The organism is Wenxinia marina DSM 24838 (genome assembly GCF_000379485.1).
In the GTDB taxonomy this organism is placed as follows: Bacteria; Pseudomonadota; Alphaproteobacteria; order Rhodobacterales; family Rhodobacteraceae; genus Wenxinia; species Wenxinia marina.
Genome location: NZ_KB902294.1, coordinates 1 through 52751, shown reverse-complemented (window position 1 = coordinate 52751; position 52751 = coordinate 1). Strand labels below are relative to the sequence as shown.

45 protein-coding genes and 5 pseudogenes are annotated in these 52751 nt (G+C 69.2%); 35 read left to right on the top strand and 15 right to left on the bottom strand.

All coding sequences use genetic code 11. The features are described from left to right. The 3 genes and pseudogenes from A37W_RS0112325 to A37W_RS21760 form a co-directional block, all read right to left on the bottom strand. On the bottom strand, positions 1-206 hold a 206-nt coding region (locus A37W_RS0112325), incomplete at its 3' end, for a transposase (protein ID WP_018303345.1). Between the two features lie 117 nt (positions 207-323). Then, positions 324-482, bottom strand: a pseudogene (locus A37W_RS23275) (integrase core domain-containing protein); the annotation flags it as partial. A gap of 26 nt (positions 483-508) precedes the next feature. Continuing rightward, positions 509-745 (bottom strand): annotated as a pseudogene (locus A37W_RS21760) (transposase domain-containing protein); the annotation flags it as partial. A gap of 55 nt (positions 746-800) precedes the next feature. Here A37W_RS21760 and A37W_RS21755 point away from each other — a divergent pair. The 5 genes and pseudogenes from A37W_RS21755 to A37W_RS21750 form a co-directional block, all read left to right on the top strand. After that, positions 801-1973, top strand: a pseudogene (locus A37W_RS21755) (IS3 family transposase). Between the two features lie 48 nt (positions 1974-2021). Beyond that, positions 2022-2228, top strand: a complete 207-nt coding sequence (locus A37W_RS0112305) for a hypothetical protein (RefSeq protein WP_018303342.1) — start codon at positions 2022-2024, stop codon at positions 2226-2228. Continuing rightward, on the top strand, positions 2221-2955 hold the full coding sequence (locus A37W_RS0112300; RefSeq protein ID WP_026198465.1) for a pseudouridine synthase: 735 nt from the start codon (positions 2221-2223) through the stop codon (positions 2953-2955). Before A37W_RS0112305 ends, A37W_RS0112300 begins: the two co-directional genes overlap by 8 nt. Before the next feature lie 259 nt (positions 2956-3214). Further along, positions 3215-3556, top strand: a complete 342-nt coding sequence (locus A37W_RS23270) for a DUF6481 family protein (protein ID WP_081617113.1) — start codon at positions 3215-3217, stop codon at positions 3554-3556. 119 nt (positions 3557-3675) lie between these two features. Further along, positions 3676-4044, top strand: a pseudogene (locus tag A37W_RS21750) (IS6 family transposase); the annotation flags it as partial. Between the two features lie 109 nt (positions 4045-4153). Here the strand turns inward: A37W_RS21750 and A37W_RS21745 are convergent. From A37W_RS21745 to A37W_RS0112280, 3 genes are all read right to left on the bottom strand, one after another. Further along, positions 4154-4873, bottom strand: a complete 720-nt coding sequence (locus A37W_RS21745; RefSeq protein ID WP_018303339.1) for a GntR family transcriptional regulator — start codon at positions 4871-4873, stop codon at positions 4154-4156. 70 nt (positions 4874-4943) lie between these two features. Further along, a complete protein-coding gene (locus A37W_RS0112285; RefSeq protein WP_018303338.1) occupies positions 4944-5339 on the bottom strand; it encodes a Zn-ribbon domain-containing OB-fold protein in 396 nt (131 codons plus the stop codon). Then, positions 5336-6505: a thiolase family protein gene (locus tag A37W_RS0112280; RefSeq protein WP_018303337.1), complete on the bottom strand. Its 1170-nt coding sequence runs from the start codon at positions 6503-6505 to the stop codon at positions 5336-5338. Before A37W_RS0112280 ends, A37W_RS0112285 begins: the two co-directional genes overlap by 4 nt. Positions 6506-6729: 224 nt before the next feature. Between A37W_RS0112280 and A37W_RS21740 the strand changes: the two genes are divergently transcribed. Next, positions 6730-7995: an MFS transporter gene (locus A37W_RS21740; protein ID WP_018303336.1), complete on the top strand. Its 1266-nt coding sequence runs from the start codon at positions 6730-6732 to the stop codon at positions 7993-7995. After that, positions 7992-9647: a thiamine pyrophosphate-binding protein gene (locus A37W_RS0112270; RefSeq protein WP_018303335.1), complete on the top strand. Its 1656-nt coding sequence runs from the start codon at positions 7992-7994 to the stop codon at positions 9645-9647. The genes A37W_RS21740 and A37W_RS0112270 overlap by 4 nt, the downstream gene beginning before the upstream one ends. Positions 9648-9681: 34 nt before the next feature. On the opposite strand, the gene A37W_RS21735 is transcribed toward A37W_RS0112270, so the two are convergent. Then, positions 9682-10629, bottom strand: coding sequence for a LysR family transcriptional regulator (locus tag A37W_RS21735; RefSeq protein WP_018303334.1), 948 nt, complete (start codon positions 10627-10629; stop codon positions 9682-9684). A 159-nt stretch (positions 10630-10788) separates the two neighbouring features. On the opposite strand from A37W_RS21735, the gene A37W_RS21730 reads away from it, so the two are divergent. The 15 genes from A37W_RS21730 to A37W_RS0112190 all read left to right on the top strand — a co-directional run bounded on the left by A37W_RS21730 (position 10789) and on the right by A37W_RS0112190 (position 29785). Beyond that, positions 10789-12138: an MmgE/PrpD family protein gene (locus A37W_RS21730; protein WP_018303333.1), complete on the top strand. Its 1350-nt coding sequence runs from the start codon at positions 10789-10791 to the stop codon at positions 12136-12138. Further along, entirely contained in the window at positions 12135-13085 is a 951-nt protein-coding gene (locus A37W_RS0112255; protein ID WP_018303332.1) for a hydroxymethylglutaryl-CoA lyase, read from the top strand. Before A37W_RS21730 ends, A37W_RS0112255 begins: the two co-directional genes overlap by 4 nt. Further along, on the top strand, positions 13078-13809 hold the full coding sequence (locus A37W_RS0112250; protein WP_018303331.1) for an enoyl-CoA hydratase/isomerase family protein: 732 nt from the start codon (positions 13078-13080) through the stop codon (positions 13807-13809). Before A37W_RS0112255 ends, A37W_RS0112250 begins: the two co-directional genes overlap by 8 nt. Continuing rightward, complete coding sequence (locus A37W_RS0112245; RefSeq protein WP_018303330.1) at positions 13806-14564, top strand: enoyl-CoA hydratase/isomerase family protein; 759 nt, start codon at positions 13806-13808, stop codon at positions 14562-14564. The genes A37W_RS0112250 and A37W_RS0112245 overlap by 4 nt, the downstream gene beginning before the upstream one ends. A 152-nt stretch (positions 14565-14716) precedes the next feature. Further along, positions 14717-15895 (top strand): acyl-CoA dehydrogenase family protein, encoded by a 1179-nt coding sequence (locus A37W_RS0112240; protein ID WP_018303329.1) that lies wholly within the window; start codon positions 14717-14719, stop codon positions 15893-15895. Further along, positions 15885-16658: an enoyl-CoA hydratase/isomerase family protein gene (locus tag A37W_RS0112235; RefSeq protein WP_018303328.1), complete on the top strand. Its 774-nt coding sequence runs from the start codon at positions 15885-15887 to the stop codon at positions 16656-16658. The genes A37W_RS0112240 and A37W_RS0112235 overlap by 11 nt, the downstream gene beginning before the upstream one ends. A 1-nt stretch (position 16659) precedes the next feature. Continuing rightward, on the top strand, positions 16660-17826 hold the full coding sequence (locus A37W_RS0112230; RefSeq protein ID WP_018303327.1) for a CaiB/BaiF CoA transferase family protein: 1167 nt from the start codon (positions 16660-16662) through the stop codon (positions 17824-17826). After that, positions 17823-19025, top strand: coding sequence for an iron-containing alcohol dehydrogenase (locus A37W_RS0112225; protein ID WP_018303326.1), 1203 nt, complete (start codon positions 17823-17825; stop codon positions 19023-19025). Before A37W_RS0112230 ends, A37W_RS0112225 begins: the two co-directional genes overlap by 4 nt. 100 nt (positions 19026-19125) lie before the next feature. Next, positions 19126-20205, top strand: coding sequence for a type 2 periplasmic-binding domain-containing protein (locus A37W_RS21725; RefSeq protein WP_156169183.1), 1080 nt, complete (start codon positions 19126-19128; stop codon positions 20203-20205). A gap of 76 nt (positions 20206-20281) precedes the next feature. Next, positions 20282-22243 carry a tripartite tricarboxylate transporter permease gene (locus tag A37W_RS0112215; RefSeq protein WP_018303324.1) on the top strand — a complete coding sequence of 654 codons (1962 nt, stop codon included), beginning with the start codon at positions 20282-20284 and terminating at the stop codon, positions 22241-22243. Between the two features lie 20 nt (positions 22244-22263). After that, entirely contained in the window at positions 22264-23199 is a 936-nt protein-coding gene (locus tag A37W_RS0112210) for an SDR family NAD(P)-dependent oxidoreductase (RefSeq protein WP_018303323.1), read from the top strand. Continuing rightward, a complete protein-coding gene (locus A37W_RS21720; protein WP_018303322.1) occupies positions 23196-25295 on the top strand; it encodes an acetate--CoA ligase family protein in 2100 nt (699 codons plus the stop codon). Before A37W_RS0112210 ends, A37W_RS21720 begins: the two co-directional genes overlap by 4 nt. Continuing rightward, positions 25295-26161: a MaoC/PaaZ C-terminal domain-containing protein gene (locus A37W_RS0112200; protein ID WP_018303321.1), complete on the top strand. Its 867-nt coding sequence runs from the start codon at positions 25295-25297 to the stop codon at positions 26159-26161. Before A37W_RS21720 ends, A37W_RS0112200 begins: the two co-directional genes overlap by 1 nt. Then, positions 26154-27506 (top strand): MmgE/PrpD family protein, encoded by a 1353-nt coding sequence (locus A37W_RS0112195; RefSeq protein WP_018303320.1) that lies wholly within the window; start codon positions 26154-26156, stop codon positions 27504-27506. Before A37W_RS0112200 ends, A37W_RS0112195 begins: the two co-directional genes overlap by 8 nt. Further along, on the top strand, positions 27503-29785 hold the full coding sequence (locus A37W_RS0112190) for an acyl-CoA dehydrogenase family protein (RefSeq protein ID WP_018303319.1): 2283 nt from the start codon (positions 27503-27505) through the stop codon (positions 29783-29785). The genes A37W_RS0112195 and A37W_RS0112190 overlap by 4 nt, the downstream gene beginning before the upstream one ends. Here A37W_RS0112190 and A37W_RS22860 read toward each other — a convergent pair. From A37W_RS22860 to A37W_RS0112175, 3 genes are read right to left on the bottom strand one after another with little or no spacing between them, the layout of a single operon-like run. Next, a complete protein-coding gene (locus A37W_RS22860; RefSeq protein ID WP_018303318.1) occupies positions 29782-30879 on the bottom strand; it encodes an AbrB family transcriptional regulator in 1098 nt (365 codons plus the stop codon). The genes A37W_RS0112190 and A37W_RS22860 overlap by 4 nt on opposite strands. A 13-nt stretch (positions 30880-30892) precedes the next feature. Beyond that, complete coding sequence (locus A37W_RS0112180; protein ID WP_018303317.1) at positions 30893-32293, bottom strand: MmgE/PrpD family protein; 1401 nt, start codon at positions 32291-32293, stop codon at positions 30893-30895. Positions 32294-32307: 14 nt separating this feature from the next. Beyond that, complete coding sequence (locus A37W_RS0112175; RefSeq protein WP_018303316.1) at positions 32308-33219, bottom strand: isocitrate lyase/PEP mutase family protein; 912 nt, start codon at positions 33217-33219, stop codon at positions 32308-32310. A gap of 252 nt (positions 33220-33471) precedes the next feature. Between A37W_RS0112175 and A37W_RS0112170 the strand changes: the two genes are divergently transcribed. The 8 genes from A37W_RS0112170 (at position 33472) to A37W_RS0112135 (ending at position 43952) form a co-directional block, all read left to right on the top strand. Beyond that, positions 33472-34869 (top strand): MmgE/PrpD family protein, encoded by a 1398-nt coding sequence (locus A37W_RS0112170; RefSeq protein ID WP_018303315.1) that lies wholly within the window; start codon positions 33472-33474, stop codon positions 34867-34869. 29 nt (positions 34870-34898) lie between these two features. After that, the gene (tcuA, locus tag A37W_RS0112165) at positions 34899-36428 is read left to right on the top strand and encodes an FAD-dependent tricarballylate dehydrogenase TcuA (protein WP_018303314.1); all 1530 of its coding nucleotides are present in this window, start codon (positions 34899-34901) and stop codon (positions 36426-36428) included. Between the two features lie 58 nt (positions 36429-36486). Continuing rightward, positions 36487-37599: a Bug family tripartite tricarboxylate transporter substrate binding protein gene (locus A37W_RS21710; protein WP_018303313.1), complete on the top strand. Its 1113-nt coding sequence runs from the start codon at positions 36487-36489 to the stop codon at positions 37597-37599. A 68-nt stretch (positions 37600-37667) separates the two neighbouring features. Further along, positions 37668-38756, top strand: a complete 1089-nt coding sequence (locus A37W_RS0112155) for an ornithine cyclodeaminase family protein (protein WP_018303312.1) — start codon at positions 37668-37670, stop codon at positions 38754-38756. A gap of 4 nt (positions 38757-38760) precedes the next feature. Then, positions 38761-40092, top strand: a complete 1332-nt coding sequence (locus A37W_RS21705) for an MmgE/PrpD family protein (protein WP_018303311.1) — start codon at positions 38761-38763, stop codon at positions 40090-40092. 124 nt (positions 40093-40216) lie between these two features. Continuing rightward, positions 40217-41359: a Bug family tripartite tricarboxylate transporter substrate binding protein gene (locus tag A37W_RS21700; RefSeq protein ID WP_018303310.1), complete on the top strand. Its 1143-nt coding sequence runs from the start codon at positions 40217-40219 to the stop codon at positions 41357-41359. Positions 41360-41390: 31 nt separating this feature from the next. After that, positions 41391-43064, top strand: a complete 1674-nt coding sequence (locus A37W_RS0112140) for a thiamine pyrophosphate-binding protein (RefSeq protein ID WP_018303309.1) — start codon at positions 41391-41393, stop codon at positions 43062-43064. A 180-nt stretch (positions 43065-43244) separates the two neighbouring features. Next, positions 43245-43952, top strand: coding sequence for an IS6 family transposase (locus A37W_RS0112135; protein WP_018303308.1), 708 nt, complete (start codon positions 43245-43247; stop codon positions 43950-43952). Positions 43953-44064: 112 nt separating this feature from the next. Here the strand turns inward: A37W_RS0112135 and A37W_RS22855 are convergent, their stop codons facing one another. The 3 genes from A37W_RS22855 to A37W_RS0112120 form a co-directional block, all read right to left on the bottom strand. Continuing rightward, positions 44065-45924, bottom strand: a complete 1860-nt coding sequence (locus tag A37W_RS22855) for an acyltransferase family protein (RefSeq protein ID WP_018303307.1) — start codon at positions 45922-45924, stop codon at positions 44065-44067. A gap of 291 nt (positions 45925-46215) precedes the next feature. After that, positions 46216-46653, bottom strand: a complete 438-nt coding sequence (cueR, locus tag A37W_RS0112125) for a Cu(I)-responsive transcriptional regulator (RefSeq protein WP_018303306.1) — start codon at positions 46651-46653, stop codon at positions 46216-46218. Between the two features lie 14 nt (positions 46654-46667). Next, entirely contained in the window at positions 46668-49199 is a 2532-nt protein-coding gene (locus tag A37W_RS0112120) for a heavy metal translocating P-type ATPase (RefSeq protein WP_018303305.1), read from the bottom strand. Positions 49200-49350: 151 nt separating this feature from the next. Between A37W_RS0112120 and A37W_RS0112115 the strand changes: the two genes are divergently transcribed. From A37W_RS0112115 to A37W_RS21685, 5 genes are all read left to right on the top strand, one after another. Continuing rightward, positions 49351-49551, top strand: a complete 201-nt coding sequence (locus tag A37W_RS0112115; protein WP_018303304.1) for a heavy-metal-associated domain-containing protein — start codon at positions 49351-49353, stop codon at positions 49549-49551. Positions 49552-49589: 38 nt separating this feature from the next. Beyond that, the gene (gene copM, locus A37W_RS21690) at positions 49590-50129 is read left to right on the top strand and encodes a CopM family metallochaperone (protein WP_018303303.1); all 540 of its coding nucleotides are present in this window, start codon (positions 49590-49592) and stop codon (positions 50127-50129) included. A gap of 17 nt (positions 50130-50146) precedes the next feature. Further along, a complete protein-coding gene (locus tag A37W_RS0112105; RefSeq protein WP_229666066.1) occupies positions 50147-50566 on the top strand; it encodes a c-type cytochrome in 420 nt (139 codons plus the stop codon). Positions 50567-50704: 138 nt separating this feature from the next. Further along, entirely contained in the window at positions 50705-51556 is an 852-nt protein-coding gene (locus A37W_RS0112100; RefSeq protein WP_018303301.1) for a DUF305 domain-containing protein, read from the top strand. Between the two features lie 100 nt (positions 51557-51656). Then, positions 51657-52022: a hypothetical protein gene (locus A37W_RS21685; RefSeq protein ID WP_018303300.1), complete on the top strand. Its 366-nt coding sequence runs from the start codon at positions 51657-51659 to the stop codon at positions 52020-52022. 110 nt (positions 52023-52132) lie between these two features. Here A37W_RS21685 and A37W_RS0112090 read toward each other — a convergent pair. Further along, positions 52133-52435: pseudogene (locus A37W_RS0112090) on the bottom strand (integrase core domain-containing protein); the annotation flags it as partial. Positions 52436-52439: 4 nt separating this feature from the next. Then, the coding region (locus A37W_RS0112085) for an IS30 family transposase (protein ID WP_018303253.1) at positions 52440-52751 on the bottom strand (312 nt) is incomplete at its 5' end.

Below are 52751 nucleotides of genomic sequence, written 5' to 3'. Positions count from 1 at the left end.
ATCTTCTTCAGCCGCGCGTTCTCGTCTTCCAGCGCCTTCAGCCGCCGCATCTCGTCGGGCAGCAGGCCGCCGTATCGCTTCTTCCAGTTGAAGTAGGTCGCCTGGCTGATCCCCGCCTTGCGGCAGATCTCCGCGACCGGCGTCCCTTCCTCACCCTGCTTCAGCACGAACGCCTTCTGCGCCTCCGTGAACCTCGATGCCTTCATCCGATTCCGCTCCTGTCCCAGCCAGGGAAGCGTAGCCGAAAACTCCAGCTTCGCGCTGTCCAGTTCTCAGGGGGCAGAGCATGATTTCTGGGGCTATGCCGCACGCATTTCCAGCCTGATCTTCTCTGCAAACTCGGCCGGCGGGATGTTCCCGAGGCCGGAATGTGGGCGGTGGTGGTTGTAGTCGTCCTGCCAGGCCCGGATCTGTTCGCGGGCGTCCCGCAGGCTCGAGAACAGCGCCTCGTTGAGCAGCTCGTCCCTGAAGCGGCCGTTGAAGCGTAATCATCCGGCATAGGCCGCCGTCAGGCGGCTTCGCGATGGTCCGAGAGCTGCCAGTTCCACGGGAGCAGGTTCGGCACCTGCGAAGCGGTCATGTCGGGCAGCCGGCCGAGGACATCGGCCAGCCATGCCTGGGGATCGATGTCGTTCAGCTTTGCGGTGACGATCAGGGAATACATGAAGGCGGCGCGGTCGCCGCCGCGTTCGGAGCCGGCGAAGAGCCATGACTTGCGGCCGAGGGCGACGCCGCGCATGATCCTGCCCCGCTTGAGTGGACACCCCTGATAGGCTTCTGAGCCAGGAGAGGAGTGTTCGATGGAGAACAAGATGCGGCGTCATTTTCCCGACGCCTTCAAACGCGAGGCAGTTGATGGGGCCCGCACCAGCGGCCTGACGATCATTCAGGTGGCCGACGAGCTCGGTCTCCACGAGACGGTCTTGCGGCGATGGATAAGCCGGTTCGACCCGCTGGAGACGGGACCGGCGCGGCGCCCCATCACGCAGGCGCAGGGCCCGTCTCCAGCGGATTTGGCAGCCGAGAATGCTCGCCTGAAGCGCGAACTCCAGAGGGCCGAGATGGAGCGTGATATCCTAAAAAAAGCCGCGCTCATCTTCGGAAAGGGCTCCCGATGAACTTCGGGTTTGTTGATGAGCATCGCCATCTCTGGCCCGTTCGCAGGATCTGCGCCGTGCTCGGCGTATCGGCCAGCGGCTACTATGCCTGGCGGAGTCGCCCCGAGAGCAAACAGCGTCGAGAACCGGGCCCTCCTGGGCGATATCCGCCGGGCCCACGCAGAAAGCGGGGGATGCTATGGTGCGCCGCGCGTTCACGCCGTTCTACGCGCCGCAGGTCGTGGCGTCGGTCGCCACCGTATCGCGCGGCTCATGCGGGCGGCCGGTCTACGAGGGCTGGCCGCGATCCCACGCCGCGTCCGCACAACGGACAGCCGCCATGATTACCCGATCGCGCCGAACAGGCTGCGCAGGAATTTCGTGGCGACCGCGCCGAACCAGGTCTGGCTGGCCGATCTGACCTACATCCGGACCGGCGAAGGCTGGCTTTTCCTTGCCGCGCTGATCGACATGCACACGCGCAAGGTCGTCGGCTGGAGCATGCGCGAGACCCTGCATGCCTCGATCGCTCTCGAGGCGCTCGACATGGCCGTGAAACGCCAGCGGCCGGCTCCCGGTCTGATCCAGCATTCGGATCGTGGCATCCAATACGCCGCCGACGAGTATCGCCAAGCCCTTGTCGCCGCGCAGATAACGCCCTCGATGAGTCGCAAGGGGAATTGCCTAGATAACGCGCCCATGGAGAGCTTCTTCCACACCCTCAAGGTCGAGCGGGTGCACCACCGTGTCTACGCCACCCGCGACGAGGCGCGTCGGGATCTGTTCGCCTACATCGAGGGCTTCTACAATTCACGGCGCCTGCATTCCGCAATAGGCTACCGTTCACCAGCCGACATGGAGCGCATGGCGGCCTGACCCCGTCCACTTTCTCGGGGCAGGATCACTTGGGGGCTCACCCACTTAATGGAATGGCTGGGAAGGCACGGGAGCGCGCTGCAGACGTTGTTCAGCGGCTCCATGGTTGTCATCTGGATTGCTTATCTGCAGGTGTTCCTGCGCAATCTGCAGCGCCAGCGGCGGGCCGATATCCTGATCAACATGGGGGCGGGCGTTGACCTGAAGGCGCGCTGCTTTATCAGCAACCTCTCCTTGGAACCGATGGATGGCTAAAATCCCGACCTCCCGCGTCGACAAGCTCCCGTCCTCCATGGGCTATGGTTCGCGCAAGGAAATTGCGCGAATGGCCAAGCGTGGCGGTATAACCCTGGATGCGGCCGATCCCCTGAACGTTAGTAAGCGCATTCCTATCACCCCAGATTTGCCGGCACGAGTGGAGATCGACGGCGAGGCGCTCGATCCCCTCGCGGGCATGGTCATCCTTTTGAACAAGCCCTTGGGCATGTCGTGTTCGCACAAGGAAGACGGTGCATTGGTCTATGACGTCCTGCCCGAGCGCTGGAAACGGCGTGATCCGGCGGTCTCGACCATCGGTCGGCTGGACAAGCAGACGTCGGGTCTTCTGTTGCTGACCGATGATGGCGGCCTGCTGCACCGTGTCATCAGCCCCAAGCGCCACATCAAGAAGATCTATCGTGCCAAGCTGGCCCGCCCGCTCGATGGCACCGAAGGAGGCCTTTTTGCCTCAGGCCAATTGATGCTGGAGGGCGAGGACAAGCCGCTGGCTCCTGCGGAACTCGAAGTGGTCTCGGAAACTGAAGCCCTGCTTACTGTGACTGAGGGCCGATACCATCAGGTGCGCCGCATGTTTGCTGCCACCGGCAATCAGGTCGAGAAACTGCATCGCGAACGTGTGGGCGGTCTGGCGCTGCCTGATGGCATGGTTCCCGGTCAGTGGAAGCTGCTGAGCGAGGAACAGATCGCCTTGATCTTTCGGTAGCCGCTGTGACCGGAGCACGGCTTCGGGCGGGTGAATGCCCGCTTTTTACGCAAGGGAAGAAATCTCTACCACCGACGGATCTGGCATCCAGCGACCGATCGGGTGCATGAACATGTCTGCCATACCCGATAGACCAGAAGCTGACCAGATTTGTTGAACCGCTCAATCGCCGCGGCATTTCGGGACGAGCCGTAGCCGCTGGTTGCGACCGCGTTTGCCAAGGACCACGAGTAGCAGGACACCAGGAAAGGAAGATAACATGACGGGATTCAAGGAACCCAGCTTTCAGGACCGAGCGGCTGCGGCTGCTCGTGCAAAGAAAAAGGCACTCGAGAAGATGAAAGCGGCCCCGAAGCCTGATGATGCCGACCTGGCGGCGCGAGCTGCCCGTAGGGAGGAACGGGACGCAAAGGCCGCCAGCAAGCGGGCGGCCGCCGAAGAAGCCAAAAAGCAAGGCGAGCGCGAAAAGCGTGAAAAGGCGCTCGAAGCCGAACGGGAGCAAGCGAAAGCCGTGACGCCCGAAGCAACCGAGGCGGAGCGAAAAGCTGCCAGGGACGCGCGCTACGCCGCCCGCAAAAGCCGCAATTTCGGTAGATCGTGATCACGGCCGCTCCCGCCGTATCCAACGCCGGACTGCGGATGGGCCAGCGCAACATCCGGCGACAGCTCTGTCAGAGCAACCATCTTGAGCGGGGCAGGGGGCGCGCCTAGCCTCGCCGCATGACCCAGCGCAGCCCATTCCGATACTTCAAGACATCACCAGAGATCATCCGCCTGGCGGTGATGCTCTATATCCGCTACCCGCTCTCGCTCCGGAACGTCGAGGACCTGCTGCACGAGCGGGGCATCGAGGTCAGCCATGAGACGGTGCGCTACTGGTGGAACCGGTTCGGCCCGATGTTCGCCGCCGAGATCCGCAGGCGCAGGGTCGGTGCGATGCGCAGCAGCCGCTGGAGGTGGCACCTCGACGAGGTCTTCGTGAAGATCAACGGCAAGACGCACTATCTCTGGCGGGCAGTCGACCAGGACGGCGAGGCGCTGGAGAGCTACGTCACGAAGACGCGGGACAAGCCTGCTGCGTTGAGGTTTCCTGGCGAGAACAAGTCCCAACCTCAGGCGGGGCTGCATGAACGCCCGGGCGCCGAACGTCCGCTCCAAAGCTGCACAGGGTGACCCGTGCATGGCGCCGCCGCGCGCGTCAGCCCGCCGCCGCCTTGCGGCCGGGGTAGATCCGGCCGGGACTTCCCGGTGCCGGCAAATCCATCCGCAGTCGGGCGGCATAGGCGTTGCGCACGTGCTGTGCGGCGGCAGCCGCGGCCGCGTCGGCGCGCCGCGCGGCGATCGCCTCGGCCAGAGTGGCGTGTTCGGCGATGACCTCGGTCTGCCGTTCGGGCACCAGAAGGGTCGAGCCGCGCCGGTCGGCAGTGACCATGTCCATCGTCGTCGCGCTCATCTTCGCCAGATAGCGGTTGTGCGCGGCGCGGCGGATCAGCTCGTGGAACACCTTGTTGTGCGCGTACATCAGGTCGCAGTCGCCGAAGAGCGCCGCCTCGGCCCGGGCGTGGCGGGTGATCGCGGCAAGGTCGGGGCCTGACCCGTTCAGCGCCGCCTGCGCCGCCAGCGCGCTTTCCAGAACCTCGCGGGTCAGGAACAGCTCGCGCAGCGCGTCCTCGTCGACCGAGACCACGACCAGCCCGTTGCCGCCATGCGCCGACAGCAGCCCCTCGGCCTCGAGTCGCCGCAGCCCCTCGCGCGCGGGGGTGCGGCTGATGCCCAGCCATTCGGCGACGCGATATTCCGAGATCCGGTCCCCGGGCGCGAGCTTGCCCGACTCGATGGCCTCGCGCACGACGTCGTAGGCGCGCTCCGCGAGCGGCGGGCCGTCGCTTGGCTTGCGCATGGCATTCCGGCCGGTCATCCTTGTCTCTCCTGCGGCTCGCGTCCTGGCCAGCATACCAGACCGATGCCGGTCCGCCACCGTGCCGGCCTCAACGCGGGCGGAACATCGGTACCGGCGGTCCGTCGGGGTCAGATGTGGGGCGGAATACCACCTCGACAAGCTGGCCGATGGCCACCGCGTCGGGTTCGACCTCCACCAGATCGGTCAGCATCCGCGGCCCTTCCCGCAACTCGACGTAGGCCACGATGTTGGGCACCGCTCCGGCGCGCAGCACCGTCCAGGAATAGACGGTGCCGAGGCCGCTGGCCTCTTCCCAGGCGGTGTCGCCGCTCCAGCAGAAGGGGCAGAGGGTCCGCGGGAACCAGTGCGCCTGGCCGCAGGCGCTGCAGCGGCGCAGCAGGAACCGCCCCTCGCGCGCAGCCTCCCAGAACGGCAGGCTCTCGGGGTCGGGGCGGACCGGGGGGATCGCGCGCTCTGCCGTCATGCCGCCCGCTCCAGGATGAGAGTGCCGGCGCCGTGGCGGGTCGCCAGCTGTCCACCGGTCCCGTGGACCAGCGCCAGGGTGCAGTCCGGGACCTGTACCGCGGGATGCGCCTCGCCGCGCAGCTGCCGCACGGCCTCGATGATCTTGGTGATGCCGCCGCGATTGGCGGGATGATTGTTGCACAGCCCGCCACCGTCGGTGTTGAACGGCAGCCGGCCGACGCCCGAAATCAGTGCCCCGTCCGAGACGAAGGCTCCGCCCTTGCCCTTGGCGCAGAACCCGAGGTCTTCAAGCTGCAGCAACACCGTGATGGTGAAGCTGTCGTAGAGCGAGATGTAGCGGATGTCGGCCGGCGTCACCCCGGCCTCGGCAAAGGCGGCGGGGCCGCTCCGCACTGCGGCCGTCCGGGTCAGATCGATCAGACCGCCGTGCTGGTGTCCGGTCGACTCCCCCGCGCCCCGCACCTGCACCACGGGGCGCGCCAGCGACCGCGCGATCTCGGGCCGGGCGACGACGACCGCCCCGCCGCCGTCGCTGATGACGCAGCAGTCCAGCCGGTGCAGCGGATCCGCGACCAGAGGCGAGGTCACCACATCCTCGACCGTCACCACGTCCCGCAGCACCGCATTCGGATTGTGCTGGGCGTGATGCGAGGCCGCGACCTTGATCCAGGCGAGCTGTTCCGACGTCGTCCCAAACTCGTGCATGTGGCGCCGCGCGGCCAGCGCATAACTGGCGGCTGTCGGGACCGCGTAGGGATACTCCCACTGCACATCCGGCGCCGCGGCATGCCGGATTCGCGGCTCGGTCCCGGTCTTCACCCGGTCGGCCCGCGGCCGGCCTGCCAGCGTGATCAGCGCGATGTTGCAGCGGCCGAGCGCGATGGCCGCGGCCGCATGCGCGACCTGTACGATCGGAGACACGCCGCCGATGTCCGTGGAGTCCACATGCCGGACCGTGAGGTTCAGGTAGTTCAGCATCGACTGCAGGCCGCCGGGGGCGTCTCCGGAACAGAAGTAACCGTCGATGTCGTCGCGGCTCAGACCCGCGTCGGCGATGGCGCCGGCGGCGACCTCGGCGTGCAACTGGGCGTGGCTCTTGTCCGGCGCGTGCCGGGTCGGATGCTCGAAGGCGCCGACGATGCAGGCCGCGCTGCGGATCGTCATCGTTGTCCTCCCGGCTGCGGTCTGGTCCTGTTTCCCGCCAATGGTATACCTATCCCGTCTCATCAGGCAACGGCGCTTCATTAAAAAAACCGTTCATAAAAAGGTGCTGCGGGTGAAGCGCAGGCGGGAAGACCCGACCGATCTTGCGCGCCCACATTTTCGGTATACAGTTTCCAAAGCACCCACGGCGCCCGAGAGGCCCCGCTCCAGCAGGAATCGTCCCGATGTCCGTAAGGCTCCACTTCCGCAAGGTGCTGGACACACTGCTGGAGCCGAACTTCGGCATCTACATCCTCGGCAACGCGATTTCCCTCATCGGCACCTGGACCCAGCGCGTTGCTGCCGGCTGGCTGGTCTGGCAGTTGACGGGGTCGCCGGCATGGCTGGGCGTGATCGCCTTCGCCGACCTGTTCCCGGCCGTCGTCATCGCGCCCTTCGCCGGCGTCGCCGCCGACCGCTGGAGCCGGCTCCGGATCATGCGGCTCGCGCAGGCGCTCGGTGCGGTGATCGCGGGGGTTCTCGCGGTGCTGTATTTTGCCGGACTTGCCGGGATCTGGGTCCTCGTCGGGATGACGCTGGCGCTGGGCCTCGTCGACGCCTTCGTGCAGCCCTTTCGTCTGGCGCTGGTGTCGGAACTGGTCGAGCGCGACCGGCTGACCTCTGCCGTCGCGATCAAGTCGGTGACGTTCAACCTCGCGCGGTTCGTCGGCCCGGCGGTGGCCGGTCTCATCATCGCGACCGTCGGCGTCGGCTGGGCCTTCACCGTCAATGCGCTGTCGTTTCTGGCGTTGTTCGCGGCGCTGGCGGTGGTCCGCGAGCTTCGGCCGCCGCCACCACGGCCGCCGGCACAGGGCGTGTTCACCGAGGCGGCGGCCGGCGTGCGCTATGCGGCACGCACCCCGGGGCTGGCCGTCGTGCTGGGCCTTCTGACCGCGACCTGCCTTCTCGCCCGGCCCGTGGTGGAACTGTTGCCGGGCTGGGCGGGCCGGATCTTCGGCGGCACGGCGACCGACCTCGCAGCGCTGACCTCGGCGATCGGCATCGGGGCGGTCGGGGGCGGCATCTGGCTGGCCGGGCGCCCCAGCGCCTCCGGGCTGGTCTGGATCATGATCCTGTGCTGCTACGGTCTCGTCGCCTCGCTGATCGTCTTCGCGATGGCGCCGGGGATGATCGTCGCGCTGCCGCTAATGGTCGTCACCGGGTTCTTTCTCGTCACCTCGGCGATCTCCACCCAGACCCTGATCCAGCTGAACGTCGAGGACCGGATGCGCGGCCGGGTGCTGAGCGTCTACGCGATGATCATCAAGGGAGGGCCTGCGATCGGGGCGCTCGTGATGGGCTTTGCCGCTACCGCGGCAGGGCTGCGGCTGCCGCTCGTCGTCGCGATGGTGCTGCTGGCCCTCGCGACCGTCGCCGCCCATCTCGGCCGCCGCCGGATGGAGGGGCAGCTCGAACGCCATGACGGCGAACCAAGGGGGGAAGGTGCATGACGATCCAGGACCGCGCGGCCGTGCAGACCGACCAGCCCGGCTGGGAGGCGATGGCAGATGCCTTCGTCGCCGAAGGGACGGATCACCATTTCCAGTTGATGGGGCACGGACAGATGCTCTGGGCGACGGCGCTGGACGACCGGCCCGGCGTGCGGACCGTCGATGCCCGGCACGAACACTGCGCGGTGATGGCCGCGGTCGGCTACCACTTCGCGACCGGCAAGGTCGGCGTCGCCTCGGTCACCTGCGGTCCCGGCTTCACCCAGATCCTGACGGCACTGACGCAGGCGGCGCAGGCGCGGGTGCCCCTCGTCGTGCTGGCGGCGGATGCGCCGGCGGGGATGCGCTGGTACAATCAGACGGTGGACCAGATCGGCCTCGCCCGTGCCACGGGCGCCCGCGTCGTCGCGGTCCGGTCGGGCCGGCTCCTGACCGACGGGGTGCAGGAGGCTTTCCACACCGCCCGGCTGGAGCGTGTCCCCGTTGTCCTGAACGTGCCCTACGATCTGATGAAGGTGCCGCAGCCCCGCGACCGGGCCTATGTCCCCTCGACCGACCTGATCCCCCGGCTCGCGCCGCTCGCCCCGCACCCCGACGAGGTGGACGCGCTGGCCCGCTGGCTAGCCGGGGCTCCGCGGCCCGTCCTTCTGGTCGGGCGCGGCGCGCTGGAGGCGCGCGGTGCGATCCGGACGCTTGCGGAGCGGTGCGGCGCGCTGCTGTCGACCACCTTGCCGGCGCGGGGGGCCTTCGACGACGATCCCTTCGCCATCGGCGTCGCGGGCGGATTCTCCAACGACCTCGCGCGCGGCTGCTTTGCCGAAGCGAGCCACGTGCTCGCCATCGGGGCCAGCCTGACGCAGTACACCACCGACGGCGGCACGCTCTATCCGCAGGCCGAGGTGGCGCAGATCGACATCACGCCGACAGGCCTGAGGCATGGCCGTCAGGTGGCCGCGGCGTTCCTGCGGGCCGATGCCCGGCTGGGGGTCGAGGCTCTGACCGCGGCGACCGCCCCGGCGCTGGGCTGGCGCAGCGATTCGATGCTGCAGCGGATCGCCGCGCCGCGTCCCGACGAGGCGGTCGAGATCGAGGACGGGCTTCTCGATCCGCGGGCCGTGGTCGCGGAACTCGACGCGGCGATCCCGAAGGACTGGGACATCGTCGCGGGCACCGGCCACTCCTCCTACTTTCCGTCGCACATGCGCGGGCGTCCGCCCGAACGGCACCATATCCTGCGCGAATTCGGCGCGATCGGGTCGAGCCTTCCGATGGCGATCGGCGTGGCGGCCGCGCGAGGCACGGGCAACGTCGTGCTGATCGACGGCGACGGCGGCCTGATGATGCACCTTCAGGAACTGGAGGCGATCGAGCGTCAGGGGATACGGCTGATCGTCGTCGCGCTGAACGACGGCGGCTATGGGGCCGAGATTCACAAGCTGCGCAACATCGGTCTGTCCGACCGGCTCGCCACCTTCGGCCGACCGGATTTCGCCCGCATCGCCCGCGGCCACGGCCTGCTCGGCGAGGCACCCGGTGCAGGCGGCGTGGCCGCGGCGCTGGGGCGCTATTCGGCGGCGGACCGCGCCGCGGTCTGGGACTTCCCGATCTCGACCCGGGTCCGCTCGCCGCGCGGCCGCAAGATGCCGGTCTGAGATGCGGAACACCGCCCACACCCAGGCTGGGCGTTCAGGTCTCTGCCGCGGCCGGAACGCCGATCATCTCGCCCTTGAGCCAGCGGCCCGAGCGCACGAGATCCGCAAAGCAGTCACGCACTGTGTCGATCATCAGGCACAGGTCCGGTGTCATCTCAGCCTCTTCGGAAATGGCGATGACGCGGACCGAATACAGACCGCGGATCGGCACGGCGCACAATTCGCCCCGCTCCAGTTCGGCCCGCGCCATCGCCGCAACATGGATCGTGGGGCCGACGCCTTCGCGGACCAGTGCCTTGCAGGTGCCGGCGGTATTGGCGACGGCCGCCACCGACAGCCGCAGCCCGAGCGAGGAGAACGCCTCCTCGACGATCGAGCGGATGCCGGAACTGCGGTCCCCCCCAAGGATCAGCGCTACCCCCGCCAGGGTATCGATGTCGATCGCGGCGGGGTCGAACCGGGTGTCGTCGGGCCGGTGGATCAGGCATACGGGCTCGCGCAGCAGCGGCAGGATCCTCAGCCCGTTCAGCGACCGCGGACGGTTCATCACGGACAGGGCCATCTGCCCATCGAGAAGCAGGTCGGCCCGCGCGGGCATCAGCATCGACACGAATTCGCAGGTCAGGTGCGGATGCCGCCGCTGGACCAGTTGCGACAGCGGATAGGCGAGGAGTTCTGCCGTGCCGGGCGAGACGCCGATCCGCAGGCAGCGTCGCTCGTCGGCCACGGGCTGTTGCAGCGCATGGCGAAAGCCGTCGATCTCGTCCAGGATGTGTTCCGCCCGGGGCGCGAGGCTGCGGGCGGCGGCCGTCAGGGTGATGCCGTGCGCATGCCGCACGAACAACTCGACGCCGAGTTCCTCTTCCAGCTTCTTGATCTGCCGGCTGAGCGCGGGCTGGGCCACGTTGAGCCGGGCGGCGGCGCGGCCGAAGCTGCCCTCGCGGGCGACGCTGGTGAAGTAGCGAAGCTGCCGGACCTCCACGCCGCGACCCTCCTGCCCGTGTCCGGCGCGGGCACCCTCTCCCGACATCCTACGGACTGGAGGATAGACTAGATGGTATACCAGACGATGGAAATACCCGAAGGACCCGATGCCGCCACTTCCACGGGCGCAGTGCCGGACGGGGCGGCCACTCGGACCTTGGCCGAATTCGTCGCGGGCACACCGGTTGCCGCGATCCCCGCGGCCGCGATCGCGGCGGCGCGGGCGGCCGTCGTCGACACGCTGGGCGTCGCGCTCGCGGGACTGGACGAGCCGCCGTCGCGCATCGCCGCCACGGCCGCGCTAGCACCCGGCGCGGCCGGTCTCGCACCGCTCTGGGGCCGGGGCGCGGCGACCTCGCCGGCCGACGCGGCCTTCGCCAACGCCGTTGCGGGGCACGCGCTCGACTTCGACGACAGCCTGCCGAGCCTGTGCGGCCACCCGTCGGTGCCGCTTTGCGCGACGGGTCTCGCGGTGGCGGCGGCGCTGTCGCGGCGGGGCCGGCCTGTGGATGGAACCACCTTCCTCGCCGCCTTCGTCGCGGCGCTCGAGGTGGCGGGGAAGCTGTCGCGCGCGCTCGGGCATGGGCACTACGGCAAGGGCTGGCACCCGACCGCGACGCTTGGCGTCTTCTCGGCCACCGCGATGGCCTGCCGCCTGCAGGGACTGGACGCCCGCACGACGGCACAGGCCTTCGGTCTGGCCGCGGCCCAGTCGGGTGGCATGGTGCGCAACTTCGGCTCCATGGCCAAGCCGTTTCAGGCCGGCCACGCCGCCCGTGCGGCAATCGTCGCAGCCGACCTGGCCGCCGCCGGCATGACCGCGGCCGAGGACATCTTCGACGGACCGCGGGGCTACCTCGCCGCCTATGGCGACGGGCCTCCCGCTCCAATGCCAGTGCCGGGGGATCCGTGGGAGATCTTCGTGCCCGGAATCTACGTCAAGCGCTGGCCCTGTTGCTACGGCAACCACAGGGCGCTCGCCGGGATCTTCGACCTTGTCGCCCGCCACGGCATCGCGGCGGACGACGTGCGGGGCGTCGCGGTGGGCTTCCTGCCCGATGCCGACAAGGCGCTGATCCATCGGGCGCCCAATGACGGGCTGTCGGCCAAGTTCAGCATCGAATACTGCGCCGCGGCGGCGCTCGTCGACGGGCGCGTGACGCTGGCAAGTTTCGAAGATGCGGCCGTCCGGCGGCCCGAGGTGCAGGCCCTGATGACCCGGGTGCGGCGGGTGCCGATGCCGGGCGAAGGCTCCTTCTCCGGCGTGGTGGGCTGGACCGACGTCGCCATCGACACCGTCCGCGGCCGGTTCGAGGTGCGTGTCGATCACACTCCGGGATCGCCCGAGGCGCCGATGACCGAGGCCGACCGCAGCGACAAGTTCCGGGGCTGCGTGACGGGGCGGCTCGGTGCCGCGGGGGCCGAACGCCTGTTCGCCGCGCTGGGCCGGCTCGACCGGATGTCGGACGTCGCCGCGCTCGCGGCGCTGATGGAGCCTGCGCCATGACCGCCCGCGATGTGGTGATCTGCGAATGCCTCGCCCGCGACGGGTTGCAGCACGAGCCCGCCCATGTCCCGACCGCCACCAAGGTCGCGCTGATCGACAGCTTTTCCCGCGCCGGGTTCGCCCGGATCGAGGCGACGAGCTACAGCCATCCGGGCCACGTGCCGGCCTTCGCCGACGCCTCGGAGGTGCTGCGCGGAATTGCCCGTCCACCCGGTGTCGCGTACAAGGCCACCTGCCCGAACCAGCGCGCGGTGGACAGGGCGCTGACAGATCTGCTGGCAGGACATGGCGCGGACGAACTGAGCCTGCTGGTCTCGGCGACCGAGGCGCATACCGCACGCAATCTGCGCACCACCCGCGCAGACCAATGGCACCGGGTCGAGGCGATGGCCGCGGCGGCACGCGGGCAGGTGCGCCTGGTCGGCGTGATCTCGATGGCCTGGGGCTGCTCGTTCGAAGGTGCCGTCGACCCCGGACGCGTGGCCGAGGATGCCGCCCGCTTCGCCGACCTCGGCGCCGACCTCGTGACCCTTGGCGACACCATCGGAACGGCGACGCCCCGGTCGGTCGCGTCGCTGATCGCGCGCGTCCGGGCGGCGGCGCCGGACGTGATCCCGGTCGGGCATTTCCACGACACCCGCGGCACCGGGCTCGCCAACTGCATGGCGGCGCTCGAGGCGGGCTGCACCCACCTCGACAGCGCGATGGGCGGCACCGGCGGGCATCCCGCCGGCATCGTCTATGGCGAGGGCTTCACCGGCAACGTCGCGACCGAGGATCTGGTCAACCTGCTGGAGGAAGAAGGCACCGCGACCGGGCTCGACCTCGACGCGGTCGAGGCGGCGTCGCGCGCCTGCGAAGCCGCCTTGGGGCGGCCGCTGCGCAGCATGGTCGCGCGGTCGGGCTGGGGCCTGTCCCGGCGAAGCAGGGAGGCGGCCGATGCCTGATGTCCTGATAGTCGAGACGCGCGGGCCGGTTCGCATCCTGACGCTGAACCGTCCGCACAAGCTGAACGCGCTCGACACGCCCCTGACCCGGGCGCTGTGCGAGGCGCTGGACGACGCCGCCGGCAATCCGGACGTGCGCGCGCTCGTGTTGGCCGGGGCCGGCCGGGGCTTCTGTGCCGGGGCCGATACCGCCGAATTCGCGGACCTCGTGCCGGGGCAGGGCGATCTCGTGGCGGACCGGGCGGCGCTCACCGCGCGGCTGCACCGTCTGTTGCGCGAGGTGCCGCAGCCCATCGTGTCGGCGATCCATGGTGCTGCGGTCGGCGGTGGCGCAGGCCTCGCCATCGGGTGCGACATGGCCGTCGCCGCCGAAGGGACCCGGTTCGGCTACCCCGAACTGCGGCACGATCTGGTGCCGGCGCTGGTCATGACGAACCTTGTCCGTCAGATGGGCCGCAAGCTCGCCTTCGAACTGGTGGCGACGGGGCGGATGTTGTCGGCGACCGAGATGCTGGCTGCGGGTCTCGTCAACCGCGTGGTCCCTGAAGGCAGTGCGCTCGACGCGGCGATCGCGCTGGCCGAAACCTGCGCGCGGCCCAAGCTGGTCGCGATGCAGGCGACCAAGCGGCTGTTCCATGAAGTCGCGGAGGCCGACTTCGACGCCGCGATGGAGGCGGGTCTGCAGGCCAACATCGCGATGCGCGGATACAGGGAGGCGGAATGACCACTGACGAACCCATTGCCGTGACGCAGGACGGGCCGGTGGCACGGATCGTCCTCAATCGCCCGCACAAGCGCAACGCGGTCGATCTGGCAACCTGCGTGGCGCTGCCGGCCGCGATCATGGCGCTCGACACGGATCCCGACGTTCGGGTGGTTCTGATTTCGGGTGCCGGCCCGGTCTTCTGCGCCGGGGCGGACCTGTCGGAGCGCAAGGACCGCGATGCCGCCTGGGTCCGGCAGCGGCGCCTTGCCGCCTTCGCGGCCTACGAGGCGATCGAACGCTGCGGCAAGCCGGTCATCGCGCTGGTTCACGGGGCAGTCGTCGGGTCGGGGGGCGAAATCGCGATGGCTGCCGACTTCATCGTCGCCGCCGAGGGCACGGTGTTCCGCTTTCCCGAGCCGAAGTGGGGCACCGTCGGCGCCACCCAGCGGCTGCAGCGGGCGATCGGCGTTCGCGGGGCCAAGGAACTGCTGTTCACCGGCCGCGACTTGCCGGCGGCCGAGGCGCTGACGCGCGGGCTGGTCGCGCGTGTGGTGGCGGCCGCCGATCTCGACGCCGCCGGTCGCGAGACGGCGGCGGCCATCGCCGCCGCGCCGGAGCTTGCGATTCGCCTGACCAAGCAGGCCGTCGATCTGGGCGCGGCCACCGATCTAACGAGTGGTATACGACTAGAGCTTGCCGCAATAGACCAGAATCTTGCCGCCGGTGACTGGAAAGCCGGGCTGGATCGCTTCGAGAAGCGCAAAAAAGACTGATAAATCAGTAATTTGATAGACTCATGCCGCTTCGGTATGACCCCATGCGGCAATGGTCTTTGACGCCGCGTCGCAAAGCAGACTAGCCTCGAATCAATAATGGAATACCGGGCGGCCGCAAGGTCAGGACCCGGAATCGGAGGACACTGCGGATGAGCGACTGGCCGCTTTCGGACGAGCTTGTGATGGTGCGCGACACGGCGCGCCGCTTCATGCGGCAGGACGTGAAGCCGGCCGAGGATCAGGTGGAACACGACGCGATCCACCTTCCGGACCACCTGCTGCTGCCGTTGCAGAAGAAGGCGAAGGACATCGGCATCTGGTGTATCCGCTCGCCGACCGAATACGGCGGCGCGGGCCTCAGCCTGCTCGGTCAGGCAGTCGTGGCCGAGGAAACCGCCCGGTGCCGGATGGGCGCCTACATTCCGGCCTGCGGTGCCATCGGGTTCGACGTGCCGAACACGGTGTTCGAATGGGGGACGCCCCACCAGATCGAGAAATACGCTCGGCCGGGGGTCTTCGAGGGGCGCAAGGTCTTCACCGCCGTGACCGAACCCACCGGCGGCTCGGACCCGGCGCGGTCGATCCGGACCCGGGCCGAACGGCAGGGCGACCACTACGTCCTGAACGGCACCAAGATGTGGATCTCGGGCATCCAGCACGCAACCTGGGGCATGGTCTTCGCCCGCACCGGCGAACAGGGCGACCGCGGCGGGATCTCGGCCTTCATTGTCGAACTGGATACGCCCGGGGTGTCGACGCGGAGGATCCCGGTCCTGCGGGCCTATTCGCCCTTCGAGATCACCTTCCAGAACGCCAAGATCCCGGTCGAGAACCTGCTGGGGGAAGAAGGGAAGGGCTTCGCCGTCTTCTCCAAATGGACCACTGAGGGCCGCATTCCCTACGCCGCCGGCACCCTCGGCGTCGCGCAGGAAGCGCTCGAGATGGCGATCGAGTGGGTCAAGCACCGCGAGACGTTCAAGACCAAGCTGGCCGACAAGCAGGCGATCCAGTGGATGGTCGCCGACAGCGAGATGGAACTGCAGGCGGCGCGGATGCTGGTCTACAAGGCCGCGATGGTCCACGAAACCGGCGGCGACCTCCGCTACTGGTCCTCGATGGCCAAGGTCACGGCCACCGAGACCGCCTTCCGTGTCGTGGATCGCTGCGTGCAGATGTTCGGCGCGCTCGGCGTCGCCGAAGAGATGCCCCTGGAACGCTGGTTCCGCGAACTGCGGGTGAAGCGTGTCGGCGAAGGTCCGTCCGAGGTGCAGCGCATGGTCGTCGCGCGTAGCCTGCTCAAGTCGCGGTCCAGCGCCGATGCCGGTTGATCTCGCCCTCTCGGACGGAGTCGCGACGGTCACCATCGACCGTCCGGACAAGCGCAATGCGCTCGACGCGGCCCACTATGCCGCCCTGTCCGAGGCCTTCGTCCGGATCCGCGACGACGACGCGATCCGCTGCGCCATCCTGACCGGGTCCGGCGACCGGGCGTTCTGCGCTGGGGCCGACATCGGCGCCTGGCTGGGGCGCGAGCGGCGCCTAAAGGATCTATGGGCGACGCAGGCGGGTCCGCTCCCGTCCCGCGGGCTGGAGATCTGGAAACCGGTGATCGCCGCGATCAACGGGGCCTGCATCGGCGGCGGCATGACCCTGCTCATGGCGACCGACATCCGCGTCGCGGCACGCCACGCCACCTTTTCCCTGCCCGAAGGCCGGCGCGGCGTGATCGCCGCGAACGGCGGCACCCAGCGGTTGCTGCGGCAACTGCCCCACGCTGTCGCGATGAAGATGCTCCTGCTGGGAGACACGATGAGCGCCGAGGATGCGGGTCGCTGGGGGTTCGTCACCGACGTGGTCGAGGGCGACCGGGTGATGGACACTGCCATGGGCTACGCGCGCCGGATCGCGGCGGCCGCCCCCCTCGCGGTGCAGGCGGCCAAGGAACTGGCGATCCGCTCGCAGGACCTGACCCTCGCCGAAGGGCTGCGGATGGAACAGCTGGTGCAGCACGCGCTGCTGGCCAGTCTGGACGCGACCGAGGGCCGCGCGGCCTTTGCCGAACGGCGCGAGCCGGTCTTCGGGGGGCACTGAGATGGACGGACCCCTCAGCGGCCTGCGCGTCGTCGACTTGACCCAGATCTACAACGGCCCCTACGCCACCTTCCTGATGGCGATGGCCGGAGCCGAGGTCATCAAGGTGGAGCCGCCCGGCGGCGAACATACCCGTCGTCGCCAGCGCGACGGCGGTGGCGCCCACATCCCGCACGCGATGCTCAACTCGGGCAAGGAATTCGTCGAACTCGACCTCAAGACCGACACGGGCAAGGCGGAACTGACCGCGCTGATCGAGACCTCGGATGTGCTGGTCGAGAACTTCCGGCCCGGCGTTCTGGCTCGGCTCGGGTTCCCGCGCGAACGGCTTGCCGAACTCAATCCGCGACTGATTTATGCGGCAAGCTCCGGCTTCGGCACGACCGGTCCCTATCGCGACTACCCGGCGATGGACCTTGCGGTGCAGGCGCTGAGCGGCGTGATGAATGTCACCGGGTTTCCCGACAATCCGCCGGTCAAGGCCGGCCCGGCGGTCTGCGACTTCAACGCCGGCGTCCACCTGTATGGTGCCATCGTGACGGCGCTGCTGGACCGAGAGCGCACCGGCCGTGCCCGCGCGGTCGAAGTCTCAATGTTCGAGGCGATCTACCCGGCGCTGGCCTCGAACCTGGGGCTGATGAGCGGCACCCACAGGGATCGACCGCCTCGCACCGGGAACCGGCACGGCGGATTGTCGATCTCGCCCTACAACGTCTATGCCTGCCGCGACGGCTGGTGCGCGATCCTCGCCAACAACGAACACCAGTGGCATGCGCTGGCGCGGTTCTTCGGCCAGGACTGGGCGATCGACGACCCGCGCTATGCGACGATGTACGACCGGGTGACCCGGATCGACGAGGTCGATGCGCTGGTTGCCGGTTGGGCGGCGGACTACACCAAGGATGCGCTGTTCCGCGGTCTGGTGGCCGTCGGCGTGCCGTCTGCGCCCGTGCGCGACCTGTCCGAAGTGATGACGGACCCGCACCTGCACGCCCGCGGCGCGCTGGTCGACATCGACCACCCGATCTATGGCCCGGTGACCCTGCCGACCAGTCCGATGGTCTACGAAGGCGTCGAGCGTACGATCCGCTGGCCCAGCCGCAAGCTGGGCGAGGATCAGTCGATCCTCGAACGGCTGCGAGCCACGGCGGGGGAAAGCTCCGAATGACCCTGTTCAACACTCCTGCGCCGATGGGCGAGGCCGACATTCCCGCCGCCACCCGTGTGGTCTACGGACCCGGCACGCTGCACGACGCGATCCCGGCCGAGGTCGAGGTGCTTGGTGCCAGCCGGGTCTTTCTCGTCACCGGCCGCACGCTCGGCGGCAATGCTCAGGTGGCGCGGCTCAAGGATCTGCTGGGCGACCGGCTGGCCGGCCACTTCGCGGAGATGGGGGAGCATTCCCCACGCAGCACCGTCCTCGCCGCGGCCGCGGCCGCGGCCGCGGCAGAGGCCGATTGCCTGATCGGGATCGGCGGCGGCAGCGCCATCATCGGGACGAAGGGCGTCGCGCTGATCCTCGGCGAGGGCGAGGATCTTGATGCGCTGCGCGCGCACTACGACTACCGCACCCGCAAGATCACGGTGCCCCGGCTGGCCAACCGCAAGCCGCCAGTGATCGCCGTGCCGACGACGCTGACCTCGGGCGAGTTCTCGTCGGCGATGGGGATCACCGACGACGCGACCGGGTCCAAGGACATCTTCATCGACCCCGGCGTGGTGCCGCGGGTGATCGTGCTCGACCCCGTGCTGGCGGCCGAGACACCGCACCGGCTCTGGGCCTCGACCGGGGTCAAGGCATTGCAGAACGCGATCGAGCGCTTCTATGCGCGGAACGCCAATCCCTTCATCGAAGGCACCTGCCTCGAAGCCATCGCCATCGTGTTCCGCGATCTCGCGCCCTCGCTCGCGGACCCGCAGGACATCGCGGCGCGCGGCCGGCTGCAGTTCCTGAACTGGATGACCGCCTTCGGCGCTGGCAAGGGCGGGATCGGCCTCGGCCACGGCATCTGCCACCAGCTTGGCGCGGTCTCCCACGTGCCTCACGGGATCAGCGGCGGGATCGTGCTGCCCCACATGATGCGGTTCAACCGGCCGGAGACGCTGGACCGGCAGCGCCGGATCGCCGCCGCGATGGGCATCCGCTTCGCCGCCTCGGACACCGATGCGTCGGAGCAGGCCGAGGCTAGGGTCCGGGCGCTGGTGACCGATCTGGGCCTGCCCACGACGCTGTCGGACGCGGGCGTGCGGCACGAGGACCTGCCGCGGGTCGCCGAACTCACGCTTCGGGACCGCACGCTGGCGCCGACACCGCGCCCGCCGCGCGACGCGGCCGAGGTGCTGGGCCTGCTGGAGGAGATGTTCTGACGATGCGCTGCCGTCCGCGGAGGAGGCGGGCGGCGACGACACTGCGAAGGGGCCGGAAGAGTCCCGACCCAAGGACCGACCCGTCTCAGAGGAGGAGACCATGCGACTTCAATCCCTACACGCCGCCGTGTTCGCTGCGGCGCTGGCGCTTCCCGCCGCCGCGCAGGACGTAGATTTCAGCGGTCAGACCATCGAGTTCATCGTGCCCTACGGGCCGGGCGGCGGGTCCAGTACCCATGCACGCGCCATCGCGCCCCTTCTCGAACAGGAGCTTCCGGGGAATCCGACCATCGTCATCACTAATGTCGAGGGCGGTGGGTCGATCCGCGGGCTGAACCAGTTCACCCAGACCGCCGAGCCCGACGGGTTGACGATCGCCGCACTGGGCACCGGCAGCTACTTCGCGCCGTTGCTGGGCGATCCGACGGTGGAGTACCCGCTGTCGGAATTTCGGCCGATCCTCGCCTCGCCCTACGGGCTGGTCGCCTATGGCCGGGCCGATGCGGGCTTCACCGGCGACTCTCTCGCGGACGTGCAACTTCTGCAGGACAACACCTTCGTCCATGTCGGCGACGGCCCGGCCAAGGCCGACATGCCGGTGATGTACTGCTACGACCTGCTCGGCGTCGATGTGCGCGGCGTTTGGGGCACCTCGCGCGGCGAAAGCCGGCAGGCCTTCGAACGCGGTGAAAGCCAGGTCAACTACGACAACCTCGCCGGCTGGGAATCGGAGCTCAAGCCGATGATGGACGAAGGCCTCATGGTGCCGATCTTCACCATGGGCTACCTGAACGAGGCGGGTGAACTGGAACGCGATCCCACCTTGCCCAACACGCCGCACTGCATGGAACTGTACGAGATGGTCCATGGAGAGCCGCTGACCGGCGTCGAGCGCGAGGTCTGGGACGCGATGTTCGCGATCCGCATGTCCACCGCGAAGACCATCGTGCTGCCGCCCGGCACACCTGATGACATCCTTGCCACCTATCAGGCGGCGATGGAGCGGGTGGTCAACCGGCCCGAGATGGAGGATCCGACCCTCCAGCTCGAACTCGGGGGCTATCCGCAGGCGGTGGGCGAGGCGGCGATCCGCGGTCACCGGCAGGCGTCGGTGATCTCGGACGAGGCGCGGGCGGCGCTGCTCCAGTGGTTGGCGGACACCCACTCGATGACGTTCTGATCCTATTGCCGGGCGGCGCCCGAAGGCGCCGCCCGCAACTCAACATCCGGTCCTGCCGGAGAAGGAAGTGAGCGACATGCCTGACGTCCTCAGCACCGTTGCGCTGCCGGCGTTCCTCGAACTGTTCCAGATCCAGCACCTGCTGCATCTGCTGTTCGGCGTTGTCCTTGGCCTGACCGTGGGCCTGCTGCCCGGCCTGGGCGGTCTGACCGCGATGGCCCTCGTGCTGCCGTTCATGTACGGCATGGATCAGACCTCGGCCCTGGCGATGATCATCGGCATGACCTCGGTCGTGAACACCTCGGACACCTTTCCATCGGTGCTCATGGGCATCCCCGGAAGTTCGTCGGCGCAGGCCACCGTGGTGGACGGCTATCCGCTCGCGAAGAAGGGCGAGGGTGCGCGGGCGCTGTCGGCGGCCTTCATGTCGTCGATGGCGGGCGGTGTCTTCGGGGCGTTCGTCCTGACCTTCGCGGTCTTCTTCGCCAAGCCGATCCTCCTGATGATCGGGTTCGGCGAGCAGCTCCTTCTCGTCGTGCTGGCACTCGTGCTCGTCGGCATGCTGACGGGCCCGAGCGTCATCAAGGGACTGGCCGGCTGCGGGTTCGGCATCCTCGTCGGCTGCGTCGGCGCAGCGACGGCGACCGCGGAATACCGGATGACCGGCGGCAGCCTCTATCTGACGGACGGCATCCCACTGATCGTGCTGGCGCTCGGCCTGTTCGCGATCCCGGAGATCCTAGAGGTGCTGCGCACGCGCGAGCACATCGCGGAAAAGGCGTTGCTGGGCCGGGGTTGGCTGCAGGGGCTCAAGGACACGTGGATCCACAAGTGGATCGTGCTGCGTTGCTCAGCGATCGGCACCATCATCGGCGCACTGCCGGGGATCGGCGGCAGTGTGATCGACTGGGTCGCCTACGGCCACGTCGTGCAGACCAGCAAGGACAAGTCTCAGTTCGGCAAGGGCGACATCCGCGGCGTGATCGCGCCTGAATCGGCGAACAACGCCAAGGAAGGCGGCGCGCTGATCCCGACGCTGCTGTTCGGCATCCCCGGCTCGGGGACCATGGCTCTCGTCCTCGCCGCCTTCACCCTGATCGGCATCACGCCGGGGCGGCAGATGGTCGAGGAGAACCTGTCGCTCACCTTCACCATCATCTGGTCGATCGCGGTCGCCAACATCTTCGGCGCCGGGATTGCCTTCGCGCTCGCCTCGCCGATCACCCGCCTGACCGCGGTGCGCTACCGCCTCCTCGCGCCGTTCCTGATCTGCGTCGTGTTCTTCGCGACCTATCAGGCGACGCAAAGCTGGGGCGACCTTCTGACCATGCTGGCGGTCGGGGGCATCGCGATTTTCCTCAAGCGGTTCGGCTGGTCGCGTCCGGCCTTCCTGATCGGATTCGTCCTGTCGTCGGGGCTCGAGGCGGCGTTTTACCGCACGACGCAGATCTACGGCTTCAGCTTCCTGACCAGGCCGGTGTCAATCGGTCTGTTCATTCTGGTGGCGCTGACCGGCTACATGGCCTGGCGCAGCAAGACCCGGGTCAGCGACCAGATCGGCGACATGGAAGGCAAGTCGCCGCGCCGGTTGCCGCAGGTCCTGTTCGCATCCGCGCTGCTGCTCGTGCCGGTGTTCGTGATCGTCGACACGTGGGACCTGCGGTTCCTCGGGCGGGTGTTTCCGGTGACCGTGGCGGTGCTCACGCTGATCCTGATGATCGTGGGGATCTACCGGCTGGCCCGGGCCCCCGAGGGTGCGTCGATCCACTACGACGGCGACCTCGGGCTCGACACGACGGGCAGCAACCTCACGCTGTGGCACGGCGCGGGGATCCTCGTCGCCTTCGCGGGGCTGATCGCCATCCTGGGCTTTGCCATCGCGGCGCCGGTGTTCGTGGGCATGTTCCTGTTCGGCATCGCCCGCGTGCGCTGGATGGGGGCGGTCTTCGGCGCGCTGGCGATGGCGGTCTTTCTCTACGTGCTGACGAACACGCTCGACGTGGCGATGGTCGAGCCGCTTATCGACTGGGGCTTCTGAGGCCGAAGGGGAGGACGCACATGACGGCAGCGGACAAGGCAGTCGAGGGCAAGGTGGTCCTCGTTACGGGGGCGGGGCGCGGCATCGGACGCGCCATCGCGATGGCGATGGCGGCCGAGGGTGCGCGGGTGGTCGTCAACGACCTCGGCGTCGGCGTGGACGGCGGCGGGGTGGACGGAGGCGGCGATGCCGGCCCCGCCGAGCAGACCGCCGCCGACATCCGCGCGGCGGGCGGCGAGGCGGTCGCCAACACGGACAGCGTCGCCGACTGGGACGGCGCGCACCGGATCGTCGCGCAGGCGATGGATACCTTCGGCCGGATCGACGCGGTGGTGAACAACGCCGCGATCCTGCGCGACGCGATCTTCCACAAGATGACCCGCGACGACTGGGATCGGTCGATCTCCGTCATCCTGACCGGCAGCTTCAACGTCTCGCGCGCAGCCGCTCCGGAGTTCCGGCGGCAGGAATCCGGCGCCTATGTCCACATCGCCTCGACCTCCGGGCTGATCGGCGGCATGGGACAGGCGAATTACGGCGCGGCCAAGCTGGGGTTGCAGGGCCTGTCCAAGGCGATCGCGGTCGACATGCGGCGGTTCAACGTGCGCTCCAACATCGTGGCGCCCACCGCCTTCACCCGGATGACCGAGTCGATCCCGACCGAAACGCCCGAGCAGCGCGCCCGCGCCGCCGCCCGGCGCACCATTCCTCCCGAACGCAACGCGCCGATCGTGGTCTATCTGGCGAGCGACCGTGCCGCCGGCGTCTCGGGCCAGATCTTCTATACCCGCGACAATGAACTGTACCTGTTCAGCCAGCCCCGCCCCATCCGGCAAGCACATACCGCGGAAGGCTGGACCGCGCAGACCATCGCCGACCACGTCATGCCCGTCTTCGCGCCGAACTTCGTGCCCCTCGACCTGACCCGCGACGTGTTCAAGGGCTACCTGCCGTGACAGCCGTCCCGCCCGAACTTGGCCGGCTGATCTCGCCCCGGGGCATCGCTGTGGTCGGCGCCTCGGAAAACCCAAGCTCGATCGGCGGCCAGCCGATGGCCTTCCTCACCGGCTACGGCTACGCCGGTGCCATCCATCCGGTGAACCCGACCCGCAGCCGGGTCATGGACCTGCCCTGCGTGCCCTCGGTCCGGGACGTGCCCGACCCCTGCGACGTGGCCCTGATCGCGGTGGCAGCGCATCGGGTGGCGGACGTGATCCGCGACTGCGGCGTGCGCGGGATCCGCTTCGCCGTGATCCTGTCGTCCGGCTTCCGCGAGGCTGGCGCCGAGGGTCAGGCGCTCGAGGCCGGCCTTGCCCGCGTCGCGCATGATGCCGGCGTCCGGCTGGTCGGGCCGAACTGCATGGGCGTCCTCAACATTCCCGAGCGGATCCACTGCGGATTCGGCCAGGGCTTCCGCGTCCGCGACTATCCGGTCGGTCCGGTGGCGATGGCGACGCAGAGCGGGGGCTACGGCTTCACCCTCCTGCGCAACGCCAGCCGCGAGGGGCTGGGCTTCAACCATGTCGTGTCGGTTGGCAACAGCGTCGATCTGGACGCGCTCGACGTCGCCGGCCATTTCCTCGAACGCGACGACGTGCGCATCGTCACGCTGTTCCTCGAAGGCACCCGCGACGGACGGCGGCTCCTGACGCTCGGCCGCCGCGCGCTGGAAGTCGGCAAGCCGATCCTCGTCTGGAAGGTTGGCAACACCCCGGCCGGCCGCAGCGCCGCCGCGTCGCATACGGCCAGTCTGACCAGCAGCTACGACCTGTTCCGCGCCGCGTTCCGCGAAAGCGGCATCATCGAGTTGCGGGACTACGAGGATTTGGTGGACGTGGCCCGCGGATTCATCGGCGGGCGGCTGCCGCGCGGGCCCCGCGTCGGGCTGGTCAGCGGGTCGGGCGGTGCCGGCGTCATCGCCGCCGACCGCTTTGCCGAGGCCGGGCTGACGCTGCCGATCTGGTCCGACGCGACACGCGCCGCCCTGCGCGACGGGCTTGGCCCGTTCTCCGGCACCGGCAATCCCGTCGACCTGTCGGGCGAAGGCAGTCGCGACGGGCGCAGCCTGTCCAACGTCGCGACCGGGATCGTGCTGGCCGACGACGGCGTGGACATGGTGATGGTCCGGTCCGGCCAGACGACAGGATCGGCGGCCGCTGCCCGCGATCTGGCGGCGATCCGCGATGCGTCGGGGAAGCCGGTGCTGGTTGCGACGGTGGCCGAGGACCATGCCGAGGGGAAGGCGGCGCTCGATGCGGCAGGCGTCCCTTGGTTCCTGACCGTCGGCCGGGCCGCGACGGCGGCCAGCGCGCTCGTCCGCTTTGCCGCCCGCCGCGCCGCGCCGGCGGCGGATCCCGGCCCCCGGCCGGTGCCCCGCGCGGACCTCGCGCTGCCGGACCGATCCGGTTTCCTGAGCGAGGCCGAGGCGCGCGCCGTGCTGGCCGCCTACGGCATCCCGCAGGTGCGTGCGCTGCACGTCACCGGAGCCGTTCCGGCCGACCACGGCCTGCGCTATCCGCTGGCCGTCAAGGCAAACTCCGCCGGACTGCCGCACAAGACCGAGGCCGGGGCGGTGCGGCTGAACCTGCCCGACCTCGGCGCCGTCCGCGCCGCCGCGCGTGAAGTGGCCGAGGCCGCGGCGCGCGCTTGCCCGGACCTGCCGCCTGACGGGGTCCTGCTTCAGGAGATGGCGCAGGGGACCGAACTGATCCTCGGCGCCATGGACGACCCTTGTTTCGGACCTGTCGTCGTTGTCGGCATGGGCGGCATCCTCGCCGAACTGCTGCGCGACGCCGCCTACGGCTTCGCGCCAGTCGGCCTCTCGACCGCCCGCGAGATGCTCGACGGCCTGCGCGGCAGGCCCGTGCTCGAGGGTTGGCGCGGCGCGGCGGCGGCCGATCTCGACTCGGTGGCCGATGTCGTCGTGCGGCTGTCATGGCTGATCGCCGACCACCACGACCGGATCGCCAGCATCGACATCAACCCGGTGTTCGTCGCCGGAACCCGCGTCCTCGCCGCCGATGTCCTGATCGCGCTCGGGGGCACGGACTGATGCCGCTCGACCCAGAACGCCTCGCCGCCTACCGGATCCCGGTCACGACGATGGAATGGTCCGAGCGCGACACGATGCTCTATGCGCTGGGCGTCGGTCTGGGCGCCGATCCGCTCGACCCGCGCCAGTTGCGCTTCGTCTGGGAAGAGGGGCTGCAGGCCCTGCCGACGATGGCCGCGATCCTCGCCGCGCCGCATGCCTGGATCCGCCGCGCCGATGTCGGCTCTTCGGGGCGCAGCGTCCATGCCGGGATCCGGCTCGACCTGCACGCGGCGCTTCCCGTCGCAGGCCGGGTGCGGTCGCTCAACACGGTGGCCGAGGTCATCGACAAGGGGCCGGGCAAGGCCGCGCTCGTGACCACGCGGCGCGAGATCGTCTCGGACCCGGATGGCCAGCCGCTCTGCACGGTCCTGTCGACCAGCATGCAGCGCGGCGACGGCGGCTTCGGCGGACAGCCCGAGCCCGCCGAGCCGCCCAGACCGATGCCCGACCGCGCCCCGGACGAGGTGGTGGAAATTCCCGTGCTGCCGCAGGCCGGCCTGATGTACCGGCTGTCGGGCGACCGCAACCCGCTGCACGTCGATCCCGACACGGCCCGGCGAAACGGCTTCGACCGGCCGATCCTGCACGGTCTCGCCAGCTTCGGCATGGCCGGGCATGCGGTGCTCGCGCGGCTCTGCGACTACGACCCCCTCCGCCTCCGCAGCATCGCGGCGCGGTTCTCGAAGCCGGTCTATCCGGGCGACAGGCTGCACATCGGGCTCTGGCGGCAGGCGGACGGGCCGCACCGGTTCCGCGGCTGGATCCCGGCCCGGGGCGATGCCGTGGTGCTGGACGGGGGCGAAGCCGAGGTGGCCGATGACTGATGCGTCCCGCAGCGCCGCGCTGGCCGCCTATGTCGCCGGCGCAGCGGACCGGCCGCTTCCCGACGACGTGCGCGCCGCCGCGCGCGAGGCGCTGATCGACCACATCGGCGTCGCCGTGGGTGCCGCGGACGAGGCTGTCACCCGCGCCACCCGGACGATGGCGGACCGCTGGGCTCTGCCCGGCCGGGCACGGATCTACGCCGGCGGCACGACCGGCGCGCCGCTGGCGGCGCTCGTCAACGGCACGATGGCTCATGCCACCGACTTCGATGACACGCACGAGAACGGATCGGGCCACATCTCGGCTCCTGTGCTGTCGGCGGCGCTGGCGCTGGCGCAGGACCGCGGGCAGGAGGGCGACCGCGCGATGGCCGCTTTCGTGGCGGGGTTCGAGGCGATGGCCCGCCTCGGCGGCGGCTTCATCAACGGGGTCGGCCGCAACCTGCAGGCGCGCGGGTTTCATCCGACCGGCATCCACGGCGTCGTCGGTGCCGCCGGTGCCGCTGCAGTGCTGCACGGGCTGGACCCTGCGGCCACCGCCAGCGCCTTGGGCACCGCCGCCACGACCTCGTCCGGGCTCGTGGCGTCCTTCGGCACCCATGCCAAACCGTTCCATGCCGGACACGCCGCCATGAACGGTCTGATCGCGGCCGATCTGGCTGCCAGCGGCCTCGCCGCCGCGACCGACCTGTTCGAGCCCGGCCGCGGCCTGCTGCCGGCGATGATCCAGGACGGCGCGGTCGAGGTGCCGCCGCTGGATCTCGACCGCTGGTTGATCCTGCGCAACGGCTACAAGCCCTTCGCCTGCTGCCGGGCGACCCATGCCTCGGCCCAGGCCGGGCATCTGCTGGGGCCGCGCCTGAACGGCCGGCGGATCGTCCGCGTCACAACCCGGGTCCACCGCAGCGCGCCCTTCACCGCGGGCCGGATGGACCCGCAGACCCCGCTCGAGGCCAAGTTCAGCGTCGCCTTCTGCCTTGCGGCCGCGATGTGCGGCTATCGCCTCGACGCCACCGACTTTGCCGAGCCGATGCTGGGCGACCCCCGTGTCCGGGCGATCCTGCCGGTGGTGGAACTGCACCCGCAGCCGGACCAGCCCCAGTCGCAGGCCCGCGTCGACGTCTGGCTGGACGACGGGACGCACCTGACCGAGACGACGACGCTGTTCCTCGGCCATCCCGACAACCCGATGGGCCGCGAGCGGATCGACGGCAAGTTCCTGTCGCTGGTGGTCCCGGTGCTGGGCGAGGCGACGGCGACGCGCCTGCTCGCCGCGCTGGACGGGATCGAAGGCCCCGGCGCCCTGGTCGAGGCAGCGGGCCTTCTGGCGCGCGGGGCACCATGACAGACGACGCGCTGCTCTCGATGCTGTCCGACAGTGCGGCGCGGTTCGCCGGGACCGGCACCGGCCGCGCCCGGGCGCTGCGTGGCACGCTGCCGGGGTTCGACCGGGACATCTGGGACGCGATGGTGGCGCAGGGCTGGACCGGCGTCATGGTGCGGGAGGATGCGGGCGGGCAGGGCCTCGGCCTGACCGCCGCGCTGGCGCTAATCGACCCGTTGGCGCGCAGCCTCGCGCCCGAACCTCTGGCCACGGTGGCGGTCGAGGCGGCGGTGCTGGCGGGCGCTGCGGCTGCGACGGACGTTCTGCAGGCGATCGTCGCCGGCCGGGTGACGGTCGTTGCCGCAGGGGGCACGCTGGAGGTCAGGGCCGGGCGGCTCTCGGGCCATGTCGCCCATGTTCCGGCCGCCCTCGGTGCCGACCTGTTCCTGCTGGCCGCGCCCGGCGGCCTGATCGCCGCGCTGCCGCCCGATGCGCCGGGCCTGACCGTCACGCCCGAACCGCGTGCCGACGGCACCTGCGCCGGCCGGCTGGATCTGCGCGATGTCGTGGTGCCGGCCGGCGCCCTGCTCACCGAAGGGGCGGCGGGGACCGACGCCCTCCGCCGGGCCCGCGCGGCGGCCGTCATCGCGACCGCGGCCGAACTCTTCGCCTGCATGGACCGGGCGTTGGACCTGACGCTCGACTACATGCGCCTGCGGGAACAGTTCGGCCAGCCGATCGGCGCGTTCCAGGCCCTGCAGCACCGCGCTGTCGATCTCTACATCCAGAAGGAACTGTCGCGCGCGGCTCTGGCCGAGGCTGTCGCGATCTTCGAAGACGCAGACTGTGCCGAGGGAGCCGATCTCGACCGGCTGGATCACGCCGCATCCCGCGCCAAGGCCCGCACCGGCCACGCCGCGCTATTGATCGGGCGCGAGGCGATCAAGCTGCACGGCGCCATCGGCGTCACCGATGACCACGACGCCGGACTGTTCCTGCGCCGCATCCTGTCGCTCGCCGCCCTGCACGGGACCGCCGACCGGCACCGGATGCGCTGCGATGCGCTGACGCGGGTCGCGCCCGACGCGCCGGACGCGGACCTGCCGCCGCCGCCGCCCGAATACCTCGCCACCACGCGCCTGGACGTGGACTGGAACGCCGGTCCGGAGGCGGCGTTCCGCGCCGGGCTGCGCGCCTTCTTTGAGGCGCACTACCCGCAGCATCTGCGGGACAAGGGCCGCCGCGGCACGCCCCGCGAACTGCGGGACTGGCTGGCGCTGATGGTGGCCAAGGGATGGATGGCCCCGGCCTGGCCGCGCGCGGCGGGCGGCATGGGCCTGTCGCCGGCGCGGCAGCTGATCTTCATCGAGGAACGCGAACGCGCCGGGATCATGCGCCACCCCGATCAAGGCACGGTGATGCTCGGGCCGATGCTGATGCAACACGGCACAGAGGCGCAGCAGCGGCACTGGCTGCCGCGGATCCTGTCGAACGAAACGATCTGGTGTCAGGGCTATTCCGAACCGCAGGCAGGGTCCGATCTGGCCAGCCTGCGCACCCGCGCGGTGCCCGACGGCGACGGCTACGTCATCGACGGCTCCAAGATCTGGACCACGATGGCGCACCATGCCACGCACATGTTCCTGCTCGCCCGGACCGATCCCGCGGCGAAGAAGCAGGCCGGCCTCAGCTTCTTCCTGCTCGACCTCGCGACCCCGGGCGTCACCGTCCGCCCCATCCGCAACATCGCCGGCCACGAGGAGTTCTGCGAGGTGTTCTTCGACGCCGTGCGGGTGCCGGCCGAGAACCTCGTCGGGCCGCTGCATGGCGGCTGGACCGTGGCAAAGTCTCTTCTGGGGTTCGAGCGGCTGAACAATGGCAGCCCGCGCCGGGTAGAAGGGCCGCTGAAGCTCGCCCGGGCGCTGGCGCGGGCGACCGGGCTGGACGACGACCCCGTGTTCCGGTCGCGGCTGGCGGCGGTCACCCTCGACGTTGCCGACCTGAAATCCGCCTATGCCCGGTTTGCTGGCCTCGTCGGTGCGGGGGCCACGCCCGGACCGGAAGTATCGTTACTCAAGGTCTGGGCCGGCGATTGCGCGCAGCGGCTGACCGAGTTCTTGATCGAGACGGCGGGCGAGGCCGGCGGCACCGCCGGACAGCAGGACTTCGGCGGCGTCTCCATCGACGTGCTCGCCCCGTTCTACGCGATGTTTCCCGCGCAGATCGCCTCGGGGACCAACGACATCCAGCGCAACATCCTCGCGACCCGGGTGCTGGGGTTGCCGCGACCGCGCCCCTAGTCCTCGCGCCGAGGTCCGAAGAGCGCGACCTCCAGCCGCTCGACCGCGGGCAGGAACTTCAGCCGGACCTGCAGGTCGAGGATCGTCCTCGAGAAGGCGTTCACCATAATCGCCCGGGTCACGTGAAAGCCGAGGATCAGCGCCGCGTTGAGCTGCAGCACCTGAGCCGTCACCGCCATCTCGGCGATGCCCCCCGCGGAGGAGGCCAGCGCCGCGGTGGCAAGGTCGAGCCCGGTCGCCGCCGACAGCAGGGCGGCTACACCGAACAGCGCGGCGGTGACCAGCAAGGTGAACACCACGCCCAGCAGGAACAGCCGCGGCAGCCGCACCACGATGTCGCGCCGGAACCGGGCGCCGACCGCCATCCCGAGCAGGTATTGCCCGCACAGGAACAGCCACTGCGGCAGATGTCCTCCGATCAGGTCGACCGAGGACAGCGCCGCCGCGGCGACCAGCGCCCCCAGCATCCACGGGTTGGCGGCCCCCAGCCTGCGCATCCCGTAGACGCCCGCCAGCCCCACCAGAAACAGCGGCAGCAGCGCGGGGTAGGGCACTTCGGCGGCGGTGACGATGGTTGCGAAGTCGCCGTGAATGCCGAGCGCGATGATCGTCGGCGGCAGGACGAGCACGACGACGCCCAGCCGTACCGTCTGCGCCACGGCGATCGGCTCGGACCTGGCACCGGCTGCGGCACCGATATTGGCCATCTCGGACAGGCCGCCAGGCATCATCGCGAAGTAGGCGGTGTTGCGGTCGAGCCGGCCGAAATGAGCGTAGAAGACGCTGAAGAACCCGGTGACGCAGGCGGCCGTCACCGCGATCACGATCATCACCGGGATCCAGACCGCGATCTGGGCGAGAAGCGCGGCGGTGATGTTCAGCCCGAGCCCGAGCCCGATCACCAGTTGGCCCGCGCGCCGCATCCGCACCGTCGCGAGCACCGGGCGGCCGAAGATCGACAGTGCCGCCGTCGCGATCAGAGGGCCGAGGATCCACGCCAGTGGCACGCCAACGCTGTCGAGCAGCGCCCCCGCGGCCGCCGCCGCCCCCAGCGCCGCACCCCGCTGGAGCCAGAGGGACACCCTGTCACGCATCGCCGCCGCCCGGTCAGGACGAGGCGAGCAGGTCGATCAGCGTGCCCTCATCGTCGAGGTCGTCCATCCCCAGCACCGCCTCGACCAGTTGCCGGGCCTGAGCCTCGGGCAAGGCCTTGGTGGCGAGCTTCATGAACTTTTCCACGATGTCCGCCTCGGTCGCGAAGGACTTCTCGCTTCCGCGCGGTGCCTCGACGGTTTCCTCGTGGACGCTGCCGTCGATCAGGCGGATCTCCACCCGGACCATGTGCCGGAACTGCGACCCGCGCGCGGTGATCGCGGGATCCTCGCGGCAGGTAACCTTGCGCGACAGGGCGATGCGATCGGCGTTGTCCACGACGTCCGGTGTGAACTGGTCCACGAACACGTCGCCTTCGATCAGCAGCGTCGCGACGCAGAACGGCAGGTTCAGTTGCGCCGAGGTCAGCCCCTCGGGCCGGTAGGGCCAGCCGACGTGGTCCACGGTGACCTGACTGCCGTGCACGACGATCGAGTCCAGTTCATCCAGAGTGAACGGCCGCCGTGCCTGGATCATGCGGATGGCGTCCAGCGTCGTATGGTTGCTGCCGACGCAGGAGTAGAACTTGAGCGCGATCTTCTCCGTCTCCCACCGCTCGCCCAGCCCATCCGACAGTTCCGCCAGATCGAACCGGTCGGTGGAGCGCGAGAAGGTGGTGCAGAAGCCGCCATAGGGCGCCTCGAGCACGTCGCGGATCCCGGTGAAGCCGTCGCGCGCGAACAGGGCGCCGTAGAGGCCGCTCTGCGAGGACCGCCCGGCGTGCATCCGCTTCACCATCGCGCCATACTGCGCGGCCATGAGGCCGGCGGCCTGCGTCCCCGCGATCCCCAGCGCATGCTGCGTCCGGTCGGCGTCGAGCCCGAGCGCACGCGCCGCGCCGGCTGCGGCCGAGAACACGCCCAGCGTCGCGCCCGAGTGCCAGCCCTGGCCGATATGCTCCTGCCCCATGCAGATGCCGACACGCGGTCCGATCTCGTAGCCCGCGACGATCGCGGTCAGGAACTCGCGCCCGGTGATCGGGCCGGCGCCCTCGACCGCGGCGATCAGTGCCGGCAGCGTCACCGCGCCGACATGCAGCACGCCGACCCGGTGCACGTCGTCCAGCTCGAAGCCCTGAACCTGCGTCCCGTTGACCAGTGCGGCATGGGGCGCGGACAGCCGTTGCGCCGTGCCCCAGACCGAACAGGCTGTCGATGTGTCAATCTGGCCCAGCGTGTCCTGCAGGATCCGTGTCCACGGCAGGTTCGCGCCGTAGAGCGCGCAGCCCAGCGAATCGAGCACCAGCAGCTTGATCCGGGTGCGCACGCTGCCGGGGATGTCCTCGTATCGCAGGCCCGACACGAATTCGGCGATGCGCCGCGTATGGGTGTCGTCGAAATCGGCATGGGCAGTCATGGCGGCAGGCTCCGTCAGTGGTCCGAAGTGTCGGGGAGAACGGTGGCGGCGATGCTCTCGTCGAGGTGCTCGTAGTCGAAGTAGCGGATGCGCTCGTACAGCTCGGCCCGCGTCATCATCGCCGGCAGGTCGGCCGAGACGTCGCCGTTGGCCTTGAGCCGGCTGTAGAACTCCTCCATCGCGCGGCTTGCGATCCGCAGCGCCGAGACCGGGTAGATCACCAGGTTGACGCCCCAGTCCGCCCAGTCCGCCAGCGGGATGATCGGGGTCCGGCCGAACTCGGTCATGTTGCCCAGAAGCGGAATGTCGAGCGCGGCGCGCACCTCGCGCACCATCTCGGCCGAGGTCATCGCCTCGACGAAGACGATGTCGGCGCCGGCGTTCACGTAGGCCCGCGCCCGCGTCAGCGCCTCGTCGAGCGAGATCATGACGGCGTCGGTGCGGGCGCAGACCAGCAGGCTGTCTGCAGCCGCCTTTGCGGCCGCGACCTTGCGGCACATCTCGTCTGCCGGGACCAGACGCTTGTCGTTGAGGTGGCCGCACTTCTTGGGAAAGTCCTGATCCTCGATCTGGATCGCCGCGGCGCCCGCCGCCTCCAGTTCGCGCACCGCGCGCATGACGTTCAGCGCCTCGCCAAAGCCGGTGTCGGCATCGACGATCAGCGGCAGCCCGCTGGCGCGCACGACGGTGCGGGCGGCGCGGGTCACGTCCTCCATCGTCAGAAGGCCGAGGTCCGGCAGCGCCATCGACGCCGACAGCGCGGCGCCCGACAGATAGAGCGCGTCGAAGCCCGCCCGCTTCGCCAGAAGGGCGGACATGCCGTCCCAGCACCCGGCGACGGCGGTGGTTCCGCCGGTCTCGAGCAGCGCCGGCAGCGTCGCCGGGGCCGGCGGCCGCGCCGCGCGGTTCAGAAGCCAGTCGGTCATCGTGTTCCCTTCCGTCGTCGGTCCGGGGCCATGTCGAGGTTGCCGGTACACCCTCTGGGCAATCCCTGAAAGGGACTTCTCCGGTCGAGCAGTATACCGTAGTGGCCAGTCTCTTCGTCGCCTGATGGCACCTCCTGCCGTGCGGGGTCAAGAGAGTGGTGCGGCGCAAAGGGGGCTGGTGCAGTCACTGCCGCAAATGGTATACCACTACGTGATGATCAGAAGTCCGAATCGAATCCCGGTTGGTGTCCCATGCTGAACGATCTGGCCGAGCGGCTTCTGGCGGTCCGGTTCGAGGCGCTCCCCGACCCAGCGGTTGTCACCGCGATCGAGGCGATCCTCGACACCGTGGGCGTCACGCTTGCCGGCTTCGACGAGCCTGCCACCCGGGCAGTCCGCGCCGCCTTGGCCGCGGGGGGCGCCGGCAGTGGTGCTGCGACCCTGTTCGGACGGCCGGACGCGGGCGTCGGCCCGCTCGACGCCGCGCTCTCGAACGGCACGGCGAGCCACGCTCTCGATTTCGATGATTGCTCCAACACTCTGGGCGGGCATCCCTCGGCCCCCATCGTGCCCGCGCTCTGGGCGCTGGCCGAGGCCGAGGGCGGATCGGGTCAGGCGCTGATCGCTGCCTATGTCGCAGGGTTCGAGGTGGAGACACGGATCGGTCGCGCCGTCAATTTCCACCACTACGAAAAGGGTTGGCACCCGACCGCGACGCTGGGGGTATTCGGTGCCGCCGCCGCCTCGGCCCACCTGATGCGGCTCGACCCCGGCCGGACCGCCGCCGCGCTGGCGCTGGCGGCCACCATGTCATCCGGGCTCAAGGCCAATTTCGGAACGATGGCAAAGCCGTTCCATGTGGGCCATTGCGCCCGGAACGGCCTGTTCGCCGCCTTGCTGGCCCGCGAGGGGATGACCGCCAACCCCCAGGCCCTGACCGATCCGCACGGGTTCTTCGAGGTGCTGAACGGTCCCGGCACCTACGTGCCCGAGCGTGTGCTGGCCCAGTTTGCCGACCCCTTCGACATCGTGGAAACCGGCGTGGCGTTCAAGCGGCACCCCTGCTGTGCCAGCACCCATCCGGCGATCGACGCCCTTCTGGCGCTGCGCGCCGACCATGGACTGATCGAGGCGGACGTGAGGGACGTGCTGTCCTGGACGCATCCGCGCCGGCTGCGCCATACCGACCGGCCCAAGCCCAAGGGCGGCCTCGATGGCAAGTTCTCGGTCCAGTACGTGCTGGCCCGTGCGCTGCGGCACGGCATCGTCAGCCTCGATCATTTCAGCGATGCCGCCGTCGCCGATCCCGACATCCGCAGTCTGATGGGCCGCATCACGGCAGAGCCGCACCCGGACGCTCGGATGGACACGACCGAGCACTTCTTCGGTGAAGTCACGCTGACACTCGCCGACGGTCGGGTCCTGCGGCACCGTGTCGAACGGCCCGTCGGCCGCGACCGCAATCATCCGCTGCCCCCCGGCGCGCTGCATGACAAGTTCCGCGACTGCGCCGGCCGCACGCTCGGACCCGTTCGGGCCGAGCGGCTGCTGTCGGCCCTCGTGGCGCTGCCCGACCAGCCGGACATCGCCGCCCTGTCAGACCTGCTGCGCGTGCCCGGTGCCGACCCGGCCCGCCGCGTGGCCCCCTGATCCCATCCATCCGACACCGAGGAGTTGACATGACCCCGACCGACCTGCGCCAGTACCGGCCCGACGTGATCGTCGTGGGCGCCGGCAATGCGGCCCTGTGCGCCGCGATCTCGGCGAAGGAGAACGGGGCGCGTCCGCTGATCCTCGAGGCGGCCCCGTTCGACGAGCGCGGCGGCAATTCGCATTACACCGGCGGGGCCTTCCGGTTCGCCTATGACGGCGTCGAGGATCTGCTCGAGATCTGTCCGGCCATGGCGGAGGAGGATCTGAGCCAGATCGACTTCGGGACCTACACCGAGGACCAGTATTTCGACGACATGTTCGAACTGACCCAGTACCGCACTGATCCCGAGCTGTGCGAAATCCTCGTCCGGTCGAGCAAGGAGACCGCGAAGTGGGTCGGCCAGCAGGGCGTCAAGATGTGGCCCGGCCTCGGCCGGCAGGCCTACAAGGTCGACGGGAAGTTCCGGTTCTGGGGCGGTCTTGCCCTGCACATCTCGGGCGGCGGGCCGGAGATGCTGACCGCGCTCTATGCTCGGGCCGAGGCGCTCGATATCCCCATCGCCTACGAGACGCCGGCGGTCGAACTGCTGCGCGAGGGCGACCGGGTGACGGGAGTCGCGGTGATGAGCGAGGGCGAACGGGTGGAGATTGCGGCCGGCGCCGTGATCCTCGCCTGCGGCGGGTTCGAGTCGAACCCCGAGATGCGCGCGCGCTATCTCGGGCCGGGCTGGGATCTGGCCAAGGTGCGCGGCACCCGGTTCAACATGGGCGCGGGCCTGCGCATGGCGCTGGCGATCGGTGCGCGCAGCCACGGCAACTGGTCGGGCTGCCATTCGGTCGCCTGGGACGTGAATGCGCCGCCCTACGGCGACCTCGCCATCGGCGACCAGTTCCAGAAGCACAACTACCCGTTCGGCATCCTCGTGAACGCCAAGGGGCAACGGTATGTCGACGAGGGCGCCAACTTCCACTCGCACACCTACGCCAAGTATGGCGGCGAGATCCTGAAGCAGCCGGGCATGTTCGCCTGGCAGGTCTTCGACGAGAAGACCAGGCACCTCCTGCGGGGCGAGTACCGCATCCGCCGCGTGACCAAGGTCGAATCCGACACCATCGAGGGGCTGGCCGAGCAGCTTGAAGGCGTCGACAGCGAGGCGTTCCTGCGCACGGTGCGCGACTTCAACGCCGCCTGCCGTGCCGACATCCCGTTCGATCCGAACGTCCTCGACGGCCGCAGGACCGAGGGGCTGCCTGTCGAGAAGACGAACTGGGCCAACCCGATCGATACCCCGCCGTTCCACGCCTACCACGTCACCACCGGCATCACCTTCACCTTCGGCGGCCTCAAGGTGACGGCGGACTCGGCCGTCGAGTCCGAGTTCGGCGCCCCGATCGCCGGGCTCTACGCCGCGGGCGAGATCGTCGGCGGGCTGTTCGTCCACAACTACGCGAGCGGTACCGGCCTGATGTCGGGCGCCACCTTCGGCCGCATCGCCGGCCGCAGTGCCGCCCGCCACGCCAGCGCGGGCCAAGGCGAGACACGCGCCTTCGCGTGAACACGAAAGTCCGGTCCGCAACGGCCGGTCGAGAGAAACTCTTGGGAGGAGACCTGACATGACCAACACGACACCGACCGGCAGCCGCCGCCGCTTTCTCAAAGGCAGCCTCGCGCTAGGCGCCGCGGCGACCCTGCCGCTGCCGCTTCGCGCGCAGGAGGGGTTCGCCCCCGAGGAAATCGAGATGATCGTGCCCTATGGCGCGGGCGGCGGCTCCACCATCCACGCCCGTCTCTTCGCCGGACCGCTGGGCGAGGCGCTGCCGGGCCAGCCGACGATCCTGATCCGCAACGTCGAAGGCGCCGGATCGGTGGTGGGCATCAACGAATTCGCGCAGAATGCCGAACCCGACGGGCTGACCATCGGCGCATTGGGCACCGGCACCTTCTTCCAGTACCTGCTGCGCAACCCGGCCGTCCGCTACGACCTGCCGAACTTCCGGCCGTTCCTCGCCTCGCCCTTCGGCGTGGTGGTCTATGGGCGGACCGACTTCGGCCTGACCGGCGATCCGGCTCATGATGTTCCCTACCTTCAGGAGAACGTGGCGGTCTATGGCGGCGACGGTGCCACCGCGGCGGACCTGCCGACGCTGGTGTCGCTCGACCTCCTCGGGATCAAGATCCGCCCCGTCTTCGGCCTGTCGAACGCCGATGCGCGCGGCGGCTACGAACGCGGCGAATTCCAGGTCAACTTCGACAACATGGCGTCCTGGACCGCAGGCGTCCTGCCGATGATCGAGGAAGGCTCGACGGCTCCCCTGTTCACGCTGGGCTACGAACGCAACGGCGTGATCGAACGCGACCCGATGGCGCCCGAGGTTCCGACCTTCCTCGAGGTCTACGAGATGGTCCACGGCAAGCCACTCGAAGGGATCGAGTACAGCGTCTGGAAGATGCTGTTCGACATCCGGGTCATGGCGGCCAAGATGTTCGTCTTGCCGGCCGGCACCCCGGACGAGATCCTGCAGATCTATGCCGACGCCGCCGCGGCGGCCATGGCCAGCGATGCCCTGCAGGGGCAGGCTGCTATGGACGTTCTCGGCCCCTACGATCAGGTCATCGGGATTGAGGCCGCCGCCGGCGTGCTTCGCGGCGCGGCCGAGGTGAGCGACGAACAGCGCCAGTGGCTGACCGATTGGCTGCTCGAGGTCTACGACGTCACGCTCGACTGACCTTCGCCTGGGGGATCCCGGCTCCGGCCGGGGTCCCTCGACCCGCGCGCCGTCGAAAGGTCCGCCCGATGCCCCTGATCCTCGACAACGACGCGGTGGCCCGGCTGGTGTCGCCCGCGGATGTCGTCACGGCGCTCGACAGGGCGTATCGCGCCTATGCCGCCAGCCGCTCGCTGACCGCGCCGCGGCTCGACTTCCAGTCGCCGCAGACGGAAGGCGGGCGCAGCTGGCAGCTGGGCTTGGCCGCGGGGCTCGGCCCCGACCGCTGGGGCTGCCTGCGGGTGAAATCCGACGTGATCTATCGTCGCGTCGTCGACGGCCGCCCGCGCAAGGAGAAGTACTGCGTCGAACCCGGCACCTATATGGGCCTCCTGATGGTGTTCGACATGACGGACGGCGCGCTCCGCGCCATCGTCCATGACGGGCTGATCCAGCAGATGCGGGTCGGCGCGGATTCCGCGCTCGGCGTGCGCTACATGGCGCGCGAGGATGCGGCGACCCTCGGCATCCTCGGCGCCGGCGGCATGGCGCGCACCCACATCGACGCGATCCTGCAGGTCCGGCCGATCCGCCGCGTCCGCATCTACGCTCCCACCCGCGCCAACAGCGAGGCGCTGGCCGCCGAGGCGCGGGCACGCCAAGGGGTCGACGCCGAGGCGATGGACAGTGCCGAGGCCGCCGTGCGGGACGCTGACATCCTGTCGGCCTGCACCAACGCGATCGGCCCGGTCGTCCCCGGCGCGGCGCTCGACCCCGGCACCCATGTGACCTGCATCGGCGGCACGCTCGATGCCGTCGCCGACGGCCGCATCGACCGGGCGCTGCGCTTCGGCACCGCGTCGGGGCCGCTCGAAGTGCCGGACTGGGCGGTCGAGGATGAAGGCGTGACCTTCGCGCTCGGCGGGGAAAAGGCAGGCGCGGGCACCGCGCGCCGCTTCCACGCCATTCCGCGCGACCGGCGCGTGATGTTCGCGGACCTGCTGGCCGACCCGTCCCGCGGACGCACCGACGACAGCCAGATCACCTTCTCGGAACGCGGCAACATCCACGGTGCGCAGTTCGCGGCGCTTGCCGGCCTCATCGTGGAACGGGCCGCGGCCCGGGGCGAAGGGGTCGTGCTGGACGACGCGCTCTTCTTGCAGACCATAAGGAACTGACGAAATGGCAGACCGCTCCCCGGCCGCCGCAACGGTCGCCGAGGCTCATGCCGCCTTCGCGCTCGGGCTGCGGTCCGACGACATCCCGCCGCATGTCGCGCAACTCGCGCGGCACTGTCTGGTCGACGCGCTGGGCGCGGCCATGTTCGGACGCCGGCTGCCCTGGTCGCGGATGATCCTGGCCGAGGCGGTGGACACCGGGTCCGGCGGACCCTGCCGCATCCCCGGCGAACCCGACCTGCGCTTGCACCCGCCGCAGGCGGCGCTGGCGCTGGGCGCCTTCTGCCATGCCTTCGAACTCGACAGCCTGCGCAAGCCGGGCGCAGGCGTCCACCCCGGCGCGACGGTGGCGCTGCCCGCGCTGGCCGTGGCGCAGGCGGTCGGCGCGTCGGATGACGACCTGATCGGCGCCATCGTCGCGGGGTGCGAGACAATGTTCCGCCTCGGCGCGGCCACCCTGCACACGCCGGAGAAATCCGGTTTCCACGCCCCCGGCCTGACCGGCCCGTTCGGTGCGGCGATCGCCTGCGGCCGGCTGATGGGCCTGTCGGCCTCGCAACTCGCCTCGGCCCAGGGCATCGCAGGGTCCCTCGTCTCCGGCCTTCTGGCGTTCGCGGCGTCGGGGCAGGGCGGCATGGTGAAACGGCTGCACCTTGGGCGCGCCGCGGAATCGGGCGTCCTCGCGGCCCGGCTCGCCGCGCGCGGGTTCGAGGCGCCCCATGCGGTGATCGAAGGGCGCTACGGGTTCTTCGACGCCTACTGTTCCGACACCGCGCCCGACGCGCTGCTGGAGGGCCTCGGCACCCGGTGGGAACTCGAGACGCTCTGCCTGAAACGCTATGCCTGCCACATCACCGCCCATGCCCCGGTCGAGGCACTGCGCGGGATGATGGCGGAGCGCGGCTTCGGCGGGGCCGACATCGCCCGCATCGCTGTTCAGGGCAGCGCGAAGCTCGTGTCGCATCACGCGGGCAAGGCCCCGTCGGACATCGGGCTGGGGCAATACAGCGTGCCCTTCGTGCTGGCCCTGTCCGCCTATCGCGACCCGGAGGATCCGGCCGCGTTCTCGGACGACGCGCTGACCGATCCGGGGATCTGTGACCTGATGCGGCGCATCGCCGTGGCCGAGCGACCCGGCGGCGGCGCCAAGGGCTGGGGCGTGCATCTCGAGCTCGAATTGCGCGACGGCACCCGGCTGACGGAAACCCGGGACAGCTTCGCCGGGACTCCGGATCGGCCGTTCTCCTCGGATCAGGTCCGGGCCAAGGCGACGCGCCTCGCCGGGGCCGACGCGCCCGAGATGGACGCGCTGTGCCGCCGCTTCCTGCCCCCCTGAGCTGCGTCTCATGGAATACTTGCGAAAATCATGATTGGTAGTGTCATCAGGCCGAGAATCGATGGACGGTATACCATTCGTGGTCTAGCCTTTCGAAGCTGCACCAGGGCGGAGGAGCGTTCGGGTGCCCGACAGGGAGGACGAGACGATGATGCACCGGAACCGGATGGACCATGTCTGGCGCGGGCTGGCCGCGCCTGTGGCAGGGCTTGCTTTTGCACTTGCGGCGGGACCGCTGGCGGCACAGTCGGACACCGACTTCGCCGGAGAAGAGGTCGAGATGATCGTGCCCTACGGCCCCGGCGGCGGCACGACGGCCTTTGCCCGCCTGTTCGTGCAACCGTTGCAGGACACGCTGCCGGGGGCTCCCACGGTGCTCCTGCGCAATGTCGAGGGCGGCGGGTCGATCGTCGGCACCAACGAGTTCGTCAACGCGGCGAACCCCGATGGCCTCACGATCCTGGCCATCGGCGCCAGCACCATCCTCAATCAGGTGTTCCAGGACCCTGCCGTCCGCTACGACCTCGGCGCGATGATCCCGATCATCTCGTCGCCCGCCGGCACGGTGGTCTACGCGCGCCGCGACTACGACGGCGGCCTGCCCCAGGACCCGGTCGAGGCGATCCGCGCCTTGATCGAGAACCCGCCGGTCATCGCCGCGCAGACGCTGACCTCGTCCGATCTCGGCGTGCTGCTCAGCTACGACCTCTTGGGCATCCGGCCGCAGGTCGTCTTCGGCATTAGCCTCGGCGAATCCCGCGGCGGGCTGGAGCGGGGCGAATTCCAGATGCGCCACGACACCATGCTGTCCTACGCCAACGAGGTCGTGCCGCTGATTGAGGAGGGGCTGGTTCAGCAACTCTTCACCATGGGCTACGAACAGGACGGGGTGATCGGCCGCGATCCCGTGGCGCCCGACGTGCCGACCTTCCTCGAGGTCTACGAGGCGGTGCATGGCGAACCGCTCGACGGGATCGAGTATCAGGTCTGGAAGTCGCTGTTCGACATCCGCGTCACCGCCGGCAAGATGATCCTGCTGCCCGAGGGGACGCCCGACGACATCGTCGCCGTCTACGAGGCCGCGATCGCCGATGCGATGGATCACCCCGACCTGACCAGCGCCGCCGCGCAGGAGGTCATGGGCGACTATCCGCAGCTGATCGGTGCCGAAGCCTCGGGCCGTGTGCTCGCCGGTGCCCTGGGTCTCAGCGGCGAACCGATGACCTGGCTGCAGGACTGGGCCGAGACCCGCTACGGCGGCTTCTGAGACTGGCCAGAGGGGGCAGGGGGACAGCGCGATGCAGGACCGACCGATCTATCAGGCGCTGGCCGAGGCCTTCCGTGCCGAAGGAACGACCGCCCAGTTCGTCCTGATGGGCGACGGCAACATGCACTGGGTCACTGCGATGAAGAACCTGCCGGGCGTGACCACGGTCCACGCCCGGCACGAGCACTGCGCGGTCGGCATGGCGATGGGCCATGCCAGCGCGACCGGCGGGGTGGGCGTCGCGTCGGTCACCTGCGGCCCGGGGATCACCCAGATCACCACCGCGCTTGCCTCGGCCGCGCGCAGCCGCGTCCCGGTGGTGGTGCTGGCGGGCGACGTTCCGCTCAAGGCGCGGTTCTACGGTCAGGCCATCGACCAGCAGCCGCTGGTGACGACCTGCGGTGCGCACTACATCGCTGGCCTGCACCCGGACCGAATGCACCAGTACGTGCGCGAGGCGTACTGGACCGCGCGGCACGAACGCCGGCCGGTGGTACTGGCCGTGCCCTACGACCTGCAGAAGCAGCCGATGCCGAACATCGGCCCCTATGTCCCGTCCGACGACCTGATCCCGGTGACGCCGCCGCTGCCGCCCGATCCGGGGCAACTCGACGCGCTGGCCGAGCGGCTGGCGGCCGCGCGCTGCCCGATCCTCATCGCCGGGCGCGGCGTCATGGCGGCCGGGGCGGAGACCGACGTGGCCGAGGTCGCAGACCTGTCCGGCGCCTTCCTGTCCACGACGCTACTGGCGCGCGGTCTCTACGACGACCATCCGTTCTCGCTGGGCGTGGCCGGCGGCTTTGCCCGCAGCATCGCGCGCGAGATCTTCGCCGAGGCCGACCTCGTTGTGGCGATCGGGGCGAGCTTGACCTATCACACCGTCGATGGCGGCCGCCTGATACCGCCCGCGGCACATGTCGTGCAGATCGACCCCGAGCCGCTGGGCCTGCGCGAAGGCCTCAGTGCGGCCGATACCTACCTGCGCGCCGACGCGCGGCTGGCCGCCCGCGGCCTCGCCGACCGGCTCCGCAGGGGTCCGGCGCCCGCGGCCCGGCTCCGCAGCGACGCACTGGCCGCGCGGATCCGAGACGAACCGGCCGATTCGAGCGAGTATCAGGTCGAACCCGGAACGCTCGACCCGCGGCGGGTCTTCGGGGAACTGGAAGCCGTGATCCCCGGCGACTGGGACGTGGTCAGCGGGTCCGGCCACCAGTCCTACTTCCACACCGTGATGCGGGGGCAGACGCCCGGCCGCTACCATGTCATGCGCGATTTCGGCGCCATCGGGAACGCGATCTCCTACGCCATCGGCGTGGCGGTGGCGCGCGGCGACGGTCGGGTGGTGCTGTACGAAGGCGACGGCAGCCTGCTGATGCACGTGCAGGAACTGGAATGCCTGCGCCGGCAGGGCATCCGGCTCCTCGTGGTCTGTTCCAACGATGGCGCCTACGGGGCCGAGATCCACAAGCTGCGCGAGGACGGGATCGACGACAGCGGCGCGATCTTCGGGCGCACGGATCTGGCCTCCATCGCGCGCGGCTTCGGGCTATCGGGGGAGACGGTGACGGAGCTTGGGCGCTTCGCCGAGCTGCGCGCGGCCTACGAGGCCGGCTCGACCGCCGCGGTCTGGAACGTCCATGTGTCCGACCAGGTTGTGAACCCGCGAATGCGGCTCAACATCAGGGCCGGCCACGGGACGCGCTGAGGCAGGGTGAAAAGCGAAGATCCGGACCCTGCCCGTCGCTCTGGATTATCTTCTCCTACCCGATCGAATCCGCCTTGCACGCTTCGCGGATGTGACAGCCAGCACCAAGCCTAGGCGTCGGGAAGGCTCTGTCAGAGCAATCAGCTTGAGCGGGGCAGGGGGCGGACCTATCCTCGTCGCATGACCCAGCCGAACCCGTTCCGCTACTTCAAGACCAGCCCCAAGATCATCCGCCTGGCGGTGATGCTGTATGTCCGCTTCCCGCTCTCGCTCAGGAACGTCGAGGACCTGCTGCATGAGCGCGGGATCGAGGTCAGCCATGAGACGATTCGCTACTGGTGGAACAGGTTCGGGCCGATGTTCGCGGCGGAGATCCGGCGGCGCCGAATACAGAGCCTGCGGTCCAGCAGATGGCAGTGGCACCTCGACGAGGTCTTCGTGAAGATCAACGGCAAGACGCACTACCTCTGGCGCGCCGTCGACCACGAGGGCGAGGTCTTGGAGGCGGTGGTCACCAAGACCCGGGATCGCGCGGCAGCCTTACGTTTCCTGAAGAAACTGCTTCGCCGCCACGGCCGGCCAGAGATCCTGGTCACCGACAGGCTGCGGACCTACGGCGCTGCCCTTCGGCAACTGGACCTGCAGGGCAGGCAGCAGTCGGATGGCCGCTGGATCAACAACAGGGCGGAGAACTCCCACCTGCCGCTTCGACGACGGGAGAGGGCGATGCTTCGTTTCCGGCGAATGCGAAGTCTTCAGAAGTTCGCCGCCGTCCACTCCTCCGTCTACAACCACTTCAATCTCGAGCGCAGTCTCTCCAGCCGAACCATTTTCAGGACGAACCGCACCGCCGCATTAGAGGAGTGGCGCGGCCTCTACGCGGGGTAGGGGAAGCTCGTCCGCCGCAAACTGAGACTGGTTCGCATTAGTCTGACAGCACCCGGGAAGCGGACTTTCCCCAAGTCAGCGTTCGCGGCGGCGGGGGGTGGGTGAGTCTCATCTAATCCGCGTCAGGTCCGGTGTTCCTAGACAAGATCAATTCTGCAGCAAGGTCGGCGCCTGCCAAGGACATATGATGAGAGTCGAAGAACAGTGCAGCCCCGCCCTTGGCCGCGTAGCAATCTGCCGGGTCGCAAAACGCGTCAGCCAAGTCGACCACCTGCACGGTCGGGGGCACCCCCTCAAGCACCTCTCGCACCGGGGCCATAGTTTCCCGCCACTCCGCCGTGGGCGCGCCAGGCACATTCCCGCTATCGTCCATACGCGGCGCCATGCTCGCGATATCGGCGGGCAGGCGCGGGGCCTGTAGCGCCACGATCACGTCACGGCCGCCCTCAGCTAGATAGGTCGTGAGGTCGGCAAGCGCCCGGTTTTCCAACGGGCCGTTGGTATCGACACGAAAAGCGATGACGACATGGGCGATGGTGTCGATTGCTCGGATCATCGCGGCGCGGCTCTCGATCCAATTTCTGCAGTCCGAAACCGGCCCCTGCTGAAAGGCGACAGAGCACGCGCTGATGGTCGCGTGCAGCAGGGCTTCGCCATCTCCCTCTAGATGTCTGGCGAGTGCATAGGCGAGTTCGACGCCGTGGGAATTTCCGAGCACGGCCCAAGTGGGGGCGGTCGCACCTCGATAAACGCAGTGCTGATCTAGCGGGATAGCATCGGCCGACAGTGAGTGGCACGCGCTGCGCATCGGGCTTGCCTCGATGCTGTCAAAGAACGTCAGTTGGGGCGTGGAGTATCTAAGCGCAGCGAGTCGATCACCGCTCTGCCATCCGAACACCCCAAGTATCGCGGCAACCATCAGCCCAGCAGCGGAAGCCGCAAGTAGGGGTGCCCGTCCAGTTAAAATTGCCGCCGGCCGACCGTGCCCCGCCCGAAATGGTTGCTCCACGTAGCGCCATGTCGCCCAGGCAAGCATGAAGGTCAGTGCGATCAGGAGCCCCATGATAGCAGGGGTGACAAGCTCCGGGGCGCGCAGATGCAAGAAGGCGAAGAGTGGCGCGTGCCAGAGATAGCCGCTGTAGGAGATCAAACCGATCCCGACCATAAAACGCGTTGAAAGGGCCAAGTGAGCGAGGCCGCCAGGTTGACAGAACAATACCACAAGCGTCGTCCCGATTACCGGCAGGAGCGTCCAGAAGCCGGGCCACAGCATACTTTCGTTGATGACGACCAGCGAGGTCAGGATCAGGCCGACACCAAACTCCCCCAGCCACCGGATGCGCGGCAGCGCTGAGAAGGCGCAGAGTGACCCGGCTAGGAGCTCCCAGACGCGCGTCGGAGTCAGGAAGAAGGACGCGGTTGCAAACTCACCCGAAGTCCAGAGCGCGAGCCCGAAGCTGGCGAGCGCTGTCCCGAGGATTAACCAAAACGCTACTCTTCGGCAGAACTTCCATGCCCACCAGAGCGCAGGCGGGAATAGAAGATAATACTGCTCCTCGACCGCGAGGGTCCAAGTGTGCAACAGCGGTTTGAGTTCGGCAGAAACGTCGAAATAGCCGCCCTCTCGCCAGAAAAATACGTTGGACATGAAAAGCGCCGCCCCCACGACGGACCTTCCGAACCGGGCTATTTGATCGGGCGACATGATCCAGAGGGAAAGAGGCAGGCAGGCGGCAATCACCACAAACAGAGCAGGGAGGATGCGGCGTGCGCGGCGCTCGTAGAAATCAGCGATCGAAAACGTGCCACGCTCAAGATCGCGCAATAGAAGCGATGTTATAAGATAGCCTGACAGGACAAAGAATATGTCCACCCCAACGAAGCCGCCGGGGATCGGAGCCCCCGCATGGTAGAAGATGACGGAGACGACCGCAATGGCGCGGATGCCGTCGATTTCGGGGCGATACTTCATCGGGAACAGCTAAACTGAATGCGATAGTGATTATGCACAGTTCCGGCTGGCCTTGCACCCGGAAAATCACGAGAACTCGGTTGAGGGGCCCGTCCGGCGTTGCCGGAGAGGTGCTGCTGCAGCGAAGGTCCGCTCCGGACCGGAAGTTCCGGTCTCATCCAACCGGGCCGAACGTCCGGTCTGGGCCGTGAGGGGCCTCAGTGGCACCGCCGCTCGAACGTCCGCTCCGGGCCGGCAGCGCCGTCTGCCGAGGACGCCGTTGAACGGAAGCTATAGACCGTGCGGATTCAGTCACGGGTGACCCCGAGGGCTTACCCCGGCCAGAGCACTGGCCGCATCTACATTCGCGGAAAGGCCGTCGAGGATCGGGCAGTCGGGGCGGTCGTCGCCAGCGCAGCAGGAGACGAGGTGCTCCAGCGTGCGGCGCATCTCCGCCAGCTCCTCGATCTTCGCCTGAAGCTCGTCGATATGGCCCTGTGCGATCGCCTTGACCTCGGCGCTCGACCGCTCCTTGTCGCGCCAGAGAGTCATCAGCGCCTGGATTTGCTCGATCGAGAAGCCGAGCCGGCGGGCGCGGCGGACGAAGGCGAGGGTGTGGATGTCGTTATGCGTATAGGTCCGGTAGCCGTTCGCGCTGCGCGCGACGTCCCCGATCAACCCGATGCTCTCGTAGTAGCGGATCATCTTCTGGTTCACGCCCGAGGCCCGGGCCGCGTCGCCGATGTTCATGGGTGCCTCCTCTATCAGGCAGTGGCGGGACGGGCTCCGTCGGCGTCGCGTGTCGCGACGCGGGGCGGGGCGAAGCGCTTCAGCCGCAGCGCGTTGGTCAGCACGCTGACGCTGGACAGCGCCATCGCGAGGGCGGCGAAGACCGGCGACAAGAGGATGCCGAAGGCCGGCCACAGCGCCCCCGCGGCCAGCGGGATCAGCGCGGCGTTGTAGGCGAAGGCCCAGCCGAGGTTCTGCTTGATGTTCGCCATCGTCGCCTGGCTGAGCGCGAGCGCGTCGACGACACCGCGCAGATCGCCGGACATCAGCACGACCTCGGCCGCCTCGATGGCGATGTCGGTGCCGGTGCCGATGGCGATGCCGATGTCGGCCTGAGCCAGCGCCGGGGCGTCGTTGATGCCGTCGCCGACGAAGGCGACGCGGGTGCCGTTCTCCTGCAGCGTCTTGACCGCATCCACCTTGCCGCCCGGCAGCACCTCGGCCACCACCTCGTCGATGCCGAGATGGGTGGCGATGGCCTGGGCCGTGCCGGCATTGTCGCCGGTGATCATCGCGACCCTCAGCCCCAGCGCCCGAAGCGCCCGGATCGCCTGCGGCGTCGTGTCCTTGATCGGGTCGGCCACGGCGAGGATAGCGGCCAGCCGCCCGTCGATCGCGGCGTAGAGCGGCGACTTGCCTTCGCTGCCGAGGCGCTTCGCCGTCTCGGCGAACGGGGCGAGGTCGAGCCCCGTCTCGCGCATCAGCCGGTCGGCCCCGGCGACGACCCTGTGGCCGTCGACGGTCGCCGTCACGCCGAAGCCCGGCCGCGCGTCGAAGTCCCGCGCCTCGGGCAGGGCGGCGCCCGCGGCGCGGGCGGCGGCGACGATGGCCTCGGCGATCGGATGCTCCGACGCCGCCTCGACCGCGCCGACGAGGCGCAGCACCTCGTCCCGGTCGAATCCGTCCGCGACGTCCAGGTCGGTCAGCTCGGGCCGGCCACGGGTCAGCGTGCCGGTCTTGTCGAGCGCGATCACCTGCGCACCCCGCAGCGTCTGCAGCGCCTCGCCGCGGCGGAACAGGATGCCGAGCTCGGCCGCCTTGCCGGTGCCGACCATGATCGAGGTCGGCGTGGCGAGGCCCATCGCGCAGGGGCAGGCGATGATGAGCACAGCCACGGCATTGACGACGGCAAAGGTCAGCGCCGGAACCGGCCCGAAGACCAGCCAGACGGCGAAGGTCAGCGCCGCCGCCGCCATGACGGCCGGCACGAACCACAGCGTCACCCTGTCGACCAACGCCTGGATCGGCAGCTTGTCGCCCTGCGCCTCCTCGACCATGCGGACGATCTGGGCGAGCAGCGTGTCGGCGCCGACCCGGGTGGCGCGGTAGGTGAAGGTGCCGGTGCGGTTGATCGTGCCGCCGATCACCTCGTGGCCCTCGCCCTTCTGCACCGGCACCGGCTCGCCGCTGATCATCGCCTCGTCGACGAAGCTCGACCCGTCCAGCACCAGCCCGTCGACCGGGATCTTCTCGCCCGGGCGGACCCGGATCGTGTCGCCGACGACGACCTCCTCGATCGGCACGTCGCGCTCGTCGCCACCCTGCAGGACGCGCGCCGTCCTGGCCTGCAGCTTCAGCAGGCCGGTGATGGCCGCCGAGGTGCGGCCGCGGGCCAGCGCCTCGAGCCACCGGCCAAGGAGGATCAGCGTCACGATCACCGCCGCCGCCTCAAAATAGACGCCGGTCGCGCCCGCCGGCAGGAGACCGGGGACGAAGGTCGCGACCACCGAATAGCCCCACGCCGCCGACGTGCCGAGCGCGACGAGACTGTTCATGTCGGGGGCGCCGAGTAGCAGCGCCGGCCAGCCCCTGGCGTGGAACTGCCATCCCGGCCCGAACAGCACCACCGTGGCGAGCGCGAAGAGGATCAGGTGGATCGTCTGCTGGCTCATCATTCCCAGCAGCCAGTGGTGGTAGGCGGGCACCAGGTGGCTGCCCATGTCCAGCACCACGACGGGCAGCGTCAACACGGCCGCGAGGATCAGCTGCCGGCGCAGGTGCTGCGCATCCTCGTCGCGGGCAGCCTGCCGCTCCGCCCGCTCCTCGCGGCTGCCGCTGGCGGGCTTCGCCTCGTATCCGACCCGTCCCACGGCGGCGACGAGGTCGCCCGCGCTGACGGCGCCCGCCGGCACCCGCACGGCCGCCGCGCCCGCGGCGAGGTTCACCGACGCGTCGAGGACGCCCGGGACCGCCTTCAGCGCCCGCTCCACCCGGCCGACGCACGAGGCGCACGTCATGCCGTCGACCGCGAGGGTCACCTGCTCCAGCCGCGGCTGGTATCCCGTCGCTTCGACAGTCTCGACGATGGCGCCGATCCCGGTCCCCGGCGCCGCGCGGACCCGTGCTCGGCCTGTGGCGAGGTTGACGCTCGCCTCCGTCACCCCCGGCACCTTGCCGAGGGCGCGTTCGACGCGCCCCACGCATGACGCGCAGGTCATGCCCTCGATGCCGGTGTCGAAGAGGACGCCTGAGTCCCTCGTGTCGATGTCCTGCTGTCCGTCCGGCATGAAAGCCTCCCGAGTCTTGCGGTCGACCCCTTAGATAGGGTCTCCCATGATGGGAAGGTCAAGCCCGCAAATTTGTGTCCGGCCGCGTCTTGACCTTCCCATGTGGGAAGACCCGACATCTCCTGTCGGACATCCCACGAGGAGTGATGAGATGATGAACCTGAATGTGACGGGCATGACCTGCGGACATTGCGAGGCGGCCGTGACCCGGGCGATCCACGCGGTCGACCCTGCGGCGAAAGTGACGGTGGACCGCGCGGCGGACCGCGTCACGGTCGACAGCGCGGCCGATCCCTCCGCGGTGCAGCGCGCGGTGGAAGCGGAAGGCTACGGCGTGACCCGGGCCGCCTGACCGGCGGGTCCCACATCTTCACAGGAGGACATACGACGATGACACGCGGACGATGGCTGGCGGGCGGGCTCGCCCTTGCCCTTGCGGTGCCGGCGGGCGTGCTCGCCCAGATGGAGGATCACGGGGCCCACGGCGACGAGGCCATGCCGATGATGCAGGACAGCATGATATCCGAGGACATGCGCGCCGGCATGGAGGCGATGATGCGCCCCATGATGCAGGACATGATGCGGCAGATGATGGACGAGATGGCCACAGCCGGCTCCGACGAGATCGCCGGTCACGGCGGGCACATGTCGGCGGACGCGGCCCCGCTGGAGGGGGCGCCGTCGACCGAGGCCTACCGCGCGGCCAACATGGCCATGCATTCCGCGATGGACATCGAGTTCAGCGACGACGCCGACATCGACTTCGCGCGCGGCATGATCGGGCACCACCAGGGTGCCATCGACATGGCGCGGATCGTGCTCGAGCACGGCGAGGACCCCGACCTGCGGCAGCTCGCCGAGGAGATCATCGCGGCGCAGGAGGCGGAGATCGCCTTCCTGCGGGACTGGATCGCCGAGAACGCCGAGTGACGCCGAAGGTCGCGATCCTGGCGGGCGTCGGCCTCGGGGCCGGCGCACTTCTCCTATGGGCCGGCAGCGGGGCGAGCGACACCGCCCCGCCCGACGCCCGGACCCTCGCCGAGGGACGCGCCCTCTACGAGGCGCACTGCGCCGCCTGCCACGGCGCAGAACTGGGGGGCCAGCCGGACTGGCGCACGCCGCTGCCCTCCGGCCGGCTCCCCGCGCCGCCCCATGACGCGAGCGGGCATACCTGGCACCATCCCGACGACCTGCTGGTCCGCATCATCCGGGAGGGGACGTCTGCCGTCGTGGGCGGCGGCTACGAGAGCGACATGCCCGGCTTCGGCGACGTCCTGTCGGATGCCGAGATCAAGGCCGTCCTCGCCTGGATCAAGAGCACCTGGCCGGAGCGCGAGCGCGCCTATCAGGAGAGTCTCGTCCCCTGACCCCCGGCGCCGGCGGGCGGCGCCGGCCGCCCGCCCGTCCGCCGGAACCTTCCAAGGCGGGAAGGTCGTTCCGTCTCCATCAGGCCGTCCGGACCGGGGCCGGCGGCTGGACGGATACGAGACGGAAGGAGACACCCCATGTCCTACTGGCGCTTTGCCGCAATGATCGCGACCTCCACGATCGTCATGTTCGGGCTGATGTATCTGAACACCTACCAGCTGGAGCACATCTTCTGGTCCGAGACGCGGGCCTGGATGGCGCTGGTCATGGGGGCGGTGATGGCCTTCATCATGCTGGCCTTCATGCTGTCGATGTATTCCAGCAAAGCCGTCAACGCCGCCATCTTCGCCGGCTCGGTCGTGGTCTTCGCCCTGGCGCTCTGGCTGGTGCGCAGCCAGGTCACCGTGCAGGACCGCAGCTACATGTCCGCGATGATCCCGCACCATTCCATCGCGATCATGACCTCCACCCGGGCAGAGATCACCGACCCCCGGGTGCGCCGCCTCGCCGAAGACATCATCTACGCCCAGGACAAGGAGATCGCCGAGATGCGCTGGCTGATCGCCGACCTCGACACCGGCGCGGAGGCGGCAGCGCCGATCCAGGGCGCCGCGTCCGTGGAGCTGGTCCCCGCCGAGGAGGCGCTGCGCACGGAAGCCCTCGCCGGGATCGACCCCGAATTCCTGACCGAGGAAGAGATCGACCGGGTCTTCGCGGACGGCGCGGCCTGCCGCTACTTCTACACCGATGAAAGCCCGCCGGTCCTCGTGACCGGCACCGTAGACGGCGCGCCAGCGGCGTTGTTGCGGATCAGCGGCGACCTTGTGCGTCTGGACGGGACCGTGGACGCCTCCGGCGGCACCCTAACCGCCGGCCCTCTCACGGCAGAGCTGCGCCCCACGGGCGAGGACGATTACGTCGACCTCCTCATGTCCGCCGGAGAGGCCTACGGCGCCGGCTTCCGCGGGCACCTTTCCTGCACTGGCTGACCCGGGCGCGAGGGGGGCCTTCCCGGCCCGCAGGTTCAGGATCGCAGCGGAGGCCCGAAGACCAGACCGCCGCGCCCCCGTCCCTCATGGAGTTACAACGATGGCTCTTCTTACCGGCTTCCTCCTCGTCGCAGCCCTCGGCGCCTTTCATCATTACGGGCTGCTGGGCATCCGCGCGATAAAGCGGCGCGTCGGCAGTCCGCAGGCTGCGATCCTCGGGACGTTCCTCGGTCTTCTCGCGCTCCACACCCTCGAGGTTCTCGCCTTCGCGGTGATCTACTGGGCGATCCTCCAGTGGGCCGCGTTCGGAACCCTCGGCGGCGGCTACGACCACGAATGGAGCGGACTGATCTACTTCTCGGGCATCAACTTCGCCACGCTCGGCTACACCCAGATCGAGACCGCCGGACCCATCCGGATGATCGGCATGATGCAGTCGCTGGCAGGCTTCATGGTCCTGACTTAGTCGGCCACCTTCCTCTATTCGGTGGGCGAGCGCACTTGGGACGAATAGGGATGCCCGAACGTCCGCTTTGGGTTGCGAGCGTCGATGTGCCGGAGGCTGTTTGATGTTAGCTACGCGGCCATGGTTTGCGTTTCCAGAGCTGCGTAGAAGTTGGCTTCGGCCTCTGCCGGCGGGATGTTTCCGATGGGTTCCAGCAGGCGGCGGGTGTTGAACCAGTCGATCCATTCGAGGGTGGCGTATTCGAGGGCGTCGAAGCTGCGCCATGGGCCGCGGCGGTGGATGACCTCGGCCTTGAACAGGCCGTTGATCGTCTCTGCGAGCGCGTTGTCATACGAGTCGCCGACGCTGCCGACCGAGGGCTCGATCCCGGCCTCGGCCAGGCGCTCGGTGTATCGGATTGACAGGTATTGGGCGGTCTCAACCGGTCGTCGCAACTTGGCCAGTTTCCGCATGCTCGAGGACGGCGTCCAGTGCCTCCGCCGGGGTTCTCCACCCGAGCGTCTTGCGGGGTCGCCCATTGAGCGCGGCGGCGACGGCCTCGAGGTCATCGGGACTGTGCAGGCTGAGATCGGTGCCTTTCGGGAAGTATTGGCGGAGCAGACCGTTGGTGTTCTCGTTCGTGCCGCGCTGCCACGGGCTGTGGGGATCGCAGAAGTAGACCGGCAGATCCGCGGCGACGGTCAATTCGGCATGGCGGGCCATCTCCGCCCCCTGATCCCATGACAGGGA

Coding starts and splice junctions, on each gene's coding strand:
- A37W_RS0112305 (WP_018303342.1), top strand. CDS start 2,022: ATGGAATGGCTGGGAAGGCACGGGAGCGCGCTGCAGACGTTGTTCAGC.
- A37W_RS0112300 (WP_026198465.1), top strand. CDS start 2,221: ATGGCTAAAATCCCGACCTCCCGCGTCGACAAGCTCCCGTCCTCCATG.
- A37W_RS23270 (WP_081617113.1), top strand. CDS start 3,215: ATGACGGGATTCAAGGAACCCAGCTTTCAGGACCGAGCGGCTGCGGCT.
- A37W_RS21745 (WP_018303339.1), bottom strand. CDS start 4,873: ATGACCGGCCGGAATGCCATGCGCAAGCCAAGCGACGGCCCGCCGCTC.
- A37W_RS0112285 (WP_018303338.1), bottom strand. CDS start 5,339: ATGACGGCAGAGCGCGCGATCCCCCCGGTCCGCCCCGACCCCGAGAGC.
- A37W_RS0112280 (WP_018303337.1), bottom strand. CDS start 6,505: ATGACGATCCGCAGCGCGGCCTGCATCGTCGGCGCCTTCGAGCATCCG.
- A37W_RS21740 (WP_018303336.1), top strand. CDS start 6,730: ATGTCCGTAAGGCTCCACTTCCGCAAGGTGCTGGACACACTGCTGGAG.
- A37W_RS0112270 (WP_018303335.1), top strand. CDS start 7,992: ATGACGATCCAGGACCGCGCGGCCGTGCAGACCGACCAGCCCGGCTGG.
- A37W_RS0112255 (WP_018303332.1), top strand. CDS start 12,135: ATGACCGCCCGCGATGTGGTGATCTGCGAATGCCTCGCCCGCGACGGG.
- A37W_RS0112250 (WP_018303331.1), top strand. CDS start 13,078: ATGCCTGATGTCCTGATAGTCGAGACGCGCGGGCCGGTTCGCATCCTG.
- A37W_RS0112245 (WP_018303330.1), top strand. CDS start 13,806: ATGACCACTGACGAACCCATTGCCGTGACGCAGGACGGGCCGGTGGCA.
- A37W_RS0112240 (WP_018303329.1), top strand. CDS start 14,717: ATGAGCGACTGGCCGCTTTCGGACGAGCTTGTGATGGTGCGCGACACG.
- A37W_RS0112235 (WP_018303328.1), top strand. CDS start 15,885: ATGCCGGTTGATCTCGCCCTCTCGGACGGAGTCGCGACGGTCACCATC.
- A37W_RS0112230 (WP_018303327.1), top strand. CDS start 16,660: ATGGACGGACCCCTCAGCGGCCTGCGCGTCGTCGACTTGACCCAGATC.
- A37W_RS0112225 (WP_018303326.1), top strand. CDS start 17,823: ATGACCCTGTTCAACACTCCTGCGCCGATGGGCGAGGCCGACATTCCC.
- A37W_RS21725 (WP_156169183.1), top strand. CDS start 19,126: ATGCGACTTCAATCCCTACACGCCGCCGTGTTCGCTGCGGCGCTGGCG.
- A37W_RS0112215 (WP_018303324.1), top strand. CDS start 20,282: ATGCCTGACGTCCTCAGCACCGTTGCGCTGCCGGCGTTCCTCGAACTG.
- A37W_RS0112210 (WP_018303323.1), top strand. CDS start 22,264: ATGACGGCAGCGGACAAGGCAGTCGAGGGCAAGGTGGTCCTCGTTACG.
- A37W_RS0112200 (WP_018303321.1), top strand. CDS start 25,295: ATGCCGCTCGACCCAGAACGCCTCGCCGCCTACCGGATCCCGGTCACG.
- A37W_RS0112195 (WP_018303320.1), top strand. CDS start 26,154: ATGACTGATGCGTCCCGCAGCGCCGCGCTGGCCGCCTATGTCGCCGGC.
- A37W_RS0112190 (WP_018303319.1), top strand. CDS start 27,503: ATGACAGACGACGCGCTGCTCTCGATGCTGTCCGACAGTGCGGCGCGG.
- A37W_RS22860 (WP_018303318.1), bottom strand. CDS start 30,879: ATGCGTGACAGGGTGTCCCTCTGGCTCCAGCGGGGTGCGGCGCTGGGG.
- A37W_RS0112180 (WP_018303317.1), bottom strand. CDS start 32,293: ATGACTGCCCATGCCGATTTCGACGACACCCATACGCGGCGCATCGCC.
- A37W_RS0112175 (WP_018303316.1), bottom strand. CDS start 33,219: ATGACCGACTGGCTTCTGAACCGCGCGGCGCGGCCGCCGGCCCCGGCG.
- A37W_RS0112170 (WP_018303315.1), top strand. CDS start 33,472: ATGCTGAACGATCTGGCCGAGCGGCTTCTGGCGGTCCGGTTCGAGGCG.
- tcuA (WP_018303314.1), top strand. CDS start 34,899: ATGACCCCGACCGACCTGCGCCAGTACCGGCCCGACGTGATCGTCGTG.
- A37W_RS21710 (WP_018303313.1), top strand. CDS start 36,487: ATGACCAACACGACACCGACCGGCAGCCGCCGCCGCTTTCTCAAAGGC.
- A37W_RS0112155 (WP_018303312.1), top strand. CDS start 37,668: ATGCCCCTGATCCTCGACAACGACGCGGTGGCCCGGCTGGTGTCGCCC.
- A37W_RS21705 (WP_018303311.1), top strand. CDS start 38,761: ATGGCAGACCGCTCCCCGGCCGCCGCAACGGTCGCCGAGGCTCATGCC.
- A37W_RS0112140 (WP_018303309.1), top strand. CDS start 41,391: ATGCAGGACCGACCGATCTATCAGGCGCTGGCCGAGGCCTTCCGTGCC.
- A37W_RS0112135 (WP_018303308.1), top strand. CDS start 43,245: ATGACCCAGCCGAACCCGTTCCGCTACTTCAAGACCAGCCCCAAGATC.
- A37W_RS22855 (WP_018303307.1), bottom strand. CDS start 45,924: ATGAAGTATCGCCCCGAAATCGACGGCATCCGCGCCATTGCGGTCGTC.
- cueR (WP_018303306.1), bottom strand. CDS start 46,653: ATGAACATCGGCGACGCGGCCCGGGCCTCGGGCGTGAACCAGAAGATG.
- A37W_RS0112120 (WP_018303305.1), bottom strand. CDS start 49,199: ATGCCGGACGGACAGCAGGACATCGACACGAGGGACTCAGGCGTCCTC.
- A37W_RS0112115 (WP_018303304.1), top strand. CDS start 49,351: ATGATGAACCTGAATGTGACGGGCATGACCTGCGGACATTGCGAGGCG.
- copM (WP_018303303.1), top strand. CDS start 49,590: ATGACACGCGGACGATGGCTGGCGGGCGGGCTCGCCCTTGCCCTTGCG.
- A37W_RS0112100 (WP_018303301.1), top strand. CDS start 50,705: ATGTCCTACTGGCGCTTTGCCGCAATGATCGCGACCTCCACGATCGTC.
- A37W_RS21685 (WP_018303300.1), top strand. CDS start 51,657: ATGGCTCTTCTTACCGGCTTCCTCCTCGTCGCAGCCCTCGGCGCCTTT.